This window comes from Hoeflea sp. EC-HK425 (assembly GCF_902498795.1).
In the GTDB taxonomy this organism is placed as follows: Bacteria; Pseudomonadota; Alphaproteobacteria; order Rhizobiales; family Rhizobiaceae; genus Hoeflea; species Hoeflea alexandrii.
The window spans coordinates 1,639,177-1,695,084 of sequence record NZ_LR701572.1 but is presented as its reverse complement, the minus strand read 5'-3'; the positions used below and the strand labels follow the sequence as shown (position 1 = coordinate 1,695,084).

Sequence of the window (55,908 nt, the reverse complement as noted above, 5' to 3'; positions counted from 1 at the left end):
TGAACGAGCCGGAAAACGTCGCCAAGGCGGTTCGCGAGATGGGGCTGATGCACGTCGTCATCACCTCGGTCGACCGCGACGATCTCGATGACGGCGGTGCCGAGCACTTCGAGAAGGTGATCTGGGCTATCCGTGCCGCGTCGCCGGAAACCACCATCGAGATCCTGACGCCCGATTTCCTGCGCAAGCCTGGCGCGCTCGAACGCGTGGTCGCAGCCAAGCCCGACGTCTTCAACCACAATCTTGAGACCGTGCCCGGCAACTATCTCACCGTCCGTCCCGGCGCGCGCTATTTCCATTCGCTGAGGCTTCTGCAGCGGGTCAAGGAGCTCGACCCGACCATGTTCACAAAGTCCGGCATCATGGTCGGCCTGGGTGAAGAGCGTAACGAAGTGCTGCAACTGATGGACGATCTGCGCTCCGCCGACGTCGATTTCATGACAATCGGGCAGTACCTGCAGCCGACGCGCAAGCACCACGAGGTCATGAGCTACGTCACGCCCGAGGACTTCAAGAGCTACGAGAAGATCGCCTACACCAAGGGCTTCCTCATGGTCTCTTCAAGCCCGCTGACACGTTCGTCGCACCACGCCGGCGACGATTTCGCCAGGCTCAAGGCCAACCGGGATGCGCGCATGGCAGCTGCGGGCACCCACAACTGATACCATGCCAACCTATAAGACCTCCCGCCCTGTCCCTCATTCACCGCGCCAAATGTTCGATCTGGTGGCCGATGTCGAGCAGTATCCCGAGTTCCTGCCGCTGTGTGAGGCGCTCACCGTCCGGTCGCGCAAGGAGCGTGACGGCAAGACGCTTCTGATCGCCGACATGACGGTGGGCTACAAGGCAATCCGCGAGACGTTCACCAGCCAGGTGCTGCTCAAGGCCGAGGAATTGGCGATCGACGTCAAGTATCTCGATGGCCCGTTCAAGTACCTCACCAATGAATGGCGTTTCGAGCCGCGCGACAACGGCGGCTGCGAAGTCTGCTTCTTCATTGATTACGAGTTCAAGAGCAGGGTGCTGGGCGCCCTGATGGGGTCGATGTTCGATCGCGCCTTCCGCATGTTCGCCGAGGCCTTCGAAAAACGGGCCCGCGAGATCTATGGAGAAGTCGGGGTGTCCTGAGGACGCCGAGCGAGGGCGGCGCGGCCCAGCAGGGCTTCGAGTGCCGCGCGAACCGTGGCGGCGCGGATCATGTCCCGGCTCCACTCCGGGTTCCAGCGCAATTCGACGGCGCTGGTCAGATCACCCGGGCCTGACAATCCCATCCACACAAGTCCGACAGGTTTTTGCGGCGAACCGCCGCCGGGGCCGGCAACGCCAGTCACCGAGACCGCGAAATCCGCCCGCGATTTGCGCCGGGCGCCAAGCACCATTTCGGTTGCCACCTGCGCCGAGACCGCACCGAAGGCTGCGAGTGTGGTTTCGCGGACACCCAGCATGTCCTGCTTGGCCTCGTTCGAGTAGGTGACGAACCCCCGGTCGAACACAGTCGAAGAACCGGCAATGTCGGTGATTGCGCCGGCAATCAATCCGCCGGTACAGGATTCCGCCGTCGCCACCATCGCCTTGTTCTCCGGAAAAATATCGATGATCTGCTGCGCCAGGTTGCGGCATTCCGTGCGTAGCTCGTCCAGTTCTTCCGGCGTGTTCATGTCCGCTCCCCAAAAACCACGGTGGCTGTGGCGATCGCGGCGATGCCTTCGCGGCGGCCGATGAAGCCGATCATCTCGTTGGTGGTCGCCTTCACCGAGCAGCGCTCAAGCGAAATGCCGAGAATGCGGGCTAGTGCCTGTCGCATCTCGAGCCGGTGCGGACCGATTTTCGGGGCTTCGGCGATCAGGGAAACATCCGCATTCATGATCACGCCGCCGGCCTCGCGGACGATGCTTGCCGCGTGCGCGAGAAAGATCTCCGAGGCCGCGCCGCGCCATTGCGGATCCGATGGCGGAAAATGATCGCCGATATCGCCCGCGCCGCAGGTCGCCAGCAAGGCATCGGTCAGCGCATGCAGCCCCACATCTGCGTCGGAATGGCCGTCGAGGCGTTGATCATGCGGTATTTCCACGCCGCACAACGTCACGAAAGCGCCCGGAACCAGCCGGTGCACGTCATAGCCATTGCCGGTACGCACATCAGGCAGGGAGGGAAGTGCGCTCGTTTCGGTGACCATGTCAGTTTTCTCCGGCGTATGGGGCGGTGGCGGATGCTTGCGTTGTCACGTGTTTAGGGCTTGCGTTAACCGGAAAAAAGATCTTTTGCATTTTTCTCGACTGGCGAGTGAATTCGCCTTGGCAATCCCGGCATATTTGTCTAAAAAAGCGGCAACAAAGAAAGTTGCACTGTACGCATGCAAAATAGTCAGCCTACACTCAGCCAGCCACTTGAGATCGGGCCGGTGACCGCCAGGAACCGCGTGTTTCTGGCGCCGTTGTCCGGTATTTCCGACCTGCCATTCAGGCAATTGGCCTGGCGGCACGGGGCAGGGCTGGTCTTCACCGAGATGGTGGCGAGCCGGGAACTGGTGACCGACAACCGCGAATCGCTCGCCCGGCTGCGTGGTGATGGCATCAATCCTCATGTGGTGCAGCTCGCCGGCCGCGAGGCCCGCTGGATGGGCGAAGCCGCAAGGATTGCCGAAGCCAGCGGTGCAGCGATGATCGACATCAACATGGGGTGCCCCGCCAAGAAGGTGACGGGCGGCTATTCGGGATCGGCGCTGATGCGCGATCCCGATCACGCGCTCGGGCTGATAGAAGCCACGGTCAATGCGGTCTCGGTGCCCGTGACCCTCAAGATGCGGCTCGGTTGGGATCACGACAACCTCAATGCGCCGTTGATCGCCGCACGGGCGGAAGCTGCCGGCGTGAGAATGATCACCATTCACGGTCGCACCCGCATGCAGTTTTACAAGGGCACCGCCGATTGGGACGCCATCGCCCGCGTCCGTGAGGCGGTTGCTGTCCCGTTGATCGCCAATGGCGATGTGACCTCACGCGCCGATATCGATGAGTGCCTGCGCCGCTCGGGTGCCGATGCGGTGATGGTCGGACGCGCCGCGCAGGGCCAGCCGTGGATTTGCGGCGAACTCGCCGGATCGGCCGACGTTCCTGTGGATCGTGCGGCACGCAATGCCGTGGCTCTTGAGCATTACGGAATGATGATCAGCCATTACGGCGAAGATGTCGGGGTCCGCCACGCCCGCAAGCATATCGGCTGGTATCTGGAAACACTGGCGCCACAAACGCCGGATTCGCGGAAGGTCAGGCTGATGACGTCCGATAGCGCCGATGAGGTTCAGGGGATCTTCGCCGAGGTGCTTGATGCCGCAGTCAGTTCACCCTCGCTGATGGAGAGTGCCGCGTGAGTGAAAAGCTTGCCGATCAGGTTGCCACGATTGAAGCGGACACCGCCAGCATGGTGCTCAACGCCATTCAGCACCCGGTGATCATGGTTGACGCCAACAGCGTTGTCTGTTTCGCCAATTGGGAGGCTGAATCCTTCTTTGCAGCCAGCGCCGCTCATCTCGGCCGGCACAAGCTCGACGCGTTTATCCCGTTTGGAAGCCCGCTGCTCGAACTCATCGAACAGGTGCGTGAGCGCCGTGCGGCGGTCAACGAATACCGGGTCGATCTCAGTTCACCCCGCCTTGGCAGCGACAAGCTGGTCGATCTTTATGTCGCGCCGGTCGCGGGCCTGCCCGGAAATGTCGTGGTGGTCTTCCAGGAACGTTCGATGGCGGACAAGATCGACCGCCAGCTCACCCATCGTGCCGCCGCACGCTCGGTGACTGGTCTTGCGTCGATGCTGGCGCACGAGATCAAGAACCCGCTGTCGGGCATTCGCGGCGCAGCGCAGCTGCTCGAAATGTCGGTGGGTGACGAGGACCGCGCGCTGGCCCGGCTGATCCGCGACGAGACCGACCGTATCGTCTCGCTTGTTGATCGCATGGAGATTTTCTCCGACGAGCGTCCGGTCGACCGGGTTCCGGTGAACATCCATTCCGTGCTCGATCACGTCAAGGCGGTTGCCAAGGCGGGGTTTGCCCGCAAGATCAGGTTCGTCGAGCTCTACGATCCGTCGCTGCCTTCGGTCTATGCCAATCGCGACCAGCTGGTCCAGGTCTTCCTCAACCTGGTCAAGAACGCCGCCGAAGCCATCGGCGAGGATCCTGAGGGTGAGATCGTCCTGACCACGGCCTATCGTCCGGGGATCAAGCTGTCCGTGGCGGGAACTCGCGAAAAAGTCTCGTTGCCGCTCGAATTCTGCGTTCAGGACAATGGCCCCGGTGTACCGGCCGACCTGGTCTCGCACCTGTTTGACCCGTTCATCACCACCAAGACCAACGGATCCGGACTGGGACTTGCCCTGGTCGCGAAAATTGTTGGCGGACATGGCGGCATCGTCGAATGCGACAGCCAGGGCCGCAAGACCACCTTCCGCATACTGATGCCGGTTTCGCCCGACGGCCGGCCACCAAAGCCGTTGTCTTCTGCCGAGGGCAGCGTGCCCGGAGAAAAGGACTGAACCGATGGGCAAAGCGACCATTCTTGTAGCAGACGATGACGCGGCCATCCGCACCGTTCTCAACCAGGCACTGACCCGCGCAGGCTACGATGTGCGCATTACCTCCAATGCTGCGACGCTGTGGCGCTGGGTGTCTGCCGGCGATGGCGATCTCGTCATCACCGATGTGGTGATGCCCGATGAGAATGCCTTCGACATGCTGCCGCGCATCCGCCGCGCCCGCCCGGATCTGCCGGTGCTGGTTATGAGCGCGCAAAACACCTTCATGACAGCGATCAAGGCGTCGGAAGGCGGCGCCTATGATTACCTGCCCAAACCGTTCGACCTGACCGAGATGATCGGCACCATCGGCCGGGCGCTGTCGGAGCCACGCAAGCTGGCAGCCCAGCCCGAGGAAACCACAGAGGGCATGCCGCTGGTCGGCCGTTCGGCCGCCATGCAGGAAATCTACCGGGTTCTGGCCCGGTTGATGCAGACAGATCTGACGCTGATGATCACCGGTGAATCCGGTACCGGCAAGGAACTGGTGGCGCGCGCGTTGCATGACTACGGCAAGCGCCGCAACGGCCCGTTCGTTGCCATCAACATGGCGGCCATCCCGCGCGACCTGATCGAATCGGAGCTGTTCGGACATGAGAAGGGCGCCTTTACCGGTGCCCAGAACAAGTCCACCGGCCGTTTCGAGCAGGCGGAAGGCGGTACCCTTTTCCTTGACGAGATCGGCGACATGCCGATGGATGCGCAAACAAGGCTTCTGCGCGTGCTGCAGCAGGGGGAATACACCACCGTTGGCGGTCGCACGCCGATCAAGACCGATGTGCGGATCGTCGCTGCCACCAACAAGGACCTCAAGATCCTGATCAACCAGGGCCTTTTCCGTGAGGATCTTTACTATCGTCTCAACGTTGTTCCCCTGCGGCTCCCCGCTCTGAGGGACCGGGCCGAGGATGTGCCGGATCTCGTCCGTCATTTCGTCCGCCATGCGGTTGGCGAAGGGCTCGACGCAAAGCGGTTCGACGGCGAAGCCCTGGAATTGCTCAAGGCTTACCCCTGGCCTGGCAACGTGCGTGAACTCGAAAACGTCGTCCGCCGCGTCATGGCACTCTACCCGCAGGACGTGATCACCCGCGAAATCATCGACAATGAGCTTCGTATCGAATCGCCTGAACCGGCCTCGCCGCAAGGGTCGACCTCAATGGGCCCGGCAACAATCGCCCAGTCGGTGGAAGAGAACATGCGCCGCTATTTCGCAGGGTTCGGCGAGGATCTGCCACCTTCCGGTTTGTACCAGCGGGTGTTGGAGGAGGTAGAGTATCCGCTGATTCTTGCCGCGCTGACCGCGACGCGAGGCAACCAGATCAAGGCGGCCGATCTGCTCGGCCTCAACCGCAACACGCTGCGCAAGAAAATCCGCGAACTTGGCGTCACGGTCTACCGGTCACCGCGCCCGGTCTGATTTTCCCGATCGCCACGGCACCGCTTGACACGCCTTGCCCTGAAGTTGCATTTTCGCCACATTCTGTTGCTTGTTCGCAACGGTTGGGTTCGAGCGCAATTGGGATGGCACGCAACACATGGCAATCGACACCGCGACCGGACCGGCCGATGCCGGCATGGTCCACAGCAAGGGCGATGCCGCCGGTTCCTCAATGGACCCGGCAAGCCCGGATGGTCCGACCGGTGAAGGTCAGGCACCGGGACGGCGCAACCTGTTCACGCTTCCCGGGATCGCACTTGTCGTCTCGGCATTCCTGAGTGCCCTTGTTTCCTTTGCGATCCTTCTCGGACTGACCCCGATCGAGCCGGTAGACCAGGTGGTTCTCGCCGCCGTAGTGATCAACCTTGTTTTCGTCATCGGCCTTGTAACGCTGGTGTTCCTCGAAATCCGATCGCTGCTCAGGGCGCGACGCAGGGGCAAGGCCGCAGCCAAACTGCACATCCGCGTGGTCGGCCTGTTCTCGATCGTGGCGATCCTGCCCGCCATTCTGGTCGCCATAGTCGCTTCGATTACCCTTGATGTCGGGCTCGACCGCTGGTTTTCGATCCGTACCAAATCCATCGTCAATTCGTCGCTCTCGGTGGCGCAGGCCTATGTGCTGGAAAATGCGCGCTTCCTGCAGGGCCAGACGGTGTCGATGGCCAATGATCTCGATAACGCCCGCTCGCTCTATTCACTCGACCGGGTGGGCTTCACCCAGTTCATGACGCGGCAAGCAACTGGACGCGGTCTCTTGGGGGCGTTTCTGGTTCGTCAGGACGGCAGTGTCATCGTTCAGGCCGATATTGAAACCGAGCGGCCGCTTCCGGCCGTGCCCGAACAGGCTCTCAGGGATGCGGTCAAGGGGCAGCCGACGCTGATTCCACCCGGCGTGACCAATCTGGTCGGCGCCTTGATGCCGCTGCAGCAGATCAGCGGTGCATTGCTTTACACCGTGCGCGTGGTCGATCCCGAGGTGATGCGGTCGATGCGGCTGATGGAAGAGGCAACGCAGGAGTATCAGACCCTGGAGGAGGGCAGAACATCGCTGCAGCTCGCCTTCGGCATTCTCTACCTGGGTTTTGCCCTTATCGTGCTGCTGTCGGCAATCTGGACCGCGATCGCAGTGGCTGATCGACTGGTGCGACCGATCCGCGTGCTTATCGGCGCCTCCGACGATGTCGCAAGCGGCAATCTGGATGTGGTCGTGCCGGTGCACGCCTCCGATGGCGATGTCGGGTCGCTGGCGCAGACCTTCAACAACATGATCGTGCAGATCCGCACCCAGCGCGACGAGATCCTGTCGGCCAAGGACCAGATCGACGACCGCAGGCGCTTTACCGAAGCGGTTTTGTCGGGTGTGTCCGCCGGTGTCGTCGGGGTCGATCACAATGGCGCGGTCACCATCGCCAACCGCTCGGCCTGCGAGATCCTTGGCGGCGGCGAAGCCGAGGTCATAGACCATCATTTCACCCAGTTGGCGCCGGAGTTCGAAACCGTCATGGCTGAGGCCTCGATGCGACCGCGAACCGCTGCCATCGCTCAGGTCACGCTGAACCGGGCAGGCAAGGAGCGGACACTCAACGTCAAAGTGACCCGTGAGGAAAGCCATGACGGGCTTGAATCCTTTGTCGTTACCCTTGACGACATTACTGACCTGGTGATTGCCCAGCGCTCGACGGCCTGGGCCGATGTTGCCCGGCGGATTGCGCACGAGATCAAGAATCCACTGACGCCGATTCAGCTTTCGGCAGAGAGAATTCGTCGCCGCTACGGCAAGCAGATCCCCGACGAAGACCGCGCCGTCTTCGACCAGTGCACCAACACGATCGTCCGCCAGGTTGAGGATATCGGCCGGATGGTCGACGAGTTCTCGTCCTTTGCACGCATGCCCAAGCCATCGAAAGTACGCACGGATCTGCGCGACATCCTCAAGGACGCGGCGTTCCTGCGCGAGGTCAGCCGCTCCGACATCGATTTCAGCAATGAATTTCCGGACTTTCCGCTCGAAGGCGAGTTCGACCCGCGCATGCTGGGTCAGGCCTTCGGCAATCTCGTCAAGAACGCCACCGAAGCAATCGATGCCGTTCCGTCCGATCAGGAGCGCTCGGGCAAGATCATCATCTTGCGGGCGTCGCTGTCTCCGGATGAACGCGAATACGTGATTGACATCATCGACAATGGCCGGGGTCTGCCAGGTGAAAACCGCCACAGGCTGCTTGAGCCCTACATGACCATGCGCGACAAGGGCACCGGCCTCGGCCTCGCCATCGTCAAGAAGATCATTGATGATCATGGCGGTACGATCCAGTTGCGCGACGCACCGGCCGACGTCGACGAGGGCAGGGGTGCGATGATAACGGTCCGCTTACCGGTGGACGCGCAAATCAGCGAAGAACAAGAAGAAAACGAAAGGGAGCCGGCAGATGGCGTCTGACATTCTGGTCGTTGATGACGAAGCCGACATACGCGATATCGTGTCCGGCATTCTGGATGATGAAGGTCACGAAACCCGCACGGCAGCGGACAGCGATTCCGCACTGGCCGCGATTTCCGACCGTGTTCCGCGGCTGATCTTTCTCGACATCTGGCTGCAGGGCAGCCGGCTCGACGGGCTGGCGCTGCTTGACGAGATCAAGGCCCGCTATCCCGATCTTCCTGTGGTGATGATCTCCGGCCATGGCAACATCGAAACCGCGGTGTCCGCCATCCAGCGCGGCGCCTATGATTTCATCGAGAAGCCGTTCAAGGCCGACCGCCTGCTGCTTGTCGCCGAGCGCGCGCTCGAGACCTCGAACCTCAAGCGGGAGGTCACCGAGCTCAAGAAGCGCTCCGGTGATCCGGTCGAGCTGATTGGAACTTCTGTCTCCGTCTCCCAGCTCAAGCAGTCGATCGACAAGATTGCTCCCACCAACAGCCGGGTGATGATTCTCGGCCCTTCCGGCTCCGGCAAGGAACTGGTGGCGCGGTTGATCCATCGCAAGTCGTCGCGCGCCGGCGGGCCGTTCGTGGTGCTCAATGCGGCGGCGATTACGCCTGAACGCATGGAAGTCGCGCTTTTCGGCACCGAAAGTGCTGCAAGCCACGAGCGCAAGATCGGTGCACTGGAGGAAGCCCATGGCGGCATTCTCTATCTTGATGAAGTGGCCGACATGCCGCGCGGTACCCAGAGCAAGATCCTTCGGGTCCTGGTCGATCAGCAGTTCGAACGGGTCGGCGGCACCAAGCGGGTCAAGGTGGATGTACGCATCCTGTCCTCGACCGCGCGCAATCTCGAGGAACTGATTGCCGCAGGTGAATTCCGCGAGGATCTCTACCATCGGCTGGCCGTGGTGCCCGTGCGCGTGCCCTCGCTCAGTGAGCGGCGAGAGGACATTCCGTTTCTGGTCGATACCTTCATGCGCCAGATTTCCGAGCAGGCAGGCATCCGCAATCGCCGCATTGGCGACGATGCGCTGGCGGTGATCCAGGCCCACACCTGGCCGGGCAACATCCGCCAGTTGCGCAACTATATGGAAAGATTGATGATCCTGGCCCGTTCCGATGGTCCCGAGACCGTCATCAGCGCAGACATGTTGCCAGACGATGTCTCCGACATGCTGCCCAAGGCATCGGCCGCCGGTTCGAACCACATCATGACGCTTCCCCTGCGGGAAGCCCGCGAACTGTTCGAGCGTGATTATCTGATCGCCCAGATCAACCGCTTTGGCGGCAATATCTCACGGACAGCGGAATTTGTGGGGATGGAGCGGTCCGCCCTGCATCGCAAATTGAAATCGCTTGGCGTATAAGCGGCACGAAGCGGTTCAGGCCGCATCGTGTCAATGACGCTATAGGGGTCGACAATGAAGGTCATCATCTGCGGTGCGGGACGGGTCGGTTACGGCATTGCCGAACGGCTGGCATCCGAGGACAACGATGTCTCTGTTATCGACACGTCGGCCACGCTGGTCCAGGCCATCCGCGACACGCTCGATGTCCGCAGCTATGTCGGTCACGGCGCTCATCCCGATGTGCTCGCCCAGGCCGGCGCCGACCAGGCCGACATGATCATTGCGGTCACGCTCTATGACGAGATCAACATGGTGGCCTGCCAGGTCGCCCATTCGATCTTTAATGTGCCCACCAAGATTGCCCGTATCCGCGCCCAATCCTACCTCAAGTCGCATTGGGCCGATCTTTTTTCGCGCGACCACATGCCCATCGACGTCATCATCTCGCCGGAAGTCGAGGTCGGTCAGATGGTGCTGCGCCGCATCGCGCTGCCGGGCGCCACAGACGCGGTCCGATTTGCCGACGACAAGGTGGCGATGGTGGCGATCGAGTGTCTGGAAGATTGCCCGGTGGTCAACACGCCGCTGGTGCAGCTCAGTGAGCTGTTTCCCGACCTGATGGCGACCGTCGTGGGCGTCTGGCGCAATGAGCGACTGTTCGTGCCGCATTCCACCGACCAGCTCGAAACCGGCGATCTGGCCTATGTCGTGTGTGACCGTGACCATGTCCGCCGCACGCTTGGCCTTTTCGGCCACGAGGAGCAGGAGGCGGGTCGCATCGTCATCTCCGGCGGCGGCAACATCGGCTACTACGTCGCTGCCGCCATCGAGGAACGCCAGCCCAAGACCAAGGTCAAGATCATCGAGGCCGACCGGGGCAGGGCTGTCTCGATCGCCGATTCCCTGTCCCGCACGGTTGTGCTGAACGGCTCGTCGCTGGATCAGAACATTCTGGTCGAGGCAGATATCCAGAATGCCGACCTGATGGTGGCGCTGACCAATGATGATCAGGTCAACATCCTGTCTTCGGTGATGGCCAAGCGGCTTGGCTGCAAGGCCAACCTGGCGCTGATCAACAACCCCTCCTACCAGACCTTCACCAAGACCCTTGGCATCGACGCCCATATCAATCCGCGCGCGGTTACCATTTCGCGGATTCTCCAGCATGTCCGCCGCGGCCGTATCCGGGCGGTCTACTCGGTGCAAAAGGGGGCCGCCGAGGTGATCGAGGCCGAAGCGCTGGAAACCTCTCCGCTTGTCGGCAAGCCGCTGCGCAGTCTCGATCTGCCCGACGGCGTCCGGATTGGGGCGATCTATCGCGACAAGCAGGTCCTGCGCCCGAACGGGTCCTTGAAGATCAAGGCGAAGGACCGGGTGGTAATGTTCGCCGCGCTCGAATCCGTGCGGCATGTGGAGCAGATGTTCCGCGTAAGCCTCGAGTTCTTCTGAGCTCATGCTCGGTATCCTGCACGTCCTGGCAGTCGCGGTCGCGGGCTTGTTCGCGCTCATCGTGCCGGCGGTGCTGTTCGCGATCGCCGACGGCATGCGTGACCTTGCTCTGTCGATGCTGCTGGTCGGTGCGCTCGGCGTCTTTGCCGCCTTGATGGTTCTGGGCTCGATTTCCGGGTTCAAGCGTCCTCTGGGGCGGGCCTCGGGTTACCTCGCGCTCGTCGCGATGTGGGTGCTGGTGCCGATGGTCGCCGCGGTCTCTTTCAGGACGCTTGCCGGACTGAGCTGGATTGATGCCTGGTTCGAGGCGGTCTCGGCGCTCACAACCTCGGGCGCAACGCTCATTTCGCGGGAAACCGCGCCCCAGGCAATCCTGTTCTGGCGCGCCTCGATCGAATGGTATGGGGGTTTTTTGACCCTGCTGTCGATCATCCATGTGCTGGCCCCGGGCGGGTTTGGTGGCCTGCCGGCCGGTGACCGTCGTGTCATCACCGGCAATGCCAGCAACATGACCATTGATCTGGGAGATTTCCGTGAGGTGCTCGGCCAGTACATCCTGATCACCTTCGTGATATTCGTCGGTTTGATGCTGGCGGGCGTGAGCGGACCTTATTCGGCGATGTTGTCGATGATCGTCATTGCCACCGGCGGCTTCCTTCCCTTCGAAGGTGCTCTTGAAAATCACGCGGGACCTATGGCCCAGCTCGTACTGACGATCGGGTTGATGATCGGCACGATCAGCGTTTTCTGGCGCCGGCGCCTGCTGCGGACGCCGGCACAGTTTTTCTCCGGAAATCCAGAGGTGATGGTCATCGTTATCGTCATTCTGGGTGTTGCCGTTCTCTATGCGGCGCGACTGTCGGCAGTCTCGGGCGGCGCCGAGTTGGGGCCGATCTTCGTTGAAAGCCTGCTTGCATCGACATCGCTGGTCGCGACAAGCGGCATCGAAAGCCGGCCGGGTGTGATCGCGTTGTGGCCCGATATCGTCGTGCTGATGATCATTCTGGTCGGCGGCGGCATCTACTCGACCACCGGCGGCTTCAAGGTCTACCGTGTGGCTGCGATGGCGGTTCATTCAGCCCGTGAGCTGAACCAGCTCATCTACCCCAGCAGCGTCACCAACCTGCATTTCGGTCGTCAGGTCATCAACGAAAACAGCATGCGGGCGATCTGGACCTATTTCTCGCTGTCGCTGCTCATCGTCGCCTTCAGCGCCATGGCGCTGACTTTCGAGGCGACGGATTTCGAGGGCGGTCTCACCATGGCCATCGCGTTCTTTTCCAACGCCGGTCCGGTCTATGAGGCCCTGATACCACCTGCCTATGTGACCGCACCCGAGAACCAGGTCTGGCCGCAGTTCCAGGCCCTGCCGGTATCGGCGAAGATATCGGCGGTGGTGATCATGACCCTTGGGCGGCTCGAGGTGATGATTGTCTTCGCAGTCCTCAATATCCGCTACTGGATGAGCAGGTAAGCAGGGTTTCCGGTTGCATTGTGTTGCAAGACCACGAGTGCTTGCGGCCAATTCTCGTGTGTGCCGCACGCCAATCCGGCAACCTTTGCGAAACAGGAAAAAGCGAAAGCGATCTGTGCCCGCAAAAACAAGTGTTTACAAAACTGCACAACAATGGTCTTCTGTCGTCTGTTCGGACGAGCAAATTTCTGTCAGCGGCAAGACGATCATATCTGACTGTCAGAGGGAGTGGGAATGTTCGGGTCTTGACGCTACGTAAGCCTTTTCGGCTGCGACGCGCCTTCTTTCTTTTGTGAAGAAGGCGTTTGCCATCAAGGACTAAACTGGTGCGGTAATGACCTGCGGAAGCAGGCAAGAAAAAGACGGATGAAAAGGCGCAATGGCGGAGCGTTCACAAAACCTGCAGGATCTTTTTCTCAACACGGTTCGGAAGCAGAAAATCTCCCTGACGATCTTCTTGATCAACGGGGTGAAATTGACCGGTGTGGTCACGTCTTTTGACAATTTCTGTGTCCTGTTGAGACGCGATGGCCATTCGCAGCTTGTCTACAAGCATGCGATCTCCACCATCATGCCGAGCCAGCCTGTGCAGATGTTTGAAAATGAGGACGCCGCAAACGGCGCCTGACAGGACAACCAAAATCGAAACTGTTGACAGCTCCGGTAATTTCATCGACGCGGACGGCAAGTCCGGCGTCACGCGCGCCGTTGTACTCGTGCCGACGCTGCGCACGCGCAATGCTGCGCCCGGCAGCGGGCCTGACGGCACCAACGTGGTCAAGCGGCCCGACGCCAATCGCCGTGAAGAGGCGATCGGCCTCGCCGGCGCCATCGACCTGAAGGTTGCCGAAGCGCTGATCGTGCCGATTTCCGATCCCCGGCCTTCGACGCTCTTTGGCAAGGGCAAGATGCTCGAGATCAAGGCGCTGATCGATCAGACCGGATCGCAACTGGTCATCGTCGATCACCCGCTCACTCCGGTTCAGCAACGAAATCTGGAAACCGAGTGGAAGGTCAAGGTGATTGACCGCACCGGTCTCATTCTCGAGATCTTCGGCCGCCGCGCCTCCACCAAGGAAGGCGTTCTGCAGGTTGAACTGGCGCATCTGAACTATCAGCGCGGACGTCTGGTGCGCAGCTGGACCCACCTTGAGCGCCAGCGCGGCGGCGGCGGCTTCATGGGCGGTCCGGGCGAAACCCAGATCGAGGCCGACCGTCGGCTGTTGCAGGAGCGTATCGTCAAGCTCGAGCGCGAACTCGAGCAGGTTCGCCGCACAAGGCAGTTGCACAGGGCAAAGCGCAAGAAGGTGCCGCATCCGATCGTCGCACTTGTCGGCTACACCAATGCCGGCAAGTCGACGCTGTTCAACCGTATCACCGGTGCCGAAGTGCTGGCTGAAGACATGCTGTTTGCCACGCTCGACCCGACGCTGAGGCGGATGAAGCTGCCGCATGGCGCCATGGTCATCCTTTCCGACACGGTGGGGTTCATCTCGAACCTGCCGACGCACTTGGTTGCAGCGTTCCGTGCAACGCTGGAAGAGGTGGTCGAGGCCGACCTGATCCTGCATGTACGCGACATGGCCGATCCGGACCGCGCATCACAGGCGGATGACGTCGAGGCGATCCTGAAAAGCCTCGGTGTCGCCGAGAACCAGCCCAAGCGCATGCTTGAAGTCTGGAACAAGGTCGACCTGCTCGAACCCGAGGCGGCCGAAGCCCTCAGGGCCCGCGCGAACTCGGGCGAGGCGATTGTCGTTTCGGCGCTCAAGGGGGAGGGCGTCGATACCCTCCTTGCAGCAATCGAGACCCGCATATCGGGCGAACTGGTGATGCGCACCGTGCGGCTGTCATCGGGCCAGCTGCCGGTCATGTCCTGGATCTATGAGCGTGGCCGGGTCAAGGAGCGGATCGACCACGAAGATGGCTCTGTTGAAATCACCGCGGAATTCACGGTGTCCGACAGCAATGACCTTGATCGGCAATTGGGTTTGGGGCCGAAGCCTGAGGTGGATTTTTAGAGCCCGTATCGACCAACCGGGACACGCACCTTCAGATCGCGGCATAAGGCCGTTGTCAGCTTGAAGATTTTGCCGCCTGCCAGAGCGCTTCCATCTCGTCGAGCGTCGCCTCGCAGGGAGTTTTGCCTTGTTTTGCAAGTTCCGCCTCGACATAGGCAAAGCGGGTGCGGAACTTGGTGTTGGTGGTCCTCAGCGCGTGTTCAGGATCGGTCTTCAGGTGCCGGGCCAGATTGGCCACCGCGAAGATGACGTCACCCAGTTCGTCCGCCGCTTCTTCGCTGCGCCCGCTGGCAATCTCGGCGCGCAATTCGGCGATCTCCTCCTCGATCTTGTCGAGCACCGGCCCGGCGGCGCCCCAGTCGAAACCGACGCGTGAGGCCGCTTCCTGGAGTTTCAGCGCTTCCATCAGCGCGGGCAGGGCGCGCGGAACGCTTGTCAGTTGCCCCGGCGTCTCTGTCTCTGGCAATCCCCTGGCAGTGCGGCGTGCCTGACGTTCAGCTTTCTCCGCGGCCTTGATCTCGGCCCATTGCGCCTTGACCTTGTCCGGCGTGTCGGCGTCCGAGCGCTCGAACACATGCGGGTGCCGGCGGATCATCTTTCGGGTGATCGCATCGACCACGTCTCCAAATGAAAACAGGTTCTCTTCTTCAGCCATGCGGGCGTGGAACACCACCTGCAAGAGCAGGTCGCCGAGCTCCTCGCAGAGATCCTCGTAGTCCTTGCGCTCGATAGCGTCGGCGACCTCGTAGGCCTCCTCGATCGTATAGGGCTTGATCGAATTGAAATCCTGCTTGATGTCCCAGGGGCATCCGGTTTCGGGCTGCCGGAGCGCCGCCATGATCTCTATCAGACCGGAAATATCGCGTGATGGTTTCATCCCCGGACATTAGCTCAGTGGTGTGACGCCCGCGACTGTTCAGCCGCGGTCGGTTGCTTTGTCCACAACTCAGTCCTCAGCTGCTTGAGCCGCGTCATGCGGTAGGCAGCATGGCGTAGCCTGCCGGTCACCTGGTCGGCTGTTTCACTCTTTGCGGTCAGGAGCCCGGCAGACTGGCAAGCACGGTGATGTCTTCAAGATCATGGTCCCACTCGGCCCGGCTGTCGCCGCAGATATGCGCATTGGGGCGAATGTCGATCGGATCGTCAAGGCTTCCGGCGGGAGCCACCAGCAGGCCGGTGCCGGCATCGACATAGGGAAGTGCTGAGCCGCAGTCCGTACAGAAACTTTTCTGGTGACGCGTACCGGGGAGCCGAAAGGTCCTTGCCAGGTTCTGGCCGGATATCCAGTCGAGCGTGGCGGAAGTCGAGAACAGATTTGCCGCATGCGCGGATCCCGTATCCTTTCGGCAGCGCCGGCAGTGACAGAGAAAGAAGCTCTCGAGCTTGCCAAGGATTTCAAAGCGGACGGCACCGCACAGGCAGGAGCCGGACATGGGTCCGGACATGGGTCTTGTCATGATGGTCGTGTCCCGGATCGGAGATGATGTTGTTCTTCGATGGCGGTTGACCGGCCCGAACTGCCGGGCCGGTTCAAAAGCCTCAGTTCAGCGGAATCGCGTTGTCGTCCTTGCTCGCCTGGTAGGCCTGAGACAGATCCGCGTAACGGTCGCGGATGCGCCTGGCCTGGTCGAGCAGCGGCTGCGCCTGATCGTCGGGCAGGGAGGCGATTACATCGAAGATGCCCCGACCGCGCCAGAACGCGTTGTCGTGGTTGTAGCCGCCGGGCTCGAGCCCGAAGACTTCTTTGAGCATCTTCAGATCGTGAGGAATGGCAAAGCTGTCGCGCGAGTCCTGGTGGCTGAAGAAATAGTAGAAATTGTCGAACCCCGCCCAGGCGATGGCCGACATGCACATTGTGCAGGGTTCGTGCGTCGACAGGAAGATCATGTCCTTGGTCTTTTCGGTCTTGGACACCGGGTGCTCGTAGAAGCATTTGAGCAGGTGCACTTCGCCGTGCCACAGCGGGTTCTCGGTCTCGTTGTTGGTCTGGGCCATCACCAGCGAAAGGTCTGACTTGCGCAGAAGCGCGCCGCCGAACACCTTGTTGCCACCAGCCACGCCCTTTTCCGTCAGCGGCAGAATGTCGTGTTCCATTACATTGAGCAGCCTGCTCGCCAGGTCCGCGTTTTCCTTGATCTCCATATTGGGGGGTCCGTATGTTTTGTCCGACCGCATGAGCTTTGAAGCGTCGCGGTTACGCTTTCTCCATAACCCGAATTAAGAGGTAAAAGAATATCAGTTCACCCCAAACGGCACATGTTTGTTCCTTCATTTGCTTCGTCGAATTCCTGAAAATGGCTTCAACTCAGGAGATTGACCCAAATGGCGACGCAATCGGCGCAACTGACCACATTCCCCGCCTTCATGCGGGTGGACGCGAGAAAGGTGGCGATCTTTGGCAACGGCGCCGAGGCCGCGGCCAAGGCGCGGCTGGTCGCCAATACCTCGGCTCATATCGCCGTCTATGCCGATTCCCCTGAAGCCGAACTCGTCGACAGCCTGGCCCGCCTCGGTATCGAGCCGGTGATGGCAGCCTATGCCCCCACCCAGATGGACGATGCGACGCTTGTGTTTGCCGCCACCGGCGATGCGTTTCAGGACCGCGCCATCGTTGTCGAGGCCCGCGCGCGCCGGATCCCGGCCAACGCCGTGGACCAGCCGGAATACTGCGACTTCCTTACCCCGGCGCTGGTCAACCGCGCACCGGTAGCGATCGCCATCGGCACGGAAGGCGCAGGCCCCGTGCTGGCGCAGATGATCCGCGCCCGCGTCGACCAGATGCTCTCGCCCTCGCTCGGCGCGCTCGCCCGTCTTGCCCAGGACTACCGCATTGCCGTTGACCGGCTTCTGCCGCGCGGCGTGGCGCGCCGGGTGTTCTGGCGCCGCTTCTTCGAGGCGGATGTCGCCACCCACGTCGACAATGGCGACATTTCACTCGCCCGCCGCGCCGCCACCCGCATGTTGCGCGGCCGTGAAACGGTTCCCGGTCACATCTGGCTGGTCGGCGCCGGTCCCGGTGCGGAAGATCTGCTGACACTGCGGGCCCAGCGTGCGATGATGGAAGCCGACGCGATCGTCTACGATGCGCTGGTGCCGGAAACGGTCGTGGCGCTTGGCCGCCGGGACGCCGAGCGGATCTCGGTCGGCAAGCGCAAAGGCTGCCATTCCAAGAGCCAGAACGACATCAACGAACTTCTGGTCAGGCTCGGTCGTGAGGGCAAGCGCGTCGTCCGGCTCAAGTCTGGCGATCCGCTGGTCTTCGGCCGCGCCGGCGAGGAAATGGCGGCCCTCAGGGACGCAGGCGTCTCCTTCGAGATCGTCCCGGGTATCACGTCCGCCCTTGCTGCCGCCGCCGATTTCGAACTGCCGCTCACTTTGCGCGGCGTGGCCTCGTCGCTGGTCTTCACCACCGGCCATGATCTGACCGGTGCGGCGCTGCCGGACTGGGCCCGGCTTGCCGTCTCCGGCGCCACGCTCTGCGTCTATATGGGCCGTACCGTGGCTGCCAGCGTTGCCACACGGCTGATCGAGGCGGGACTGCCACACGACATGACGGTCGCCATCGTCGAGAACGCCTCGCGCGGCGACAAGCGCCTGTTTCACGGCACGCTCGCTGATCTGCCGGCGCTGGAGCACCGCCGCGAGCTTGCCGGGCCGGTCATGGTCGTCATCGGCGATGCCGTCGCCGGCGCCAGCTTCGACAATTCCACACCCATTGCCGCCGGCCAGCCGAACGTTGCGCCCGCCACCAGAACCCAAGCCGCCTGAGGAGGCCTCGATGAAAACCACGCAGACCAAGACCAAGGTTCTCACCGCCAACCGCCTGACCGACGGCATCTCCGTCTGGCTTGGCGCCAGTGGCGAATGGACCACCTCGCTCAAGGACGCTTTCCTGGCGCGCCACGAGGATGCCGTCGCAGCCATTGAAGCGGCTGGCCAGACAGCGCTCGCCGACAACCGCGTGGTCGATGTCAACGTGATCGAGATCGAGGAAACCGAAAGCGGACCGCGGCCCTACCGGCTGCGCGAGCGCATCCGCGCCGATGGACCGACAATCGACTACGCGCCGGCCTCCGCCGCGCGGGTCTCGCAAGCCGCCTAAGGACCTAGCCCTATGTACCGTTACGATGAATTCGACCACGCCTTCGTGGAAGCGCGCGTCAACCAGTTCAGCGACCAGGTTGCGCGCAGGCTGTCGGGCGAGATCTCCGAGGATGCGTTCAAGCCGCTCCGGCTGATGAACGGGGTCTATCTGCAGCTTCATGCCTACATGCTGCGGGTCGCCATTCCCTACGGCACGCTCAACAGCCGGCAGATGCGCAAGCTCGCCCGTATCGCCCGGACCTATGACCGCGGCTACGGCCATTTCACCACGCGCCAGAACATCCAGTACAACTGGCCGGCGCTCTCGGACATGCCGGCGATCCTGAAGGAGCTGGCCGAGGTCGAGATGCACGCGATCCAGACCTCGGGCAACTGCATTCGCAATGTCACCGCCGATCATTTCGCAGGTGCGGCCGCCGACGAAGTCGCCGATCCGCGCCCTTATGCCGAGATCCTCAGGCAATGGTCCTCGGTGCATCCGGAATTTTCCTTCCTGCCGCGCAAGTTCAAGATCGCGGTGACGGGATCCGAGCGTGACCGCGCGGCGATCCAGGTGCACGATATCGGCCTGCAGCTGAAAAAGGACGCTGAGGGCCGGCTCGGCTTCGCCGTCTGGATTGGCGGCGGGCAGGGGCGGACGCCCATTCTGGCCAAGAAGATCAGGGACTTCCTGCCCGAAGCCGATCTGTTGAGCTACACCACGGCTATCATGCGGGTCTACAACCTGCACGGCCGCCGCGACAACAAGTACAAGGCGCGGATCAAGATTCTGGTGCATGAAACCGGCGTCGAGCAATTGAGCGCGGAAATCGAGGCGGAATGGGCTCATCTCAAGGATGGCGAGCTGAAGCTGCCTGGCGCTGATATTGCCGCGATCAACGCCTATTTCGCGCCGCCGGCGCTCGCGCCGCGCGCCGAGGGCTGGGTCGAACTGGCCGCCTGGAAAAAGTCCGATCCCGGTTTTGCCGAGTGGGTCGGCCGCAACGTCGCTCCCCACCGGCATCCGGATTACGCCATGGTGACGATCTCCCTGAAGCCGATCGGCGGTATTCCGGGCGATGCGTCCGCCGACCAGATGGATGCGGTGGCGCGGCTGGCCGAGGAATTCGCCCATGACGAGATCCGCGTCACCCACGAGCAGAACCTGGTGCTGCCGCATGTCGCGCTGGCCGATCTCGAGCCGCTCTACCGGGCGCTGCTGACCGACGGCCTGGCGACGGCCAATGCAGGCCTGATCACCGACATCATCGCCTGCCCGGGGCTGGATTATTGCGCGCTGGCCAATGCCCGCTCGATCCCGGTGGCGCAGGAGATTTCCAACCGCTTCGGCGATCCCAAGCGGCAGGCCGAGATCGGCGAACTGAAGATCAAGATCTCTGGCTGCATCAACGCCTGCGGCCATCACCATGTTGGCCACATCGGCATTTTGGGGGTCGAGAAGAAGGGCGCGGAACTCTACCAGATCTCGCTCGGCGGTTCGGGCGACGAAAACGCCTCGATCGGCCAGATCACCGGCCGCGGCTTCGAGCCCGGCGAGCTCACCGATGCGATCGAGACCATCGTCGACACCTATCTCGCCAACCGAACCGGTGCTGCCGAGACCTTTATCGAGTGCTATCGGCGCATTGGCGCCGGTCCCTTCAAGGCTGCGCTTTACAACAGCGAAGCCGAAGCCGCCTGACAGAGGCGCGGAGAACAGACATGACTGTCATTTGGACACAAAACGGGATCGTCGAAAACGATCCCTGGGTTTCGGACGTAACCGGAGCGGATGCCCCAAAGTTGCTGCCATTGGCCGAGGCGCTCGAATATTCTCAGGACAATGCGCCCTTCGGCGTGGTGCTGCAGCCCGCCGACGATGCGCGGGCTCTGGCGCCGATCCTCGAGAGCGTCGCCATCGTCGCGCTGACCTTCCCGGCGTTCAGCGACGGGCGCGGCTTTTCGCAGGCCATGCTGCTGAGACAGCGGCTCGGCTACACCGGAGAACTGCGCGCGGTCGGCACGGTGCTGCTCGACCAGGTGCCGCTGATGCTTCGGACCGGCTTTGACAGTTTCGAGGTCCATCATGCCCCGACCATCGAGCGGCTGGTCGAAAAGCGTCTGCCGGGCATTGACCTGCACTACCAGCCCGCAGCGGACAAGACCGATGCGGGGACCGGCTACAGCTGGCGCCGCACCGCTATCCTGAACGGCTGATCCGGGGAGACTTCAGCATGCAGATCCACGTCACCGACCAGGCCGGAGTGCGCCACACGCTTGAGGCGCTTGAGGGCTTCCGCGTCATGGAAATCATCCGGGACTGGGGGCTCAACATCAAGGCCGAGTGCGGCGGCGCCTGCGCCTGTGCCACCTGCCATGTCCACGTTGCCGCCGATTGGACCGATCAGTTGCACCCGATCGAGGCGGAGGAAGAGGACATGCTCGACCAGGCTTTTGACGTGCGCGACAATTCGCGGCTCTCCTGCCAGTTGCTGATGAGCGCTGAGCTCGACGGGCTTGAGGTGACGCTGGCGCCGGGCACCGAGGACGGCGACCGCGCTGCCGCCTGAATATTGCCATTCGGAAGCCGCGTATTCCCGACATGGAAGCGTCGCTTGATGAGCTTGCGCCAGGCATGCTCGCCATGCGAATCTTGTTTTCATGATCGACAAACTCGAATTCTTCATCGTTTTGGCGCGGGAGCGGCACTTCGGCCGCGCCGCGGAAGAATGTGGTGTGACCCAGCCGACGCTGTCGGCGTCTCTCAAACAGCTTGAGGATCAGCTCGGCGTCACGCTCGTGCAGCGCGGTTCGCGTTTCCAGGGGCTGACACCCGAGGGTCAACGGGTGCTTGAATGGGCCCGTCGCATCGTCGGTGATGCTCGTACCATGCGTGAAGAGATGAAGGCAGCCCGCAAGGGGCTGTCCGGCCACGCCCGCATCGCGGTCATCCCGACAGCCACCCACATGGTCACCGAACTGACGGTGGCCTTTACCGAAAAACACCCCGCCGTTACCCTGTCTGTGACGTCCTGCACCAGTTACCAGGTGCTCTCGCGGCTGGAGAACTTCGAAATCGACGTCGGCATCAGCTATCTGGAGAACGAGCCAACGGGCCGTGTGGCAACCGTGCCGCTTTATGCCGAACGATATCAATTGATTACATCGGAAGGCCAGCAATATTCTGACCGCGAGGCTGTGACCTGGGCTGAGGTCGCGACGCTGCCGCTCTGCCTGCTCACGCCGGATATGCAGAACCGGCGGATCATCAACCAGCACCTCACCGAGGCGGGCGCGACGGCCAAGCCGACGCTGGAATCCAACTCGATGATCGTTCTGTTTTCCCACATTCGCACCGGCAAATGGGCCTCGATCATGCCGGTCAATCTGGCCGAGACGCTTGGCTTTGGCGGCGATATCCGGTCCATTCCGATCGTCGAGCCTGACGCGCACCACATCGTCGGCATGATCGCAGCACCACGCGAGCCGCATACGCCGATCGTCTCCGCCTTGCTGCATGAAGCCAGGGTGTTTGCGAAAACCCTGTCCGGTTGATAGAAGTTTTCTATCGCACAACGAATATCATCCCTTGATTCAAGCACTTGTTCCCGGCCTAGTGGCCCCGCTGTCATGCCGTCGGAGGGATTTGGGATGGAATCACGCAGTGCAGACACCGAAATTGCCTTGCGAACAGAGGCGATTGTCGGGCGGTTGAAGCCGCTCGAGGGGCCGTTGCTTCCCATTCTGCATGATATACAGCGCGAGTTCGGCTACGTTCCGCAGGCGTCGCTGCCGGTGATTGCAAGAGGCCTCAACCTGTCGCGAGCCGAAGTTCACGGCGTCGTCAGCTTCTATCATGACTATCGCGAGGCCCCTGCGGGCCGGCATGTCATCAAGCTCTGCCGGGCGGAGGCCTGCCAGTCGATGGGCGGAGACGAACTGGCCGAAAGGCTTCTCGGGCTTTTGGACCTTGATTGGCACGAGACCAGCGCCAACGGCGAAGTCACCATTGAACCTGTCTATTGCCTCGGACTGTGCGCCTGTGCGCCGGCGGCGATGGTCGATGGCGAGGTGATCGGACGGCTGGATACCGCCATGGTCGATGAACTGGCGAAGGCGGTGCAGGCATGAGCGTGAAGATCTATATTCCCGGCGATTCCGGCGCCGTCGCGCTTGGCGCCGACAGGCTGGCCATGCGGATGGCGGAAGCGCTCAAGGCGCGCGATATCGACGCCGAGATCGTCCGCAACGGGTCGCGCGGCCTCTACTGGCTCGAGCCGATGGTCGAGGTTGAGACCGGCAAGGGCAGGGTGGCCTACGGTCCGGTCAAAGTTTCCGACGTCGACAACCTCATTGAAGCCGGCCTGCTCGAGGGTGGCGATCACCCGCTCTCGCTCGGCGCGCCGGAAGAGCTGCCGTTTCTCAAGCGTCAGACACGGCTTACATTTGCGCGCTGCGGCATCACCGATCCGCTCTCGCTTGAGGACTACCGTGATCATGGTGGATTGACCGGATTGACCACTGCGGTCGCCATGGCGCCCGAGGCAATCGTTGCCCAAGTGACGGAGTCGGGCCTGCGCGGCCGCGGCGGCGCCGGCTTTCCGACCGGCATCAAGTGGAAGACGGTGCTGGAGGCCGAAGGCGAACAGAAATACATCGTCTGCAATGCGGACGAGGGCGATTCCGGCACATTCGCCGACCGCATGATCATGGAGGGCGATCCCTTCGTGCTGATCGAGGGCATGGTGATCGCCGGCATCGCAACCCGCGCCACCAGGGGCTACGTCTACCTGCGATCGGAATACCCGCATGCGATCCGGGTGATGAACCGTGCTGTCGAGATTGCACGCGAGGCCGGAATTCTCGGTAACGCGGTGCTGGGCTCAGATCATGCTTTCGACATGGAAATCCGCGTCGGCGCGGGCGCCTATGTCTGCGGCGAGGAAACGGCGCTGCTCGAAAGCCTCGAAGGCCGCCGCGGCGTCGTCCGCGCCAAGCCGCCGCTTCCCGCCCATAAAGGCTTCCTTGGCCGGCCGACGGTGATCAACAACGTCATTTCGCTCGCTTCCGTGCCGGTGATCATGGAAAAGGGCGCTGATTTCTATCGCGATTTCGGCATGGGCCGCTCACGCGGCACCATTCCGGTGCAGATCGCCGGCAACGTCAAGCATGGTGGGCTGTTCGAGGCTGCCTTCGGCATGCCGCTGGGTGAATTGGTTGACGAGATCGCCGGCGGCACCGCCACCGGGCGCCCGGTCAAGGCGGTGCAGGTCGGCGGACCGCTCGGCGCCTATTTCCCGCGCGAACTGTTCGACACGCCGTTCGACTACGAGGCCTTCGCCGCAAAGGACGGGCTGATCGGTCATGCCGGCATCGTCGTGTTCGATGAAACCGCCGACATGCTCAAGCAGGCGCGCTTCGCCTTCGAATTCTGTGCCGTGGAAAGCTGCGGCAAGTGCACGCCCTGCCGTATCGGCTCCACCCGCGGCGTCGAGGTCGCGGACAAGATCCGCGCCGGGATCGAGCCCGAAAGCCAGATCACATTGATGACAGATCTTTGCAACACGATGAAGTTCGGGTCGCTCTGCGCGCTGGGCGGCTTCACGCCATACCCGGTTATGAGCGCGCTCACGCATTTTCCCGATGATTTTCGTCCTGCCCAGATATCCCAGGCCGCGGAGTGAACAAGATGACGTTGATCCAGGAAATTGACTACGGCACCCCGGCATCGAAGGCTGAAAAGACCGTGCGGCTCGTCATCGACGGCAACACCATCGAAGTGCCGGAAGGCACCTCGGTGATGCGCGCCTCGACGGAAGCAGGCATCCAGGTACCGAAACTCTGCGCCACCGACATGGTCGACGCCTTCGGCTCCTGCCGGCTCTGCCTGGTCGAGATCGAGGGCCGCAACGGCACGCCGGCCTCCTGCACCACGCCGGTCAGCGAAGGCATGGTGGTCCATACCCAGACGGGGCGGCTGAAAGACATCCGCCGCGGCGTGATGGAACTTTATATCTCCGACCATCCGCTCGATTGCCTGACCTGCGCCGCCAATGGCGATTGCGAATTGCAGGACATGGCCGGCGCCGTCGGTCTGCGCGACGTCCGCTACGGCTATGAGGGCGACAACCATGTCAAGGCGCGGCAGAACGGCGAAGCCAATCCGCGCTACATGGCGAAGGATGAGAGCAATCCCTATTTCACCTATGATCCGTCCAAATGCATCGTCTGCTCGCGCTGCGTGCGGGCCTGCGAGGAAGTCCAGGGCACGTTTGCGCTCACCATCGAGGGCAGGGGCTTTGAAAGCCGGGTCTCGCCCGGCATGCACGAGAGCTTCATGAATTCCGAATGCGTCTCCTGCGGCGCCTGCGTGCAGGCCTGCCCGACGGCGACGCTGCAGGAAAAATCCGTGATCGAGATCGGCCAGCCGGAACATTCGGTGGTCACCACGTGCGCCTATTGCGGCGTCGGCTGTTCGTTCAAGGCCGAGATGCGCGGGGAGGAAGTTGTCCGCATGGTGCCGTGGAAAGACGGCAAGGCCAATCGCGGCCACTCCTGCGTCAAGGGCCGCTTCGCCTGGGGCTATGCCACCCATCAGGACCGGATCACCAGTCCGATGGTGCGCGATAAGATCACCGATCCCTGGCGCGAAGTCAGCTGGGACGAGGCCTTTGCTCATGTCGCGAAAGAGTTTAGGCGCATCCAGTACCAGTTCGGCAAGGGCGCCATCGGCGGCATCACCTCGTCGCGCTGCACCAACGAGGAGACCTTCCTGGTGCAGAAGCTGGTGCGCGCCGGCTTCGGCAACAACAATGTCGACACCTGCGCCCGCGTCTGCCACTCGCCCACCGGCTACGGCCTCGGCAAGGCCTTCGGCACTTCGGCCGGTACCCAGGACTTCGATTCGGTCGAACACACGGATGTGGTGATCGTCATCGGCGCCAATCCGACCGACGGCCACCCGGTGTTTGCTTCGCGGCTGAAGAAGCGGCTCAGGGCCGGAGCGAAACTCATCGTCATCGATCCGCGCCGCATCGACCTGGTGCGCTCGGCCCATGTCGAGGCCAGCCATCATATGCCGCTCAAGCCCGGCACCAATGTCGCCGTGCTCACCGCACTCGCCCATGTGATCGTCACCGAGGGCCTGTTTGACGAGGCCTTCATTCGCGAGCGCTGCGACTGGTCGGAATTCGAGGACTGGGCGAGCTTCGTCGCCGATCCGGCCCATTCGCCGGAAGCCACCGAGGTCTACACCGGCGTGCCGGCCGAGGAACTGCGCGGCGCGGCACGGCTCTATGCCCGCGGCGGCAACGGCGCGATCTATTACGGTCTTGGCGTGACCGAGCACAGCCAGGGCTCGACCACGGTGATGGCGATCGCCAACCTGGCGATGGCCACCGGCAATATCGGCCGTCCCGGCGTCGGCGTGAACCCGCTCCGTGGCCAGAACAACGTGCAGGGCGCCTGCGACATGGGCTCGTTCCCGCACGAACTGCCCGGCTACCGGCATATTTCCGGAACGGAAGTCCGCGACGTGTTCGAAAAACTCTGGGGTGTCGAGCTCAACCCCGAGCCGGGCCTTCGGATTCCCAACATGCTCGATGCGGCTGTCGACGGCACCTTCCGCGGCATCTACATTCAGGGCGAGGACATCCTGCAGTCCGATCCCGACACCAAGCACGTCAAGGCGGGGCTCGAGGCGATGGAATGCGTGGTCGTCCACGACCTGTTCCTGAACGAGACCGCCAACTACGCCCATGTGTTCCTGCCCGGGTCGACCTTCCTTGAGAAGGACGGCACCTTCACCAATGCCGAGCGCCGCATCAACCGGGTGCGCAAGGTGATGAGCCCGAAGAACGGGCTAGCCGACTGGGAAGTGACGCTTCACCTGGCGCAGGCCATGGGGCTGAACTGGAGCTATGCGCATCCCTCTGAAATCATGGATGAAATCGCCGCCACAACGCCGAGCTTCGCCAGCGTCACCTATCAGCTGCTGGAAGAGAAGGGCTCGGTGCAGTGGCCCTGCAACGAGGCGAAGCCTGACGGCACGCCGGTCATGCATTTGGATGGCTTCGTGCGTGGCAAGGGCAAGTTCATCCGCACCGAGTATGTGGCGACCGACGAGCGCACCGGCCCGCGCTTCCCGCTGCTGCTCACCACCGGCCGCATCCTGAGCCAGTACAATGTCGGCGCGCAGACACGCCGAACCGAGAACGTCGCCTGGCACGGCGAGGACCGGCTTGAGATCCATCCGCATGACGCCGAACAGCGCGGCATTCACCAGGATGACTGGGTCAAGCTCGCCAGCCGCTCGGGCGAGACCGCGTTGCGCGCCACCATCACCGAGCGCGTGGCGCCCGGCGTGGTCTACACCACGTTCCACCATCCAGGCACCCAGGCCAACGTGATCACCACCGATTTCACCGACTGGGCCACCAACTGCCCGGAATACAAGGTGACGGCGGTGCAGGTGTCGCCATCCAACGGTCCGACCATCTGGCAGCAGGATTACGAGGCGCAAGCCGCGCAGTCACGGCGGATTGCCAAAGAGGACGCGCTTGAGCCCGCCGAATAGCAGCGGGGTCAGGCAGCCGGGAGGAACCGACATGGCGAAAGCCATTCCCAGCACAGCGATCGCCCCCCGCATTGCGGTGAGAGCAGGGGTTGCCACGCCGGGTTCGCGGGCCTTGCCCGAGGAGGTGCCGGTGGCGTTGTCCTTTGGCGGTACAACACAAGCGGTGATGATGGCGACGCCGGATGATCTCGAGGATTTCGGCATCGGCTTTGCGCTGTCGGAAGCCATCATCCGCGCGCCCGGGGACATCGTGTCGATGGAAATCATCCAGGCGGATCAGGGCTTTGACATCCAGATGCAGCTGGCGGAAGGGTTGCAGGCGGCCTTTTCCGCCCGCCGCCGCAAGATGGCCGGGCCGGTCGGCTGCGGCCTCTGCGGCATTGAATCGATCGAGGAAGCGCTGAGATCCCTGCCGGACCGCAAGGCGGTGGAGCTGGTTTTTGGCAGCGACGATATCCGCGAGGCCGTCCGGTCGCTGTCGATGCATCAGAAGCTTCGCGCCGAAACCGGCGCGGTGCACGCTGCCGGTTTCTATCACCCGGGCAAGGGCATGGTTTGCGTGCGCGAGGATGTCGGCCGCCACAATGCGCTCGACAAGCTGATCGGCGCCGTTGCGCGCTCCGGCACAAGCGCGTCTGACGGCGCCATTATCATCACCAGCCGTGTCTCGGTCGACATGGTGCAGAAAGCGGTGATCGCCGGTACCGGCCTGCTGATCGCAGTGTCAGCGCCAACCGCGCTTGCGGTGCGGACCGCCGAAGCCTCCGGCCTGACGCTGGTCGGCATCGCCCGCGGCGCGGATTACGAGATTTTCACCCGGCCCGATCGCATAACAACAGGCCGGATAGACCAAGGAGTTGAAAGCGATGTCGCCTGACAAACTGCGCTACCAGGCCAACCAGATCGCCACCTTCTTCGCCTCGCAGCCGGAGAGCGAGCAGATCGAGGGCGTGGCCGACCACATCAACAAGTTCTGGGACCCGCGCATGCGCGCGCAGCTGTTCGAGATCGCCGATCAGAGCACCGAGGGCTTCAAGCCGATGGTGGTGGCGGCGCTGGAGAAGATCCGGCGGCCGGAGTTGGCGAAGGGCTCACAATAGGCAACTGCCAGCAGTCGGTATGCCGGGGCACCTGATTTCGCCCAAAAGGCCGAAAAGGTCAATGCGGGGTAAGCAGCCAGACGCTTTCCCAAGCGGGAATTCCCTTCATACCGTCCCTCAGTTTTTGGCGCACCAGTTCGCTGATTCCGTAGACGCCAGAGTAGCGTCGGCGTACCTCGTCCTGTGTGATCGAAAAAGGCGGACCGCTTTGCAGGCGCTGGTCATATTCAAAACAGACGAGAAGTTGTGGCGCGGCGCCGGTCAGGTCAACGAGATGTGTGGCATAGCTTGCCCGCATCTCCTCGGGCAGGGCCACCAGCGCCGCGCGGTCGAAAACGGCGTCAACAGGTCCGAGCATCTCAGGGGTCAGGGCAAAGATGTCGCCTACGAAAATCTCGATGTCTATTGCGCTGTAACGCTTGAGCGCGCCCATGTCCGAGATCGTGGGCTCCACGCCAAGCTCTTCAAACAATTGCCGGATTGCCAACTCGCTAAGTTCCGCGCCAACCACCTGGTGGCCGCGCGACAGAATCCAGCCGATGTCGCGGGTCTTGCCGCATAGCGGCACGAACACGCGCCCGCCATCGGGAACCGCGAGGGCGGGGAAATGCGCCACCAGAAGCCTGTTCGGCTCCCCTTCGTGAAAGCCGATGCGGCCGCTTTCCCAGCGGTCATGCCAGAAGTCGTGTTCCATGCCTGTCCTCTCAGAAAAACACCCGCCACAACACCGGCAGCAGGATCGCCGTCGCCAAGGCATTGAGCCCCATGGCGAGCCCGGAGAATGCGCCTGCGAGTTCATTGACCTGCAGGGCGCGGGCCGTGCCGATGCCGTGGCTGGCGGTGCCCAGCGCCAGGCCGCGGGCGCGCCAGTCCCTGATCCGCAACAGGTTGAGCAGCATCGGGCCGATCACGGCGCCCAGGATCCCGGTCAGGATCACCAGCACCGCGGTCAGCGACGGCAGGCCGCCCAGTTGCTCGGTGATGCCCATGGCGACGGGCGCGGTCACCGATTTGGGCGCCAGCGACAGCAATGTCTCGCGGCTGGCGCCGAGAGCCCAGCCAAGCACGACGGCAGTGCCGATCGCCGTCAGCGAGCCGCAAAGAATGCTCGTGACCAGCGCCAGCGCCGAACGCTTGACCCGGTCGAACTGCCGGTAGAGCGGGATCGCCAGCGCCACGGTGGCGGGTCCGAGCAGGAAGTGGACGAACTGCGCGCCTTCGAAATAGGCCGGGTAGGGCGTCTCAGTCAGCGTCAGGATAGCAACCAGCAGGATCACCGCCGTCATCACAGGGTTGAGAAACGGCTTGTGACCGGAGCGCTGGTAGAGCCAGCTGCCAGCCTGGAAGGCGGCCAGTGTCAGCGTCAGGAACAGAAGCGGGCTGGCGCTGAGATAGACCCAGACTTCAGTGAAATCAGTCATCGGCTTTCGTCGCCTCCGGGCTCAGGGAGTTGCGTGCAAGCCAGCTCATCAACAGCGCGGTCACGGCGATGGTGGCCACGGTGGAGCCGATCAGCGCCACGGCGATCGGCAGCAGATCCTGGCCGAGCAGTCCCAGATGCGCCATCACCCCGACACCTGCGGGCACAAACAGAAGCGAGAGGTTTTTCAAGAGCGCATCGCCCAGAGCGCCAACCGTCTCGGGCACCGAGCCGCGAATGACCAGCAACGCAAACAACAGCGCCATGCCCGCCACCGGCCCGGGAAGCGGCAGGCCGAAAAACCGGGTGACGAGCTCGCCGATCAGCTGGCAGGTCAGGATGAGGGTGAGGGCTGACAGCATGGGCGGACACCTGTGAGGCGAGGGGGGCTTGTCTTGCGATACTGCCAGATTCCCTGGCGGCGCCCCAACCGTTTTATCTGAACACGCCCACCCCGGCCGCCAGCACGGCATAGCGTCCGACCTTGCCGATCGAGACCAGGATCACAAACCGCCACAGCGGTTCGCGCATGATGCCTGCCACCAACGTCAGTGGATCGCCGATGATCGGCACCCAGGCCAGAAGCAGAGACCAGTAGCCGAAGCGCTGATACTGCGCCTGGGCGCGTTCCAGCTGCGCCTGGCTTGCGGGGAACCATTGCCTCGTCCGGAACCGCTCGATGCCGCGGCCGATCAGCCAGTTGAGGACGGAGCCCAATATGTTGCCCAGACTCGCCACCGCGACAAGGGCCGCGACCGGCTGGCCGCCGGCCAGGATCAGCCCGGTGAGAACGCTTTCCGACTGCGCCGGAACAAGCGTGGCGGCGAGGAAGGCGGCAAGAAACAGGCTGCCATAGGCGGCAAGATCGGTCATGCGGGCGGACCTCTGTCGGACGGCGCGGCGATTGCGCGCCCATCCTGCCTACAGGCCCCGGCCGGCGATGGAAACACCGGTCAGGACCATGGCCCCAGGTTTTATCCCGGCATGCGCTCAAAGGCGGGCAGGGCGGGGTCGATCCTGTCCCAGGATTGGGCGCGGATAGCGTAAGTCAGTGCTTGCGGAACAAACAGGCCGGGATCGTCCAGGCTGGCGGCCGTAACCGTAAACAGCTCCGGAATGGCGACGAAGCTGAGATAGACCGGCGTGCCGCACTTGGGGCAGAAGGCGTGGATCTTGTCGTTGCCGCTGTCGGCTGTGACGCGCCAGGTCCAGGCCTCATCTTTCACACGTCACTGTGACTTCGGAACAGTGCGCGAAGCTCAGGTAGGATCCGCGTCCGGTTCAGCCGGCAAACTGCAGACAAGGCCGTTTGACTCATTTGCGTTTTATATCAACAACATAACGGATAAATGGCTGTCTGATGACCCGCTATTGAATAGCATGCTATGGTATATTGAATAGCATGCTATTTGATGCTAGAAGACATCATGAACTTCGACAGAACACGTGCGGCCGGCGTTCTCGCCGCTGAACTGGCCAGGCTCTACGGCGCCGAACTGCAGCGCCGCCTGGCGCCGCTCGGGCTGTCGGCGGCGCAATTCCTGGTGCTGAGCGAGTTGTGGGCCGAGGACGGCCAGACCCAGCGTCAGTTGACCGCACGGCTTGGCGTCGAGCAGGCGACCATGGCCAACACGCTTGCGCGCATGGAGCGCGACCGGCTCATTGAGCGCATGCCGCATCCCGACGACAGGCGCGCGCAGATCGTGGCGCTGAGCGATGCGGCGCGGACGCTTCGGGCCGAAGCCGTCGACGCTGCCGCCGAGGTCAACCAGTCAGTGCTCGAGGGGCTGCCCGCCGCCGAGCGGGAGCTGTTCCTGAGCATGCTGGGGCGCATCGTGAATGCGATGCGCACACCCGGAACAAATCCGCAGACATAATGCCCGCTCCGGCCTCAACGAGGGTTTCACCGATCCCTCAAACCGGATAGGCACGCCAGGCGCACGTTGGCGCTTGCGAGTCATCGCGCCACAACGATACCGAGGTCAGCCGGGAGGCATTTTCATGGACAATATGCGCGGCATCATTCTGATGGTGCTCGGAATGGCAGGTTTCGCCGCCGAGGACATGTTCATCAAGCTTGCCGCGTCGGGGCTGCCGGTGGGGCAGATCCTTGCGGTCCTGGGCTTTGTCGGCGCCCTGATCTTCGCTGTCTATGCACGGCTGAATGGGACGAGCGTGATGTCCCGAGGCTTCTTTCATCCTGCGGTGCTGCTGAGAAACCTGAGCGAGATCGTCGGCGGTCTCTGCTTCGTCACCGCCCTGACGCTGATCCCGCTGGCGATGCTGACCACGATCCTGCAGGCAACGCCGCTCCTGGTGACCATGGGCGCGGCACTTGTGTTGGGCGAAGCGGTCGGCTGGCGGCGGTGGACGGCGATCCTGATCGGTTTCTGCGGGGTGCTTCTGGTGATCCGTCCTGGCTTGGAAGGGTTCGAGCCTGCAGCCCTGTGGGGCGTGCTGGCCGTCATCGGGCTGGCGGTGCGGGACCTGGCAAGCCGGAAGGTGCCGAAATCCATCTCCTCGTTGCAATTGTCGGCCTGGGGCTTTTTCGCCGTGGGCGTCTCGGGCGCCGCGCTGCTGGCATTTACCGGCGGCGCCGAAGTTCCGAGCCCGCGCGAGGCTGGCTATCTCACCGGCGCGGTCGTCGTCGGCGTCGGCGCCTACTGGGCCTTGACCGAAGCGACCCGCATCGGCGAGATCGGGGTGGTTACGCCGTTCCGCTATTCGCGGCTGGTGTTCTCCACCTTCATCGGCATGCTCGTCTTTGCCGAATTCCCCGATGGCTACACGCTTGTCGGTGCTGGCATCATCATCGCGACCGGCATTTACACGATCCTGCGTGAACGCAAGCGCAAGCGGCAGGAGGCGGCACTTGCCAGAGTGTCGACCGCGGCGCCGGGCGAGGCCATGCTTTAGCAGCAAGACGCGATCACGAAGGCCTTCCTCGTCAGGCCTCCGTGATTTGCGTCACCGATGGCGACCTGTCGCCAGAGGCATCCAGCGTTGCTCCCGCTCGGCTTCGTTGGAGAGGTCCATGGTCACAAGCGTGCCAGTTTTGATGCGCCGCCGCAAAATGTCGCCACGATCCGGATTGATCCAGATCATGCCTTCGTCGCAAAGCGTTTTAAGGTGCGCGCGCGAAAGTCCGAGTTCAGAGGCCAGCAGCCGATCAAGGCGAATGCTGACCGGAAGCGGGGCAATCAGTTCGATTTCCAGTTTCCTCCAATTGCAAGATCCGTGCAGGCTCTCCTTTTCGATGTCGATCTCGGAGAACTCGTCAATGCGTTGCGCCTTGCGCCTCAATGCCTCGAGATTGAAGGTTTCGGTCCGGATCCATTGCGGATCGTTGGACTGCAGCGCTTCCAGAACGACGGGATCTATGTCGCGGATGTTCTGGCGCTCGAAGATCGGCCGGTTCCATGTCTTTTCGCAGATCACACACTTGTAGATAAGCCAGGCATCAAGCATGCGGCCATTGGCGTTGAGCCGGATTTTACCGCTGGACTTGAAGGCCTTCATGCCGCCGCAACCGATGCACACGATCCAGGGTTGGGGAGCTGTTTGGGGAATGATGGTCCATCGGACCTGTAGTGTAGTGCACATATCGTCTTGGTCTTCCGTTCGGAAGTCCACCAAGATGGTGCATGAGAATACCCTCGCGGGCGCGGTATGGCGGCGTTTTGAGTGGCTGAAGAGCAGAGACAGCGGAGCTGCACATGGCACAATTTAACAATGCCAGACCGGTCTCTTGCCACGACCCGATGAACATAAACATACCTCCGGCAAGCTGTTGCTGTCCGGAAGTACGGGTGTAACTGGACTGAGACCGGCAATTACTTAGGCAAAGTCTACCTCGATGCGCCAATGCTCTCCAGCCGCAACGATAGCAAATCATCTACCTGGAATGGAGACCTTTAACGCACCCGAAGGTTGAATGGGCAACGTTGCGGCTTTTGTGCAACTGTGATTGAGGGCAGAGCTTCGGTATCCGGTCAGAACCTTTACTGCCCGTAGCGGGCTTTCAGGTGGGCGATAAAATGGGCCGGGTTGAGGTCTTCACCGGTGGCCTGGCGCAGGATATCGGGCGTTGAGGCCGTCGAGGCCTTTGACCAGATATTGTCGCGCCGCCATTCATTCACCTGGCTGAAGTCACCTTCGGCAATCTGGCGTTCAACCTCGGGATTGATCCTGGCGATTGCCGCCCATTGCTGTGCCGCCATCAGCGCACCCAGCGTGTAGGACGGGAAGTAGCCGAACGAACCCGACGGCCAGTGCACATCCTGCATTGGCCCGTTCTTCGGATCATCGAGGGTGGAAATGCCGAGCGACGCCTGCATTTTGGCGTCCCAGGCTTCGGGAAGTTCCTTGACCTCCAGGGTGCCGGCGAGCAACTCCTGTTCGATTTCGTAGCGCAGGATCACATGCAGCGGGTAGGTGACTTCGTCGGCATCGACCCGGATCTTGCCGCGCTTGATCAGATGCACATGCGGCAGAAGGTCCTCCATCGTCCAGTTCTCCTGAAGATGGGTGTCGACCAGGGGCAGGGCGAAGTTCCAGAAGGCGGGATTGCGGCCAATCTGCTTTTCGACAAACAGGCTCTGGCTTTCATGGATCGACATGCCGCGCGCCTTGCCCGACGGCCAGTGCGCCCAGTCCTTTGGCAGGTTCTGCTCGTAGAGCCCGTGTCCGGTCTCGTGCAGGATGCCCATCAGGGCTGACAGGAATTCATCGGTGCGGTAGCGGGTTGTCATCCGCACATCGCTCGGCACGCCGCCACAGAACGGGTGGTCGGAAATCGACAGGCTGCCGTGGTTCATGTCGAATCCGACCGCCTTCATCATCTCGATGCCAAGCGCTTTCTGACGCTCGACCGGATAATCCCCTGAAAGCGCCTTGAGCGGGCGCTTTGCCAGCCGCTCTTCCTGGGCTGCCAGGGCTGCTGGCAGGAAGTCGACGAGAAACGCTTTCAGCTCAGTGAAGACCGGCGTGATCTGCGCCGTGCGGTTGCCCGGATCGAACTGCTCCATCAGCGCGTCATAGGGGGCGAGCGCGAGCACCTCGGCGCGCATCGCCGCTTCCTCGCGCATCATCGACACCACACCTTCAAGCGCGGGCGCGAAGGCCTGCCAGTCGCCGTTGGGGCGCGCCGAGCGCCACAATTGCTCCGACCGCATGCTGGTGCGCATCTTGCGCTCGACAAAGTCTGAGGGCAGGCAGGTCATGTTGATGTAGCTGCGTTCCAGTTCGCCAAGCGCTATTTTCTGTTGCGGCTCCAGCACTTCCGTCTTTGCAGTCTCTATCCAGTCGCGCACGTGGCCGTCGGTCGCCTGCCGGTGATACATCCCCGACAGCGTTGCCATTGCTTCGGCGCGCTCTTCGCCGCCGCCGGGCGCCATGTTGGTTGCTTCATCGGTGCCGAGGATGGAAAGCGCGTGCTCCAGTGCACCCAGGGCACGGCAATGGGCGTCGAGCTTGGCGTAGGACATGTCGGGACTCCGGTGTGTGGGAATACTCTAGGAGATAGGCCAAGCATACAGCGGTCGCAAGCGCAAAGCTGGCTTTGGCGGATCCTGACCGGGGGACGGGGTGCATCCGGCAGCAGCAAGCCAACTGTGCAACCGCGGCCCTGTTGTCAAACTGCAAAATACAAAATGTATAAATCCGAAGAGCCGACAGGTTCGAGCAAGGCTGCGTATGGATTGTTGGAATCATTTGTTAGGAGCTTTTCATGAATATCGAAGGCGTCAGCCATTCGAATATTCGGACTCTCAATCGTACGGGATCGGTCAAGGACTCCGTACCGACGATCCATGCCTATGCCATTCAGTCCTATCAGGAACTCGGACCGGTCGATGGCGCGGACGCCACGGGCACTTATGATCCCTTCGGCAAGGTTTCGCCAACCGCCGCCACATTCTCCGTCGCGCCGCCAAACGGCTACGAGATCTACATGCCGGTTCGTGCTGGCTATTCCTCGAACAACCTTGCCATTGCCATCACCGATCCCTCCGCAGAGCCGTTTTCGTCCGGCAAGACCAAGTCCGAGGTGGTTGATGCGGCCCGCAAGGCCATCGATTCGAAACTCGCCAGGCTGAACGAGAGCGAACAACCGTTCCGGCCGAAAACCAACGAAGGTGTCGACTGGTACACCGTCTTCGGGGACCTCGACCGGCGTGCATTGAGCGCCATACGGACCGATGAGTCGGGGTTCTTCCTGAGCGTTGAAAAGGAAATCGCGCGAACCATCATGACCCAGCAGCAATCGCTGGCCATGGGCATGTATCACGGACCCAAGCGGCTGGCGGGAACATACGCAGATATGGAAGACCTCGACCCGTCCAATCACATGGCCGTGGGGAAGGCGGGTGCACTCTGGCTGGACCGGGTCAGCCAAGAAGAAAAGACCACGTCTTCCGACTGGATGGAGCAGCGTGCGGCGGCACAGTATCTCTACGAGAATGCCGCCAGGCAGACCGGTGCCAGTCCCGAAGACCTGTCTTCGGGATTTGGCTTCGTGGACATGCTGCTGCAGGCCTACAGCGAACTTGAGCAACTCGGTGACGGATACGAACTGAATTATCTGCCGGCTTACCAGAAGGCGTGGCAGATGTTCGTTGATCAGGTGCCGACGGAACAGACAGCATCCACGACGCTGTTTTTCTGAGCTTGCATCTGGACGGTCGTGCCCACGAATAAAGATCGCATAAGATGGATTATGGAACTATCGCGTGTGGACCCGTTGGCATTGATGGCCTGTGTTAGCTCAGCAAAATCAAAAACATCTGTGCATTTTCTCGTGTTCTTATCCATTTCCATTCTTCGCGGCTGTGCCTGCAGGATACATGTTGCAAGTGTGTCTTCCGACAGAATCTGATCTAGTCGTTCCGGGTTGGAGCCCGCCAAGGCTGCGGGATGTATGGAGTGAGGACGGCATGCTTGAAGGATTGCGGATCATTGAAATTGAAGGACTGGGTCCGGCACCATTCGCGGCAATGCTGCTGGCCGATCTCGGCGCCGATGTCATCGTGGTTCATCGCAAGAATGGCCGTCCGGCGCCCGGCATGCCGGAACGTTCGCTGATCGACCGTGGCAAGCGTTCGATCGAACTCGATCTGAAGTCGGCCGATGATACAGCGGTCTTGAAATCGCTTGTACGGAAATCCGAAGCGCTGATCGAGGGTTTCCGGCCCGGCGTGATGGAACGGCTCGGGCTCGGGCCAGACGATCTGTCCCAGGTCAATCCGGACCTTGTCTACGGCCGCATGACTGGCTGGGGCCAGACCGGGCCGCGGGCGCAGACGGCCGGACACGATCTCAATTATGTCTCGCTGTCCGGCGCTGCCTGGTACGCCAGCAACCAGGGTGAACCGCCGTTCACGCCGCCAACGCTTGTCGGCGACATTGGCGGCGGCGCGCTGTATCTGGTGACCGGTGTCCTGGCGGGTGTCATGGCGGCGCGCGCCGGCCGCGGCGGCACCGTGGTCGACGCGGCAATCGTCGACGGGTCGGCCCACATGATGAACCTCCTGATGGCGCTGGCCCAGACCGGTGGCCTGTCGATGACGCGCGGCCGCAGCCTGCTCGACGGTCCACACTGGAGCCGCTGCTATGCCTGCGCCGATGGCGGTTATATCTCGGTGCAATGCCTGGAACCCAAGTTCTACGCCGAGTTCCTCGCACGTCTCGATCTTGCGGAACATGCTGATTTCAAGCCGCAATTTGATGCCACGCAATGGCCCAGGCAGACGGCGCTGATGGCCGGCATCTTCGCCAGGCATCCGCGGACGCACTGGGAGAAGGTGTTCGCCGGATCGGACGCCTGCGTGGCCCCTGCCCTTGATCCACTGCAATCAATGTCCGAGCCACACATGGCGGCGCGCGGCGTCTGGCAAACCATCGACGGCGTGTTGCAGGCCGCTGCCGCACCGCGGTTTTCAACCGAGCCGTCATCCGGCCCGCATGCCATCCCGGCACGCGGTGAGCATTCGCAATCCATCCTGGAATGGCTTGCAGATGGCGCCGATGAACAGCGCCGCTAATGCGATCTACGACGACGCCCGCACATCAATCGGTTGAGCCCTGATGGCCGATGCCAGCGCCTCGGGGTCGACGCTGAAGACACTGTCGGGCCTTCCGGCCGCCGCCCAGACCAGGTCATGATCGAGCAGTGTCCTGTCCATATAGACCGCAATCGGGTTCAGATGCCCGATCGGTGCCACGCCGCCGATGGCGAAGCCGGTCTCGTCACGCACCCGGCGCACCTCGCAGCGCGTGAAGGAAAGATTGTAATGTTCTGATATATAATCCATATCGGCATTGTGAACGCCCGAAACCAGCATCAAATTGAGCTCTCCGGAGCTCGTGTTCTCGAAAACCAGCGACTTGACGATCTGGCTGACATCGCATCCGGCAGCGACTGCGGCTTCCTCGGCCGTGCGCGTCGACTGCGTCATTTTCAGGATCCGGATCTCAAGGCCTGCGTCTTTCGCGGCCCGCGCCACACGCGCCATGCTCGAGCCCTCGGCAATCAGGTCCGGCGTCATTTCAATTGCAGTTTCGCTCATGCTTACAACTCGATGTCTATGGTCATTCCGTCATATCCGGGCTCGACGTGATCCGGCGTCTCGTTGAGCACGGTTTCATAGTCAAGCGGCACATGCATGTGGGTCAGGATGGCGCGCTTGGGGCCCAGCTTCTCGATCCACCATAGCGCCTGGTCGATGGAAAGATGGCTCGGGTGCGGCTTGTACTGCAGCGAGTCGATGATCAACACATCGAGATCCTGGAGCTTCTCCACCGTGGCGCGCGGAAAATCGCTGACATCGCAGCAATAGGCGAGGTTGCCGATGCGGAATCCGAGCGACCGGATCGAGCCATGCACCTGATCGAGCGGCTGGACTTCGATCGTTCCGCCCTCGCCCGCAATGCTGATCGGCTCGTTGAGCGAGTTGATCAGCACCGGCTGAGTGATCGGCGGGTACTCGCTGCCCGCCGGCGTTTCGAGGCAATAACCGAAGCCGGCGCGAATGCGGGCCATGGTTTCGGGATCGGCATGGATCGGGATGCGCCTGCGATGTGTGAGCGCAAAGCCGCGCAGGTCGTCAATTCCGTGCACATGGTCTGCATGAGAATGGGTGTAGAGCACCGCATCGATGCTATGCACCTTGTTGGCGATCATCTGTTCACGGAAATCCGGCCCGGTATCGACTACGATGGTCGTCTCGCCGCCATCGGCGCCGAACTGCCGTATCAGGAAGGCCGCGCGGGTGCGCCGGTTTTTCGGGTTGTGCGGATTACAGGCGCCCCAGTCGCCATTGACCCGCGGAACGCCCGGTGAGGAGGCGCAGCCAAGAACCGTGAACTGGCGGCGGACCGGCGCCGTCACAGCCGCGGCATCTTCGAGAAGCAACGGAACGCGTTTTCGGTCGTGATCGCGGCAATCTCGTCGTAGGAGACGCCCTTGACCTCGGCCAGCACTTCCGCCGTGTTGACCACGTAGGATGGCTCGTTGCGCTTGCCGCGCCAGCGCTTGGGCGCCAGATACGGCGCGTCGGTTTCCACCAGCAGCCGGTCCATCGGCACGGTTGAGGCGATCTCGCGAAGCTCGGTCGACTTCGGGAAGGTCAGGATGCCTGAAAAGGAAACATAACCGCCCAGCGCCACGCCGGTGTCGGCCAGCCCCTGGCCCGACGAGAAGCAGTGCAGAATGAAAGGGAAGGCCCCCTTCCCCGTTTCCTCGGTCAGGATCGCCGCCATGTCGTCGTCGGCGCTGCGGCTGTGAATGACAAGCGGCAGCTGTGTGCGCCGCGCCGCCTCGATGTGACGCCTGAGACCGGTCTTCTGGTCCTCGGGTTTCTGCGTGTCGTAGAAATAGTCGAGCCCGGCTTCGCCGATCGCCACGACCTTGGCGTTGGCTTCGGCGAGCTGCACCAGCTCGTCCGCCGTCACGTCAAGTTCTTCATCGGCATTGTTGGGATGGGTGCCCACCGAACAGAAGACACTGGGATAGCGCTCGGTCAGCGCCAGCAGCTTCTCCAGCTTCCGCACCCGTGTGGAGATTGTCACCATCTGCCCGACGCCCGAGGCATGTGCACGGGCAACAAGTTCATCGCGTTCCGCATCGAAATCGGCGAAATCGAGATGGCAATGGGTGTCAACCAACATCCGCCTCAGGCCTCCTGGGGCGCGACATAGCGCGGGAAGACCGGCGTCGGTTTGTCGATCGGCGTTCCGGCTTCCAGGCGGCCGGCTTCGCCGAGCGCCCTGAAATCGCGCTTGTCAGCCGGGATACTGAGCAGATCCAGCAACTTGCCCGCCGATTCTGGCATGAATGGCTGCAACAGGATCGAGATCTGGCGCACGGTTTCCGCCGTGACGTAAAGCACGGTTTCCATCCGCGCCGGATCGGTCTTCTTCAGCGCCCAGGGCTCCTGGCCGGCGAAATAGCGATCGCTGTCGGCGACAACGTCGATGATCGCGGCCAGCGCCTTGTGGATCTGGAAACTGGCCATCTCCGCGCGCGCGCTGTCGATCACCTTGTCGATGGTGTCGAGAAGCGCCTTGTCGTCGTCGGTCAAGGGCCCGCACACCGGCATCTTGCCGTCGCAGTTCTTGTTGATCATCGACAGCGACCGGCTGGCGAGGTTGCCGATGCCGTTGGCGAGATCGGAATTGATCCTTGTGGCAATCGATTCAGGGCTGTAGCTGCCGTCCTGTCCGAACGGCACTTCGCGCATGAAGAAATAGCGCACCTGGTCGAGCCCGTAGGCCTCGATCAGGGCGAAGGGATCGACAACATTGCCGATCGATTTCGACATTTTCTCGCCCTTGACCAGCAGGAAGCCGTGGGCGAACACCTTTGCCGGGAGAGTGAGCCCTGCCGACATCAGAAACGCCGGCCAGTAGACCGCGTGGAACCGGACAATGTCCTTGCCGATCATGTGGATTGCGGGCCAATAGTTCCATTTGTCAGCCGCCTCGTCGGGAAAGCCCGCGGCGGTAATGTAGTTGGTCAGCGCGTCGACCCAGACATACATGACGTGCTTGTCATTGCCCGGCACCGGCACACCCCAGTCGAAGGTCGTGCGAGAGATCGACAGGTCTCTCAGACCGGATTTGACGAAACTCGCCACTTCATTGCGCCGCTCTGTCGGCGCCACGAATTCCGGATTGTTTTCGTAGAGCGCAAGCAATTTGTCGCCATAGGCAGACAGCCTGAAATAGTAGCTTTCCTCTTCCACCCATTCGACCGGCGAACCGAGCGGTTCCCGCCTGACGCCATCTTCGCCAACGGCGGTTTCAGCCTCGTCGAAATAGGCTTCCTGGCGGACCGAGTACCAGCCGCCGTAATTGTCCAGATAGATGTCGCCATTGGCTTCCATCCGCTTCCACAACTCCTGCACCGAGCGCTTGTGGCGCTCTTCGGTGGTGCGGATGAAATCATCATTCGAGCAATTCAGCTTGACCAGCATGTCGCGGAAGACGGCTGAGTTCTTGTCCGCCAGTTCGATCGGCTTGATGCCTTCCTTTTCCGCAGTCTGCTGCATCTTCTGGCCATGCTCGTCGGTGCCTGACAGGAAGAACACGTCCTTTCCGTCAAGCCGCTGGAACCGCGCCAGAACATCGGTGGCGATTGCGGTGTAGGCATGGCCGATATGCGGAACCCCATTGGGATAGAAGATCGGGGTGGTGATGTAGAAACGCTCGGTGCTCATGATAGCCTTCGAATTCTGTATCCGGGTCCGGATCGACACTCGGGACCCCACGCGCCGGTTTCATAAGCGATAAAGCCGCGGGATGCCATGCCCTGTGACTGTTCAAATGCCTCTGCCGAAGCGCCTCATCCGAAAAATATGGAAAACACATGCAGCACGGTCTGCTTGCGATCAAGATTGTAGGCGGCTGCGGTGGCAAAATGTTCTGCGAGCGTCGCTGACATGCGCGCCAGCCGGTCGGCCTCGGCGAGGTCACCTGCGGCGCCGGCCTCCCGCGCCATCTGCTGCACCCGATCGACGGCAAAGCCGGTGAAGAAGTCGTAGGCAACATCCCGGTCCCGTGCCGAAAGCGTCTCGGCCAGCTTGTAGATCGGTTCCCGGTCGTTGAGGTTGCCGCGTTCCAGGATATCGACAAATGCCTCGGCGATATCGACACCGCCATAGTTTCTCAGCAGCAGGGCCCGCGCGACGCTGCCCTCACTGAGCCTGATGATTGCATCGGTCTCGCCGGGGGCGGCCCCCAGATGCGCCAGCGCCCTGTCGAGATCCGGCGGCGACAGCGCCTGCAGCTTCAGCGACAGGCAGCGCGAGCGGATGGTTGGAAGCAGCCGCCCCGGCGTGTGCGACAGAACCAGAAACAGAGACCTTTTCGGCGGTTCTTCGAGGATCTTCAGGATGGCGTTGGCGGCGTTGCGGTTGAGATCGTCGGCCGGATCGATGATCGCCACCCGCCAGTTGCCGGTCCCCGATGTCTGGCCGAAGAACTTGCCGGCCCGCCGCACTTCATCAACGGTGATGACCGATTTGGCCTTGCCGGTCTTCTCGTCCACCGGACGTGCCAGGTGCAGCACATGGTGCGAGGCACCGCTTGAAATCTGCCGGCCGACCGGATCATCAAGATCCGGATCGGCGATTTGATCGGGAGCAACCAGCGGGTCGGGATGGGTCAGCACATGATGGGCAAACCGGTAGGCAAGCGTCGCCTTGCCGATCCCTTCCGCGCCCTCGATCAGGATCGCGTGATGCATCCTGCCCGACCGGTACGCCGTGGCAAGGAATTCCTGTGCGGAATCATGGCCATAGAGCACGGTGTTGCGCTCTGGCGGTATTGCACCCTCCAGAAGACCCGGCTGCTCTCCATTCATGCCTTTCGGTCCTTGGCCGGTTCCCCGGTCCGATTGTCATCGAGAACGGGTTCAACGGCCGCAAGAATGGCGAGCGCCACGGCGTCCTCCGACTGGTTGGCGTCAATCAGCCTGCAGCGGTCCGGCTCGGTCCGGGTCAGATCGATAAAGGCCTCGCGGCGCTTCTCGTGTGTTGACACCTCCTCTTTCTCGAACCGGTCCGGCGCGACATTCTTGCCTTCCCGCGCCTTGGCCCGCCGCAGGCCCGAAGCTGCGGGCAGGTCGAGCACGAGCGTGAGGTCGGGAACCATGCCGTTGATGGCTACGCGTTCGAGGTTCTGGATGAATCTGGGTTCGAGATTACCGGTGACGCCCTGGTAGACCCGGCTTGAATCCATGAATCGGTCACACAACACGATCGTCCCTTCGGCAACCGCGGGACGGATCACTTCCTCGATATGGTCGCTGCGGGCTGCGGCAAACAGCATGGCTTCCATGCGCACGCCGAATTCTTCCGCGGCCCCCGACAAAAGCACGTGCCGCACCGCTTCGGCGCCACGCGACCCGCCCGGCTCACGCGTCACCAGCACATCGTGCCCGCGTCGTCTGAGCACGTTGGCCAGCCGGTGGATCTGCGTCGACTTGCCGACGCCCTCCCCGCCTTCAAATGTAATGAATCGCCCTGTGCTGTTCGTCACGCTTACTTTCCCTGTCGCCGCAGGCAGACAATGCACACGGAACACTTTGCTGAGCTCACCGGTCGGCACCGGTTCACCCCTGTCTAAAGCAATTCAGAGCAGAAATGAACGCTTGGCGAATACGTTACAGCCAGAATTGCGCAAGTTCGATCAGTGCATCGAGCGCCTGGGTGTGCAGCGGCCCCTTGTCCACGGCCTGGGCGGCAAAAAGCGGTGTCTCCTGCGAGAGCGTATCCCCGATATAGACCTTGAGAACCCCTACCTGGGCACCTTCTTGGATCGGTGCGCGCAGCGGCCAGCGGTAGGTGATTCGCGCTGTCAGCCGGTCCGGGTTGGTGATTGGAAGCAGGATGTCGACCGCCCCCGGGGCCTTGACAATCGCACTGTCCGCCCCCCCGTAGACGCTGACCTCGCCGATGGTTTCGTCCTTGGCGAACAAGGTCTTGCGTTCGAAGGCACGGATGCCCCATTCGAGCATCTTGCGAGATTCCTCCGCCCGTTCCCGCTCGGTCGCCAGCCCGCTCATCGCCAGATACAGCCGCCGCCCGTCACGCTTGATCGAGGAGACGATGCCGTAGCCGGACTCCTCGGTAAATCCGGTCTTCAGGCCGTCCACGCCAATGTCGAGGCCCAGAAGTGGGTTACGGTTGCGCTGGCGAATGTTGTTCCAGGTGAACTCCGGCTGGGAGTAATACCGGTAGAATTCGGGATAGGTCGACTGGATGTGCCGCGCCAGCGTGACCAGATCCTTCATGGTCACCTTCGAGACCGGGTCGGGCAAACCGTTCGAATTGCCAAAGACCGATTTGGTCAGACCGATTTCACGCGCCCGTTCCGTCATCAGCCGGGCGAAGTTCTCCTCGGAGCCTGCCATGCCTTCGGCAATGATGATGCAGCCGTCATTGGCCGACTGGACAATGACGCCCTGGATAAGGTCTTCGAGCCGGATCGAGGACTTGAGTTCGGCGAACATGGTTGACGTCCGCGACATGGCGCCGCCGGTCCGCCAGGCGTTTTCGGAAACCTGAAATGTGTCATCGAGTGTCAGCCGACCGCTGCGGATGGCGTTGAACACCACCTCCATCGTCATCAGCTTGGCCAGCGATGCCGGCGGCACCAGTTCGTCTTCATTCTTGGCAAACAGCACCGTGCCGGTATCGGCATCGATCAGGTAGGCCTGTTGGGCACGCGTCTCAAACAATTGCGCCAGCGCAGGCGTTGCCATGCCGCTTGTCAGAAGCGCCAGAACGAAAAACAGGCGGGCAAGCACTGACCGGGTCATAAAACCATCCATCACAGGAGAATACCGATTACCTGGATAACTTTAGCAATCTCGCGGGAACGGATCAATGCTTTGATAAATCTCGGTTTTGCCGTCGCGGACTCTTCGCGGAACGATGTAACGAACCGGCTCGCACGGCGATGCGGCTTCGGTCAGGGCCGGTGGAGGTCTTTTGAAAGCAGGGTCTCGAAGGGACGCCGCGCCACGGTCACACGCCCGCCCCAGAAGGCCATTCCTACGTCATGCATACCTGTCAGGCCATTCGCGGCGATCGGGAGCCCGAAGGATGGCCGGTCGGGAAGCACCGGCCCGATCTCGGGCAGGATAAAACCGGCCGGAATGTCGAGCGGTGAGCCTGCCAGGGTGCTTGCCGGCACCGATTGGTAGGAAGCCACGGAAGCCGTGCCCAATGCTGCCGGGGGGGCGACACTGGAAGCTGCAGAACCAACACCGGGCAGTGCCTGGTCCACAGCATTCATCGCGAGCATCACGCCGCTGGCAATAACGCCGCCCGCAGGCGCGTCGGAGCCGCCGGGCTGATAGCTCGCCATCAGGTAGCGGGTGTCGTCGCCCTCGACCGGCGCTCGGCCGACATACTGGACCCGGACTGCCGCGACGCCCTCGTGCTTCATGTCGAGAAGTTGCGCAGCCTTGTTGGACAGGTCGATGATCCGCCCATGCGCGAACGGGCCCCGGTCATTGACCCTTACAATGACCGAGTTTCCGTTCTTTTTGTTGGTAACCCGCGCATAGCTGGGCAGCGGGAATGTCGGATGCGCCGCGGAAAGATGGAACTGGTCATAGATCTCGCCATTGGCGGTCAGCCGGCCGTGAAAGTTGGGCCCGTACCAGGATGCAAGCCCGGCCTTGTCGTAGTTCGGGTCTTCCTTCGGTGTGTACCACTTGCCGCGTACCCGGTAGGGTTTTCCCACAAATGCGCGTCCTCCCCCCTTTTTCGGGCGCACTTCGGTCGTGACCCGGGGACTTGCGCCGACGCCATATTCGGCGGATGAGAACTTGGTCTTGGTGTTGATGTGAGAACCAGCGGAGCCACTGCCGGATTTGGATGTGGAGCTGCAGCCGGAAAGCCCGATAGATACGAGCGCCACCAGTGCTGCACAGGCCGCGTGGCGCAGCCGTGCTCCGTTTTGATACATCACCGTGTGTCCCACACCGCTACCCGATACTCTGGCGGCCGCCAATATGGCCAGGCAGTTCGTCCCCTGCAAAGCCGTCCCCTTCGATCAATGCGTTTGATAAGCTAATCGAAGGTTTAGATCGCCGGGCAAGATGGCAAAATTGCGATTGCCTGCCCGGAGATGGCCGTCAAAGCGGCGGATATGGTGAATTTTGGGTAAAGCTCAACCCTCGACCCGCGCCCTGCCGCTGCGGCCGTCATCACGAACCCAGTCGAGTGACCGTTCTCCGGTCTTCTTGATTCGGAAGCAGCTTGGCTTGCCGTCATACCAGGTCGGCCACTGCTGACACAGGTTTTCACCCCTCACCCACCATTTGCCGCTCTCTTTGGGAGCAAAGAACTTGCCCAGTCCGAGCGCCGTGCCGTCGCCCGTGACAATGCCCGAGCGCTTGTAGTTCAGCGGGAATTCACCCCCGAAGGGTGTTGCCAGATAAACCCGTTTGCCCGAAACGAATTGCTTGAGTTCGCTGCCCTCGAGCTGTTCCGCCTGGGCCGTAACGGGAACAAGCGATACAGCGACTGCCGAAAGAATGCCGAGAAGTGTGGTCTTACCGCGCATGTTTGATCTCCGTGTGGATGTCGGTCGAAGGTGGTACGCTTCAAATACGCAATTGGTTTCATTCAAGAGAAAAAAATGTTGCCGTCCCGCAGTGCAGAAAGGAACTGTGCCCCCATGAAGACTACCCTCCTGCTGGTTTCAGGTGCACTGGTTTTACTGGCAACCTTTGCGCTGTTCTACCTCTTCAATGCCTATGCCTGCGGAATGAACCCGACCGGTTGCCGCGGGTTTGTGCTGAACTGGGATGACTGGGAAACACTGCGGTTCCTCGCCCCGACCTTCCTTCTAGGAATGGCGCTGTTGATCGCCGGAACCTGGCGCCTGCTGACGCGGCGCCCACCTCTCTGAGCAGCTGATCCGGCAAGAAAACTTGGGTTTTGTCTGCGATTGGGGCGCTGGATGATGTCCTCCGGCCCGCTCGGGCGATAACGGCATCTCGAGCGTCCGAATCCTGCAGGCAGAAAGACCGCAGCCACCGGTTCGGGAACGGTGGTGGCAAAAACTGGCGGTATGGTGGATTGGCGTTGACTGCTGCTCGCTGAAGGCTGTAGAAGCGCGAGCGAAAGATATTGGGTGGCAAGTTGGAAGCAAGCGCTGCAAACCGGGCGTTTGCCACTTCCAGACTGCAAATCAAGTCAATATCCTGGAGGGGTGGCCGAGCGGTTTAAGGCACCGGTCTTGAAAACCGGCGTGCGGGAGACCGTACCGTGGGTTCGAATCCCACCCCCTCCGCCATTTCCTTCTGCGTCTTGCCGCACGCCAACCCAAAACGCGATGGCTACGGCTTCGGTCTTTGTCCTCTCTCCTCCGCCACATACAGCGAAGCCAAGCCGGATGACGCAAGGCCGACCATGTCAGGTCCATGCGCCGCGACTTCAAACCGTGATCGGCCGGTCAGCGCGTGCGCTGTTTGCTGTTCGTGGTCTTTGCAGTTTCACTGCCTTCAGGCGAAAGGCCGTGCCTGGTGCGAACAAGGTAGGTGGGGCGGCGTTTGACCTCGGAATAGATACTCGAGACATATTCTCCAAGAACGCCGATGCCAAGGATCTGGATGCCGCCGAGAAACAGGATGCCCGTCAGCAGCGACGCGTAACCCGGAACATCGACGCCGAACACGAATGTTCTTGCGACGATGAAGCAGGCATAGGCAAGCGACAGCATCGAGATCATCAGGCCGATATATGTCCACATGATCAATGGTACCGCACTGAAGCTGGTGATGCTCTCGATCGCCAGCAGCCAGAGTTTCCAGAAGGAAAAGCTCGATTTCCCCGCCGAGCGTACCGGACGCTTGTAATCGACAAAGACCGGAGTGAAACCGACCCAGGCGAAAATGCCCTTCATGAACCGCCGATTTTCGGGAAGCGCATTCACCGCATCGACGACGCTGCGATCCATCAGCCGGAAATCACCAACATTTTCAGGAAGCTGGATTTTGGCAAGGCTGTTGTGAAGCCGGTAGAACCATCGCGCCGTCGAGCGTTTGGCAAGACTGTCCTCGCTTCGGTCGGTGCGTCGGGCAAGCACCAGTTCGGCACCGTTGAGCCAGAGTTCGACCATGTCGGCAATCAGCGCCGGCGGATCCTGCAGATCAACATCGATCGGCACCACCGCGTCACCTTCCGCCTCGATGAGCGCGGCCGTCAGGGCGGCTTCCTTGCCGAAATTCCGGGTCAGGTCGATAAGGGCCACATCAGTGGTGTCTTGACGCCAGCTCAAGATCCGCTCGACGGTCGAATCCGAGCTTCCATCATTGACAAAGAGTACATCGAGCCGGACGCCGCCTTCAAAACGCCTGGCCAATTCGTCGCGCAGCTCTTCGATCGCGGCGCGAAACGGCCCGATCGCCTCTTCTTCATTGTAAACGGGAACCGCAAGCGTCACACGCTTCATGTCAACCTTCGCCTGTCTGATTAATGGTCCTATTGGGCCTTGACCTTGAGCACCACAACCGTCTGGAATTGACCGCCGGAGTTGGTGTTGTAGCCCGAAACGCGACCGACCGTCTCCAGACGGCCCTCGCCGACCAGGTTTTGAATGGCCTCAACCTGGTTTGCAAGAGCAATGACGATTTTTTCGCCCGGGCTCGAAAGGATCTTGCGCCGGCTTTCTTCATCCGCTGGCAGCAGGTCGATGATTTCATCGTGGGGAAGCCTGACATAGAAAATCAGGCTCGGCTCACGGTAAGTAACGGTATAGACAGGGCTGTGACCTGCGCGCGTGGCGTTGACGATCTCCGCCAGTGGTTTTGATACCTTGAGCGCTGTTTCCGCCTGCGGCACGACCACCCATTGCAAAACGGCCAACACCGGAAACACGCTGGCGAGAGTGAGCCGCGTGGCCGCCTTGATCTCTCCCTTCCACTGCAGCCGGAAGATGACCACGGCGAAGCCGGCGATCAGAACCCCGATAAGTGCCGTTGCACCCCATCCCAGCCCTCCGAGCCCAACCACGCCAAGGCCGATGACGGCCACAGCCAGCGTCAGGGTGAAGACGAGATAGGCCAAGGCCCCGATGCGAAGCCAAACCTGCTTTCCCATTGGACCGGGCTGGACCAGAAAGGCAACCACTGCGAGGGCAAGTACCGGAAACACCGGCGCGACATAATGCGGAAGCTTGGTGGCCGCGAGCGAGAAGATAACGAAGGCCGGAGCAAACCAGCTCAGCAGCACAATCCGATCAACGCGGCTGCCGAGCGCGCCTGAAAAGGCAGCACGCCCGGCAGCAGGAAGATGCATGATCCAGGGCGAGATGCCGATCAGGATGACCGGGATATAGACCGGAAGCGTGGCGATATAGCCCAGCAGTCCGGAGCCGCCATGACCTTCCATCGGTTGCAGGAAGCGGCCGACAATATGGATGCCGACGCCTGCTTCGTAGAGCTCGCCGCCACTCATCATGTTTGCCGGCACCGCCCAGAGCAGAAACAGCCCCAGGCCGCCGATCGAAGAGAGGGCAAACAGCACCATGGTCCCGAAGGCTGGCCTTCGGGTGGTATTGAGCAGCAGCCAGGAAATGGCGACCGCCGGGATCACCACGGCTGGTCCCACCGGTCCCTTTGTCAGCATTGAAAACGCGATGGCAATGCCGAACACAAGGGCCATGGCCTTTGGCCGTGTGCCATCATAGACGACCTCGATATAGGCCCACATGGCCAGGCAGATGAAGGCGATCAGGGTCGCGTCCAACATTGCGGTCGCGCCGAGATAGGCTACCAGCAACGATGAAGGGTAGAGCAGCATGGCCCAGAAACCGGCAGCTGTGCCGAACATCCGCCGGCCGATAAGAAACAGCAGAAAGGCGGTTGCGGCCGTGGCCGGGGCTGAGATGAAACGGGCAGCAAATTCGTTTTCACCGAACACCGCCATGGATCCTGCCATCAGCCAGTAGATCAGCGGTGGCTTGTGGGCGAAGACGTCTCCGTTGAAGTGGGGAACCAGATAGTTGCCGGTTTCGAGCATCTCGACTGCCGTGCGCGCATAAAATGCCTCGTCCCGGTCCCAGAACATTGTTGTCGGCATAAGCGCGGCAAGAGCGACAAGAATGGCCACGGAGACCAGGAGCGCCGAACCGGCTCCCCCGTTGCGGCTGGTGTCAGCTGTGCTCATTCGCCACTCACTTCCCAAAAAACGTCGTCAGACGGATGCAACACTCAATCGGGCCTGTCTAGGCTCTTTCCAGAGGGGCAGAAGCGTTGTGCAGGTCCCCTGTGGAAGGATCGCTGGACGCTGCCGGTTTCCGGATCCCTGAACGCGTCCGAGACGGGTTTGCCCTATTCGAAATGCCGGCGCAACCGAAAAGCGGGCCGAACCCCGATCTGCACACTAGCTCGTGTGTCGAGAAACAGAAGCCCGTGGGCTGCAAACAGCTTTGCCACCACATAGGCCATGGTGGCGCCAAACAGCAGGCCGACGATCACATCGCTGGGGTGATGGGCGCCCACGCCGACCCGGCTGAAACCAACCAGAACCCCGACCACAAGAAACACGTGGCGGAAACGCGGCGCCAGCAGCGACATCACCATGGCCATCGCCCCGATGGTCGTGGAATGCCCGGATGGGAAACTGGCAAAGCTGGCATCGATGGCGAAAGGATGAAAATCGAACAACCCGTGCTCTTCGAACAGCCGTGGCCGCGGGCGGCCGATGACCCGCTTGATCAGGGTGGCCAGCAGTGAGGGCAGACCAACGCCGATGAAGATGTAGCTGAGTGTGACGATCCAGCGGAACATCCGAACCCTGCCGCGCCGTGACAGCAGTTCGGTGTTGATCAGGGCGAAGGCAATCAGCGCCACACCCGTTGGGATCAGGATCCAGTCCGACTTGCCCAGGCGGGTCAGGAGGTTTGAGATCCAGACGACAATCTCGGGGTAGTTGCCCCTGTTGGCAGCAACCGCAGCGTCGAGCCAGACCATCGAGATCAGTCCGCCCAAAACGCACAACAGGACCACTTCCCAAAGCAGAAGTGGCGAGATGACAGGTCCGGGTTTGCGGCGGGCGCGCCGGCGAAAGGCGAGACCGAAATTCGAGCGTACATTGTTGACTGCGCGGGTGTAGATCCTTTTTGTGAACCCTTTCACCTGTGTAAATTTCACGCTGCTCACATCAAGACACTCTTTCAAAGCCGCGCAACCTCGCCTTTCCGGATCGGAGTGTGTGCGGCGATGCGGGGGAATCCATTTCGGCCAATCATCCGGACACGCTTGCCAGACTTCACCGCGCGGGACATTATCCGATATGCCGAATGATGCAAAGACAGTGGACAGCAATCAACCAGTTGCTACTGCAGCTCGGTGGCGCGCATAGTGACGTACCGGCCTTTTACTCGTCGCTGCGTTTTTCAAGTACCCCGAAATCGCTTGATTTATCGCTGATCTCGGCGATCTCCACACCTTCGGACTGAAGTCCGCGGCGCAACAGCTCGCGCACAGCGGAAGCCCGGCTGGGCATGCGCAACTTGAAACGCCAATCGTCAATCGCCGAGAGTTCCTCTGGCGACAGCATGATCTGAAGGCGTTCATTTCTTTCACGGTACATCGCAGGAATTCCGTAAAGCCGGGTTTCGCATCGTGTTAGTAACTGGTGCATCTTACGCAATCGGTGGCAAATTGGCCATAGGTGCACTGTGTACTCCCGATGCAACCGTGGCCTTTATACCTTCGCAGGAACACGTATCTATTGGGATAGAAAACGGCGTTTATCCGGCCGCTGGCCTGCCGCGCCGGCATCTGCTGCCGGAAAAGAGGGAGTACGCATGCAAAAAGATCCGAAAATTCTAGTTGTCGCAGAAGAACCTATGTTGATGGTGGACATGCTGTCCGAACTCGAAGGCCGTGGCTTTTCGGTCGAGCCGATGAAACCAGGCGAACAGTCGCACAACTGCCTTCACCCCGGTGCGGTTGACGCGGCGGTGTTTGATTTCCACCGGCTGAAAGAATCCTCTCTTCGTTTTGCATTGGAACTGCGCCGCCTGCAGGTTCCGGTCGTGGCTTTGGGCGACGACCATTCATCCGACGTGGCCCGCCGGGCAGGTATCGAAGACTGTCTTCCCATGCCGGTCGACTATGACAGGCTATCCGAACTCCTGCTCGCACTGGTGCACTTTCCTGCCCCCACACACGACGGCGCAGGCGGCCATGCCGGTAGTCCGGTCTGAGGCCCGGGCTCAGACTGATCATGTTATTACCGGCTCTGGACTAGCTTCCCATAAAGTGCTCCAGCTTATCAACCACATCCAGCGATATCGATTGCCTTGCCGGGATGCTGTCCAGCGGACAGGGTTTGTCGAAACGCTTGAGTGCCTCTCCCATATCGAAAACGTTGGCCGCTTCCAGCCCAGCCAGTTCCTTCCATGACACTGGAATGGCAACGGGGGCACCTTTGCGGGCACGAACCGAATAGGGAGCGATCGCCGTCGAACCGCGGTCGTTGCGCAGCCAGTCGATGAAAATCCGGTTCTTCCGTTTCGCCTTCGACATCGTGGCGACGTAACGCTCCGGCTCTTTTGATGCGAGGTAACTGGCCACGGTCCGGGAGAAAACCGATACGGTTTCCCATCCTGCTGTTCTGCGTAGCGGAACGATCACGTGAACCCCCTTCCCCCCGGTGACCATCGGAACGCAGTCGAGAACGACCCGGTCAAGCAGCGCGCGGATGGCCTCGGCTGCCTCCTTGACATCCGAGAAGCTCAGTCCCTCGTCGGGATCAAGATCGAACACAAGCCGGTCGGGCTTCTCCAGCATGTCTTTCCGCGATCCCCAGGTGTGAAACTCGATGGTGCCCATCTGTGCGGCTGCCACAAAACCTGCCCGGCGGTTGATCACCATGTACGGCTCGGTCTTGCCGGAACTTTCCTTGAGATCCATCGTATCGATGCCATCGGGAAATCCCTTGCCTGCATGCTTCTGAAAAAAACAGTCTCCGTCCCGCCCGTCCGGACAACGAAGCAGGGAAACCGGCCTGCTCCCGGCCAGCCCGAGCATGCGGTCCGATGCCTTTTCGTAGTAGCCGACGATATCGCCCTTGGTACAGCCGGCATCGGGAAAGACAACGCGATCCGCGTTGCTGATCATTACACCGAGAACGGTTGTTGTATTGTCCGGATTTTCGGGTTGCTTCTCCAGTTTGACCATTCTGCCCTCCTTGTCCTCGCGTACACCCTTGAACACGGCATGCCGGAGAATGCCCTGGTCGGTGAGTTCGGCATACTCCACCTCGACGACCATGTCCGGCCGGAGCCACCGCGCGGAGTCCGCAACATCATCAGGTACATCTTCGAACGGGCTTGTCTGGCGGCTTTTGTCGTTCATCAGGGCCGACAGCGTTCCAGGGTGGGCATCATTGAAGCCAACGCCTGAAGCTGATGCGCCCGCCCGAACTCGTCGCGGAATACATTTCCACCGGTATCGAGACCAGCGACAAACGTAACTGCCCCTTCCAGATCGGTCGTGCAGCCATGGTTCACTCCAGTCTTCACCTGTTTGAACGGCTCAATGATCAGCCGTTCGTGCCCTGATCTGCATAGAGCTTGCGAGCCCGCAACCGAGGCGCCAGCATCCAGGCGAGCGGCGCGGTCAGAATGAAGCCGGCGATGATGACGGCAGGCAACAGGTAGACAGCGTTCTGCGAAAGTGCGGGTATCGAAAGAACGGTGATCGCGCCTGCTCCGAAAAGCACGGCGTTGAGTGGCAAGGCGATCATGCCTGCGATGAATGTGCGTGTACGCATTTCGCTCTCCTTTGTTCCTGCTGACCAACGCTCAAGTTGCGCTGTTGTTCCGATCTGCTTTGCCATGCACAGGTGCTGGCCGGCCTAAACTGCTGGCAGGCGGTCGAGTAGATCTTCCATGTGGACCGGGAACTTGCGGACCCGCACGCCTGTCGCTTCATGGACCGCATTGGCAATCGCGGGCCCCGCGCCGCAGATGCCAAGTTCCCCGATCCCCTTGCTTCCCAGCGGGTTTGAGTGTTCGGAGTAACCGTCGAGGATGTGCACTTCCAGATCGGGAACGTCCCGGTTGACCGCAATGTGGTACTCGGCGAAATCGCGGTTCATGAAGCTTCCGAAGCGGTCGTCCATCAGGCTTTCTTCCAGCAACGCCCCGCCGATGCCGAAAATCATGCCTCCCATCAGCTGCGACCGAGCGGTCTTGCGGTTGAGGATGCGTCCCGCATCGAAAACGCCCAGAAGTCGCCTGACCCGGATTTCTCCGGTGTCGGCATCGACTTCAACTTCTGCAAACTGTACTCCGTAGGAATAGTCTGCCTGGCCCTTCGCATGGTTGTCTGGGTCCACGGCGCCGTCCGCGCTCAGACCTTCAGCACCGATGAGGTCCGCAAGTTCGATACGTTTTCCATTTGTCAGGACCTTGCCGTCCTTTATGGCAAATGCGTTGGCGGAGACGCCGCTTTCGGTGAGCCGTTCACTCAGCGCCGATTTGAGTTTGGCGCAGGCTTCGAGCAGCGCCGAGCCCGAACTGGACGCTCCAAACGATCCCCCCGACCCCGCCGTTTCGGGAAAACGGCTGTCGCCGAGTTGCACAAGCACCTGGCTCGCCGGCATTGACAGTGTTTCCGCCGCGATCTGGGTGAGGATCGTGTAGGTACCGGTTCCGATATCGGTCATGTCCAGTCGCGCAACAAGTCTGCCATCGGCAGCCAGTTTGACTTCCGCCTGTGCAGGGCTGAGCGTATTGGGGCGAATGGCGACGGCCATTCCCCGCCCGACGAGCTTGCGGCCCTCCATTCGGCTGCCGGGTTTGACCCGGCCGGACCAGCCGAACTTGGCGGCCCCGGTTCTGATACAGTCCAGAAGCCGTCTATCGGCAAACGCATGCCCGCTTGTGGGATCCTGTGTCGGTTCGTTGAGGATCCGGAACTCGACCGGATCGACCCCGCACATTTCTGCCAGTTCGTCGATCGCGGTTTCGTATGTCAGCGTGCCAATGGCTTCTCCAGGCGCACGCATGCTATCCACCTTGGGAATGTCTGCCTTGACCACCCGGTGGAAGGTATGAATTGCATCGGCGGCGTAGCTGGCCCGCGTTGGCGATGCCGGTGCTTCGGCAAACGGATAGTTGCGGGCCATGGAGGCAAGCGAGGAATGGCGGACAGCCCTGAGCTTGCCGCTGGCGTCTGCGCCGAGCTTCAGCTCCTGAAGATGCCGTGATCGGTGCGGACCGTTGGCAAACAGGTTTCGGCGGGTTTGCGCAACGCGCACGGCTGTGCCGCACTGCTTTGCGGCGAGAGCGGCAAGAATTGCCTCGTTGTGTACCCCGAGCTTCGAGCCAAAGCCGCCCCCGGTGAAGGGGGATATGATGCGGACATTGGCTTCGTCGATACCAAGTGTGTTGGCAAAGGCCGAGACAGCGGACGCGACGATCTGGATCGCCATGTAGACAATCAGTGTCTCGCCATCCCATTGCGCCACCGTGACATGCGGCTCCATTGCCGAGGCATGTTGGGCGCCGGTCAGATAGCTCACCTCCAGTTTGTGTGTGGACTGGGAGAACTGCGTCTCGAAATCTCCATCCTGGGTGTCCACTTCATCAAGGCCATCGACACTGTCCGGCTTTTCCGCCTGATCCTTGTGGTCGAGTGCATTGAAAACACCCTCTTCAGTTTCGATTTCGACTCGGACCAGACTGGCGGCATACCATGCCTGTTCAAGCGTCTCCGCGACCACCAGCGCCACCGGTTCGCCGAAGTGGCGGACGCGGTCGTTCTCAAGCACCGCGTGAGACTGGGTGAAGCGTCCCTCGTCCTCCGGGCTGCCATAGGGCTTCTGCTGCGGCACGGTCTTGTAAGTCAAAACCGAAACCACGCCATCGGCGGCTTCCGCGTCAGCCACGTCCAGTGCCACAATCCTGCCCGGAGCGGCTGGCGCTTCGAAGATGAAGCCTTCTGCAATACCGCCTTCCACCTGATGGTCCCC

Annotated in this window: 55 protein-coding genes, 1 tRNA gene and 2 pseudogenes (2 of these 58 cut by a window edge); 29 read left to right on the top strand and 29 right to left on the bottom strand. The window is 61.6% G+C overall.

From position 1 onward, the window contains the following. Together lipA and SPHINGO391_RS10820 are read left to right on the top strand one after the other, a co-directional pair. Positions 1-662, top strand: the 3' portion of a protein-coding gene (gene lipA / locus SPHINGO391_RS10825) for a lipoyl synthase (protein ID WP_152008837.1). 316 nt of this gene lie to the left of the window's left edge; the window shows 662 of its 978 coding nt (coding positions 317-978); its start codon lies off the left edge, out of view; it ends in the stop codon at positions 660-662. Positions 663-666: 4 nt separating this feature from the next. Then, complete coding sequence (locus SPHINGO391_RS10820; RefSeq protein ID WP_152008836.1) at positions 667-1,128, top strand: type II toxin-antitoxin system RatA family toxin; 462 nt, start codon at positions 667-669, stop codon at positions 1,126-1,128. Here the strand turns inward: SPHINGO391_RS10820 and SPHINGO391_RS10815 are convergent. After that, positions 1,104-1,658, bottom strand: a complete 555-nt coding sequence (locus SPHINGO391_RS10815) for a CinA family protein (protein WP_152008835.1) — start codon at positions 1,656-1,658, stop codon at positions 1,104-1,106. The genes SPHINGO391_RS10820 and SPHINGO391_RS10815 overlap by 25 nt on opposite strands. Then, positions 1,655-2,158 (bottom strand): annotated as a pseudogene (gene ispF, locus SPHINGO391_RS10810) (2-C-methyl-D-erythritol 2,4-cyclodiphosphate synthase); the annotation flags it as partial. The gene SPHINGO391_RS10815 and the pseudogene ispF, both read right to left, overlap by 4 nt. 195 nt (positions 2,159-2,353) lie before the next feature. Here ispF and dusB point away from each other — a divergent pair. The 9 genes from dusB (at position 2,354) to hflX (ending at position 14,724) form a co-directional block, all read left to right on the top strand. Next, positions 2,354-3,370, top strand: a complete 1,017-nt coding sequence (gene dusB / locus SPHINGO391_RS10805) for a tRNA dihydrouridine synthase DusB (RefSeq protein WP_152008834.1) — start codon at positions 2,354-2,356, stop codon at positions 3,368-3,370. 50 nt (positions 3,371-3,420) lie between these two features. Continuing rightward, complete coding sequence (locus tag SPHINGO391_RS10800) at positions 3,421-4,530, top strand: nitrogen regulation protein NR(II) (RefSeq protein ID WP_152011524.1); 1,110 nt, start codon at positions 3,421-3,423, stop codon at positions 4,528-4,530. A 4-nt stretch (positions 4,531-4,534) separates the two neighbouring features. Then, the gene (gene ntrC / locus SPHINGO391_RS10795; RefSeq protein ID WP_152008833.1) at positions 4,535-5,986 is read left to right on the top strand and encodes a nitrogen regulation protein NR(I); all 1,452 of its coding nucleotides are present in this window, start codon (positions 4,535-4,537) and stop codon (positions 5,984-5,986) included. 193 nt (positions 5,987-6,179) lie between these two features. Next, positions 6,180-8,444 carry a PAS domain-containing sensor histidine kinase gene (locus SPHINGO391_RS10790; protein WP_152011523.1) on the top strand — a complete coding sequence of 755 codons (2,265 nt, stop codon included), beginning with the start codon at positions 6,180-6,182 and terminating at the stop codon, positions 8,442-8,444. Then, complete coding sequence (locus SPHINGO391_RS10785; protein ID WP_152008832.1) at positions 8,434-9,798, top strand: sigma-54 dependent transcriptional regulator; 1,365 nt, start codon at positions 8,434-8,436, stop codon at positions 9,796-9,798. The genes SPHINGO391_RS10790 and SPHINGO391_RS10785 overlap by 11 nt, the downstream gene beginning before the upstream one ends. Positions 9,799-9,852: 54 nt before the next feature. Further along, on the top strand, positions 9,853-11,229 hold the full coding sequence (gene trkA, locus SPHINGO391_RS10780; RefSeq protein WP_152008831.1) for a Trk system potassium transporter TrkA: 1,377 nt from the start codon (positions 9,853-9,855) through the stop codon (positions 11,227-11,229). Positions 11,230-11,233: 4 nt separating this feature from the next. Beyond that, positions 11,234-12,703 (top strand): potassium transporter TrkG, encoded by a 1,470-nt coding sequence (locus tag SPHINGO391_RS10775; protein ID WP_152008830.1) that lies wholly within the window; start codon positions 11,234-11,236, stop codon positions 12,701-12,703. A gap of 379 nt (positions 12,704-13,082) precedes the next feature. After that, the gene (gene hfq / locus SPHINGO391_RS10770; RefSeq protein ID WP_152008829.1) at positions 13,083-13,331 is read left to right on the top strand and encodes an RNA chaperone Hfq; all 249 of its coding nucleotides are present in this window, start codon (positions 13,083-13,085) and stop codon (positions 13,329-13,331) included. Next, a complete protein-coding gene (gene hflX, locus SPHINGO391_RS10765; protein WP_193217257.1) occupies positions 13,306-14,724 on the top strand; it encodes a GTPase HflX in 1,419 nt (472 codons plus the stop codon). Before hfq ends, hflX begins: the two co-directional genes overlap by 26 nt. A gap of 55 nt (positions 14,725-14,779) precedes the next feature. Here hflX and mazG read toward each other — a convergent pair whose 3' ends face one another. The 3 genes from mazG to SPHINGO391_RS10750 all read right to left on the bottom strand — a co-directional run bounded on the left by mazG (position 14,780) and on the right by SPHINGO391_RS10750 (position 16,866). Then, positions 14,780-15,601 carry a nucleoside triphosphate pyrophosphohydrolase gene (gene mazG, locus SPHINGO391_RS10760; protein ID WP_152008828.1) on the bottom strand — a complete coding sequence of 274 codons (822 nt, stop codon included), beginning with the start codon at positions 15,599-15,601 and terminating at the stop codon, positions 14,780-14,782. A 157-nt stretch (positions 15,602-15,758) separates the two neighbouring features. Further along, the gene (locus tag SPHINGO391_RS10755; RefSeq protein WP_244615166.1) at positions 15,759-16,181 is read right to left on the bottom strand and encodes a GFA family protein; all 423 of its coding nucleotides are present in this window, start codon (positions 16,179-16,181) and stop codon (positions 15,759-15,761) included. Positions 16,182-16,263: 82 nt separating this feature from the next. Continuing rightward, on the bottom strand, positions 16,264-16,866 hold the full coding sequence (locus SPHINGO391_RS10750; RefSeq protein ID WP_152008827.1) for a nucleoside deaminase: 603 nt from the start codon (positions 16,864-16,866) through the stop codon (positions 16,264-16,266). 180 nt (positions 16,867-17,046) lie between these two features. Here SPHINGO391_RS10750 and cysG point away from each other — a divergent pair, with 180 nt between their 5' ends. From cysG to SPHINGO391_RS10695, 11 genes are all read left to right on the top strand, one after another. After that, entirely contained in the window at positions 17,047-18,492 is a 1,446-nt protein-coding gene (gene cysG, locus SPHINGO391_RS10745; RefSeq protein WP_152008826.1) for a siroheme synthase CysG, read from the top strand. A gap of 10 nt (positions 18,493-18,502) precedes the next feature. After that, positions 18,503-18,826, top strand: a complete 324-nt coding sequence (locus SPHINGO391_RS10740; protein ID WP_152008825.1) for a DUF2849 domain-containing protein — start codon at positions 18,503-18,505, stop codon at positions 18,824-18,826. 12 nt (positions 18,827-18,838) lie between these two features. Further along, on the top strand, positions 18,839-20,509 hold the full coding sequence (locus tag SPHINGO391_RS10735; RefSeq protein WP_152008824.1) for a nitrite/sulfite reductase: 1,671 nt from the start codon (positions 18,839-18,841) through the stop codon (positions 20,507-20,509). Positions 20,510-20,529: 20 nt separating this feature from the next. After that, a complete protein-coding gene (locus SPHINGO391_RS10730; RefSeq protein WP_152008823.1) occupies positions 20,530-21,024 on the top strand; it encodes a DUF934 domain-containing protein in 495 nt (164 codons plus the stop codon). Between the two features lie 17 nt (positions 21,025-21,041). Further along, positions 21,042-21,377 carry a 2Fe-2S iron-sulfur cluster-binding protein gene (locus tag SPHINGO391_RS10725; protein ID WP_152008822.1) on the top strand — a complete coding sequence of 112 codons (336 nt, stop codon included), beginning with the start codon at positions 21,042-21,044 and terminating at the stop codon, positions 21,375-21,377. 91 nt (positions 21,378-21,468) lie between these two features. Further along, positions 21,469-22,362 (top strand): LysR family transcriptional regulator, encoded by an 894-nt coding sequence (locus SPHINGO391_RS10720; protein ID WP_152008821.1) that lies wholly within the window; start codon positions 21,469-21,471, stop codon positions 22,360-22,362. 96 nt (positions 22,363-22,458) lie between these two features. Further along, positions 22,459-22,938 (top strand): formate dehydrogenase subunit gamma, encoded by a 480-nt coding sequence (locus SPHINGO391_RS10715; RefSeq protein WP_152008820.1) that lies wholly within the window; start codon positions 22,459-22,461, stop codon positions 22,936-22,938. After that, positions 22,935-24,491 (top strand): NADH-quinone oxidoreductase subunit NuoF, encoded by a 1,557-nt coding sequence (locus tag SPHINGO391_RS10710; protein ID WP_152008819.1) that lies wholly within the window; start codon positions 22,935-22,937, stop codon positions 24,489-24,491. The genes SPHINGO391_RS10715 and SPHINGO391_RS10710 overlap by 4 nt, the downstream gene beginning before the upstream one ends. A 5-nt stretch (positions 24,492-24,496) precedes the next feature. Next, the gene (gene fdhF / locus SPHINGO391_RS10705) at positions 24,497-27,382 is read left to right on the top strand and encodes a formate dehydrogenase subunit alpha (protein WP_152008818.1); all 2,886 of its coding nucleotides are present in this window, start codon (positions 24,497-24,499) and stop codon (positions 27,380-27,382) included. A 31-nt stretch (positions 27,383-27,413) separates the two neighbouring features. After that, the gene (gene fdhD, locus SPHINGO391_RS10700; protein WP_152008817.1) at positions 27,414-28,259 is read left to right on the top strand and encodes a formate dehydrogenase accessory sulfurtransferase FdhD; all 846 of its coding nucleotides are present in this window, start codon (positions 27,414-27,416) and stop codon (positions 28,257-28,259) included. Next, entirely contained in the window at positions 28,249-28,482 is a 234-nt protein-coding gene (locus tag SPHINGO391_RS10695) for a formate dehydrogenase subunit delta (protein ID WP_152008816.1), read from the top strand. The genes fdhD and SPHINGO391_RS10695 overlap by 11 nt, the downstream gene beginning before the upstream one ends. A gap of 58 nt (positions 28,483-28,540) precedes the next feature. Here the strand turns inward: SPHINGO391_RS10695 and tmpT are convergent, their stop codons facing one another. The 5 genes from tmpT to SPHINGO391_RS10670 form a co-directional block, all read right to left on the bottom strand. Further along, positions 28,541-29,176 carry a thiopurine S-methyltransferase gene (tmpT, locus tag SPHINGO391_RS10690; RefSeq protein ID WP_152008815.1) on the bottom strand — a complete coding sequence of 212 codons (636 nt, stop codon included), beginning with the start codon at positions 29,174-29,176 and terminating at the stop codon, positions 28,541-28,543. A gap of 10 nt (positions 29,177-29,186) precedes the next feature. Next, the gene (locus SPHINGO391_RS10685) at positions 29,187-29,903 is read right to left on the bottom strand and encodes an LrgB family protein (RefSeq protein ID WP_152008814.1); all 717 of its coding nucleotides are present in this window, start codon (positions 29,901-29,903) and stop codon (positions 29,187-29,189) included. Then, complete coding sequence (locus SPHINGO391_RS10680; protein ID WP_152008813.1) at positions 29,896-30,264, bottom strand: CidA/LrgA family protein; 369 nt, start codon at positions 30,262-30,264, stop codon at positions 29,896-29,898. Before SPHINGO391_RS10680 ends, SPHINGO391_RS10685 begins: the two co-directional genes overlap by 8 nt. Before the next feature lie 73 nt (positions 30,265-30,337). Then, positions 30,338-30,775 (bottom strand): YqaA family protein, encoded by a 438-nt coding sequence (locus SPHINGO391_RS10675; protein ID WP_152008812.1) that lies wholly within the window; start codon positions 30,773-30,775, stop codon positions 30,338-30,340. A gap of 101 nt (positions 30,776-30,876) precedes the next feature. Continuing rightward, entirely contained in the window at positions 30,877-31,128 is a 252-nt protein-coding gene (locus tag SPHINGO391_RS10670) for a GFA family protein (RefSeq protein ID WP_244615165.1), read from the bottom strand. A gap of 201 nt (positions 31,129-31,329) precedes the next feature. On the opposite strand from SPHINGO391_RS10670, the gene SPHINGO391_RS10665 reads away from it, so the two are divergent. Further along, positions 31,330-31,779, top strand: coding sequence for a MarR family transcriptional regulator (locus SPHINGO391_RS10665; protein ID WP_193217256.1), 450 nt, complete (start codon positions 31,330-31,332; stop codon positions 31,777-31,779). A 124-nt stretch (positions 31,780-31,903) separates the two neighbouring features. Next, positions 31,904-32,818: a DMT family transporter gene (locus SPHINGO391_RS10660; RefSeq protein ID WP_152008810.1), complete on the top strand. Its 915-nt coding sequence runs from the start codon at positions 31,904-31,906 to the stop codon at positions 32,816-32,818. A 51-nt stretch (positions 32,819-32,869) separates the two neighbouring features. Here SPHINGO391_RS10660 and SPHINGO391_RS10655 read toward each other — a convergent pair whose 3' ends face one another. Then, complete coding sequence (locus SPHINGO391_RS10655) at positions 32,870-33,505, bottom strand: DUF1062 domain-containing protein (protein ID WP_152008809.1); 636 nt, start codon at positions 33,503-33,505, stop codon at positions 32,870-32,872. 398 nt (positions 33,506-33,903) lie between these two features. Continuing rightward, positions 33,904-35,388, bottom strand: coding sequence for a carboxypeptidase M32 (locus SPHINGO391_RS10650; RefSeq protein ID WP_152008808.1), 1,485 nt, complete (start codon positions 35,386-35,388; stop codon positions 33,904-33,906). 242 nt (positions 35,389-35,630) lie between these two features. Here SPHINGO391_RS10650 and SPHINGO391_RS10645 point away from each other — a divergent pair, with 242 nt between their 5' ends. Then, positions 35,631-36,566, top strand: a complete 936-nt coding sequence (locus tag SPHINGO391_RS10645) for a hypothetical protein (protein ID WP_152008807.1) — start codon at positions 35,631-35,633, stop codon at positions 36,564-36,566. 268 nt (positions 36,567-36,834) lie between these two features. Then, positions 36,835-37,941 carry a CaiB/BaiF CoA-transferase family protein gene (locus SPHINGO391_RS10640; RefSeq protein ID WP_152008806.1) on the top strand — a complete coding sequence of 369 codons (1,107 nt, stop codon included), beginning with the start codon at positions 36,835-36,837 and terminating at the stop codon, positions 37,939-37,941. A gap of 6 nt (positions 37,942-37,947) precedes the next feature. Here SPHINGO391_RS10640 and SPHINGO391_RS10635 read toward each other — a convergent pair whose 3' ends face one another. The 9 genes from SPHINGO391_RS10635 to SPHINGO391_RS10595 all read right to left on the bottom strand — a co-directional run bounded on the left by SPHINGO391_RS10635 (position 37,948) and on the right by SPHINGO391_RS10595 (position 46,477). Next, positions 37,948-38,466, bottom strand: coding sequence for a YbaK/EbsC family protein (locus SPHINGO391_RS10635; RefSeq protein WP_152008805.1), 519 nt, complete (start codon positions 38,464-38,466; stop codon positions 37,948-37,950). A 2-nt stretch (positions 38,467-38,468) separates the two neighbouring features. Next, a complete protein-coding gene (locus tag SPHINGO391_RS10630; RefSeq protein WP_244615164.1) occupies positions 38,469-39,311 on the bottom strand; it encodes an MBL fold metallo-hydrolase in 843 nt (280 codons plus the stop codon). Continuing rightward, the gene (locus SPHINGO391_RS10625) at positions 39,284-40,066 is read right to left on the bottom strand and encodes a TatD family hydrolase (protein WP_152008804.1); all 783 of its coding nucleotides are present in this window, start codon (positions 40,064-40,066) and stop codon (positions 39,284-39,286) included. Before SPHINGO391_RS10625 ends, SPHINGO391_RS10630 begins: the two co-directional genes overlap by 28 nt. Before the next feature lie 5 nt (positions 40,067-40,071). Continuing rightward, positions 40,072-41,616 carry a methionine--tRNA ligase gene (gene metG / locus SPHINGO391_RS10620; RefSeq protein ID WP_152008803.1) on the bottom strand — a complete coding sequence of 515 codons (1,545 nt, stop codon included), beginning with the start codon at positions 41,614-41,616 and terminating at the stop codon, positions 40,072-40,074. Between the two features lie 125 nt (positions 41,617-41,741). Further along, positions 41,742-42,761 carry a DNA polymerase III subunit delta' gene (locus SPHINGO391_RS10615; protein ID WP_152008802.1) on the bottom strand — a complete coding sequence of 340 codons (1,020 nt, stop codon included), beginning with the start codon at positions 42,759-42,761 and terminating at the stop codon, positions 41,742-41,744. Beyond that, on the bottom strand, positions 42,758-43,438 hold the full coding sequence (tmk, locus tag SPHINGO391_RS10610) for a dTMP kinase (RefSeq protein WP_152008801.1): 681 nt from the start codon (positions 43,436-43,438) through the stop codon (positions 42,758-42,760). The genes SPHINGO391_RS10615 and tmk overlap by 4 nt, the downstream gene beginning before the upstream one ends. Before the next feature lie 124 nt (positions 43,439-43,562). Next, the gene (locus SPHINGO391_RS10605; RefSeq protein ID WP_152008800.1) at positions 43,563-44,720 is read right to left on the bottom strand and encodes a D-alanyl-D-alanine carboxypeptidase family protein; all 1,158 of its coding nucleotides are present in this window, start codon (positions 44,718-44,720) and stop codon (positions 43,563-43,565) included. Between the two features lie 152 nt (positions 44,721-44,872). Next, positions 44,873-45,877 carry a septal ring lytic transglycosylase RlpA family protein gene (locus SPHINGO391_RS10600; protein WP_152008799.1) on the bottom strand — a complete coding sequence of 335 codons (1,005 nt, stop codon included), beginning with the start codon at positions 45,875-45,877 and terminating at the stop codon, positions 44,873-44,875. Positions 45,878-46,081: 204 nt separating this feature from the next. Then, complete coding sequence (locus tag SPHINGO391_RS10595) at positions 46,082-46,477, bottom strand: hypothetical protein (RefSeq protein ID WP_152008798.1); 396 nt, start codon at positions 46,475-46,477, stop codon at positions 46,082-46,084. Between the two features lie 114 nt (positions 46,478-46,591). Between SPHINGO391_RS10595 and SPHINGO391_RS10590 the strand changes: the two genes are divergently transcribed. Both SPHINGO391_RS10590 and SPHINGO391_RS10585 read left to right on the top strand, forming a co-directional pair. Continuing rightward, complete coding sequence (locus tag SPHINGO391_RS10590) at positions 46,592-46,825, top strand: hypothetical protein (RefSeq protein ID WP_152008797.1); 234 nt, start codon at positions 46,592-46,594, stop codon at positions 46,823-46,825. Between the two features lie 297 nt (positions 46,826-47,122). Then, positions 47,123-47,212, top strand: a tRNA-Ser gene (locus SPHINGO391_RS10585). A 159-nt stretch (positions 47,213-47,371) separates the two neighbouring features. Here SPHINGO391_RS10585 and SPHINGO391_RS10580 read toward each other — a convergent pair. The 4 genes from SPHINGO391_RS10580 to SPHINGO391_RS10565 all read right to left on the bottom strand — a co-directional run bounded on the left by SPHINGO391_RS10580 (position 47,372) and on the right by SPHINGO391_RS10565 (position 51,513). After that, positions 47,372-48,370 (bottom strand): glycosyltransferase family 2 protein, encoded by a 999-nt coding sequence (locus tag SPHINGO391_RS10580; protein ID WP_152008796.1) that lies wholly within the window; start codon positions 48,368-48,370, stop codon positions 47,372-47,374. 29 nt (positions 48,371-48,399) lie between these two features. Continuing rightward, a complete protein-coding gene (locus tag SPHINGO391_RS10575; RefSeq protein WP_152008795.1) occupies positions 48,400-50,085 on the bottom strand; it encodes a glycosyltransferase family 39 protein in 1,686 nt (561 codons plus the stop codon). A 164-nt stretch (positions 50,086-50,249) separates the two neighbouring features. After that, positions 50,250-51,071 (bottom strand): phosphatase PAP2 family protein, encoded by an 822-nt coding sequence (locus tag SPHINGO391_RS10570; protein ID WP_152008794.1) that lies wholly within the window; start codon positions 51,069-51,071, stop codon positions 50,250-50,252. A gap of 226 nt (positions 51,072-51,297) precedes the next feature. Then, positions 51,298-51,513 carry a hypothetical protein gene (locus SPHINGO391_RS10565; protein ID WP_152008793.1) on the bottom strand — a complete coding sequence of 72 codons (216 nt, stop codon included), beginning with the start codon at positions 51,511-51,513 and terminating at the stop codon, positions 51,298-51,300. 217 nt (positions 51,514-51,730) lie between these two features. Between SPHINGO391_RS10565 and SPHINGO391_RS10560 the strand changes: the two genes are divergently transcribed. Continuing rightward, complete coding sequence (locus SPHINGO391_RS10560) at positions 51,731-52,132, top strand: hypothetical protein (protein WP_152008792.1); 402 nt, start codon at positions 51,731-51,733, stop codon at positions 52,130-52,132. A gap of 40 nt (positions 52,133-52,172) precedes the next feature. On the opposite strand, the gene ligD is transcribed toward SPHINGO391_RS10560, so the two are convergent. From ligD to SPHINGO391_RS10545, 4 genes and pseudogenes are all read right to left on the bottom strand, one after another. Beyond that, positions 52,173-53,285: a DNA ligase D gene (ligD, locus tag SPHINGO391_RS10555; RefSeq protein ID WP_152008791.1), complete on the bottom strand. Its 1,113-nt coding sequence runs from the start codon at positions 53,283-53,285 to the stop codon at positions 52,173-52,175. Between the two features lie 43 nt (positions 53,286-53,328). Continuing rightward, a pseudogene (locus tag SPHINGO391_RS25240) lies at positions 53,329-53,433 on the bottom strand (Ku protein); the annotation flags it as partial. A gap of 39 nt (positions 53,434-53,472) precedes the next feature. Continuing rightward, positions 53,473-53,703 (bottom strand): hypothetical protein, encoded by a 231-nt coding sequence (locus tag SPHINGO391_RS10550; RefSeq protein WP_152008790.1) that lies wholly within the window; start codon positions 53,701-53,703, stop codon positions 53,473-53,475. 84 nt (positions 53,704-53,787) lie between these two features. Further along, positions 53,788-55,908: the 3' portion of a xanthine dehydrogenase family protein molybdopterin-binding subunit gene (locus SPHINGO391_RS10545; protein ID WP_152008789.1), read on the bottom strand. The gene runs 87 nt beyond the window's last position; 2,121 of the gene's 2,208 nt are visible here — the last part of the coding sequence; its start codon lies beyond the right edge, outside the window; its stop codon occupies positions 53,788-53,790.

Coding starts and splice junctions, on each gene's coding strand:
- ntrC (WP_152008833.1), top strand. CDS start 4,535: ATGGGCAAAGCGACCATTCTTGTAGCAGACGATGACGCGGCCATCCGC.
- SPHINGO391_RS10640 (WP_152008806.1), top strand. CDS start 36,835: ATGCTTGAAGGATTGCGGATCATTGAAATTGAAGGACTGGGTCCGGCA.
- SPHINGO391_RS10740 (WP_152008825.1), top strand. CDS start 18,503: ATGAAAACCACGCAGACCAAGACCAAGGTTCTCACCGCCAACCGCCTG.
- SPHINGO391_RS10665 (WP_193217256.1), top strand. CDS start 31,330: ATGAACTTCGACAGAACACGTGCGGCCGGCGTTCTCGCCGCTGAACTG.
- SPHINGO391_RS10600 (WP_152008799.1), bottom strand. CDS start 45,877: ATGTATCAAAACGGAGCACGGCTGCGCCACGCGGCCTGTGCAGCACTG.
- trkA (WP_152008831.1), top strand. CDS start 9,853: ATGAAGGTCATCATCTGCGGTGCGGGACGGGTCGGTTACGGCATTGCC.
- metG (WP_152008803.1), bottom strand. CDS start 41,616: ATGAGCACCGAGCGTTTCTACATCACCACCCCGATCTTCTATCCCAAT.
- ligD (WP_152008791.1), bottom strand. CDS start 53,285: ATGAACGACAAAAGCCGCCAGACAAGCCCGTTCGAAGATGTACCTGAT.
- fdhD (WP_152008817.1), top strand. CDS start 27,414: ATGGCGAAAGCCATTCCCAGCACAGCGATCGCCCCCCGCATTGCGGTG.
- SPHINGO391_RS10655 (WP_152008809.1), bottom strand. CDS start 33,505: ATGTGCACTACACTACAGGTCCGATGGACCATCATTCCCCAAACAGCT.
- SPHINGO391_RS10730 (WP_152008823.1), top strand. CDS start 20,530: ATGACTGTCATTTGGACACAAAACGGGATCGTCGAAAACGATCCCTGG.
- SPHINGO391_RS10675 (WP_152008812.1), bottom strand. CDS start 30,775: ATGACCGATCTTGCCGCCTATGGCAGCCTGTTTCTTGCCGCCTTCCTC.
- SPHINGO391_RS10580 (WP_152008796.1), bottom strand. CDS start 48,370: ATGAAGCGTGTGACGCTTGCGGTTCCCGTTTACAATGAAGAAGAGGCG.
- SPHINGO391_RS10660 (WP_152008810.1), top strand. CDS start 31,904: ATGGACAATATGCGCGGCATCATTCTGATGGTGCTCGGAATGGCAGGT.
- hfq (WP_152008829.1), top strand. CDS start 13,083: ATGGCGGAGCGTTCACAAAACCTGCAGGATCTTTTTCTCAACACGGTT.
- SPHINGO391_RS10725 (WP_152008822.1), top strand. CDS start 21,042: ATGCAGATCCACGTCACCGACCAGGCCGGAGTGCGCCACACGCTTGAG.
- mazG (WP_152008828.1), bottom strand. CDS start 15,601: ATGAAACCATCACGCGATATTTCCGGTCTGATAGAGATCATGGCGGCG.
- SPHINGO391_RS10695 (WP_152008816.1), top strand. CDS start 28,249: ATGTCGCCTGACAAACTGCGCTACCAGGCCAACCAGATCGCCACCTTC.
- fdhF (WP_152008818.1), top strand. CDS start 24,497: ATGACGTTGATCCAGGAAATTGACTACGGCACCCCGGCATCGAAGGCT.
- SPHINGO391_RS10785 (WP_152008832.1), top strand. CDS start 8,434: ATGGCGTCTGACATTCTGGTCGTTGATGACGAAGCCGACATACGCGAT.
- SPHINGO391_RS10685 (WP_152008814.1), bottom strand. CDS start 29,903: ATGACTGATTTCACTGAAGTCTGGGTCTATCTCAGCGCCAGCCCGCTT.
- SPHINGO391_RS10615 (WP_152008802.1), bottom strand. CDS start 42,761: ATGAATGGAGAGCAGCCGGGTCTTCTGGAGGGTGCAATACCGCCAGAG.
- SPHINGO391_RS10595 (WP_152008798.1), bottom strand. CDS start 46,477: ATGCGCGGTAAGACCACACTTCTCGGCATTCTTTCGGCAGTCGCTGTA.
- SPHINGO391_RS10735 (WP_152008824.1), top strand. CDS start 18,839: ATGTACCGTTACGATGAATTCGACCACGCCTTCGTGGAAGCGCGCGTC.
- SPHINGO391_RS10565 (WP_152008793.1), bottom strand. CDS start 51,513: ATGTACCGTGAAAGAAATGAACGCCTTCAGATCATGCTGTCGCCAGAG.
- SPHINGO391_RS10650 (WP_152008808.1), bottom strand. CDS start 35,388: ATGTCCTACGCCAAGCTCGACGCCCATTGCCGTGCCCTGGGTGCACTG.
- SPHINGO391_RS10800 (WP_152011524.1), top strand. CDS start 3,421: ATGGTGCTCAACGCCATTCAGCACCCGGTGATCATGGTTGACGCCAAC.
- SPHINGO391_RS10715 (WP_152008820.1), top strand. CDS start 22,459: ATGGAATCACGCAGTGCAGACACCGAAATTGCCTTGCGAACAGAGGCG.
- SPHINGO391_RS10645 (WP_152008807.1), top strand. CDS start 35,631: ATGAATATCGAAGGCGTCAGCCATTCGAATATTCGGACTCTCAATCGT.
- cysG (WP_152008826.1), top strand. CDS start 17,047: ATGGCGACGCAATCGGCGCAACTGACCACATTCCCCGCCTTCATGCGG.
- SPHINGO391_RS10550 (WP_152008790.1), bottom strand. CDS start 53,703: ATGCGTACACGCACATTCATCGCAGGCATGATCGCCTTGCCACTCAAC.
- SPHINGO391_RS10590 (WP_152008797.1), top strand. CDS start 46,592: ATGAAGACTACCCTCCTGCTGGTTTCAGGTGCACTGGTTTTACTGGCA.
- SPHINGO391_RS10820 (WP_152008836.1), top strand. CDS start 667: ATGCCAACCTATAAGACCTCCCGCCCTGTCCCTCATTCACCGCGCCAA.
- hflX (WP_193217257.1), top strand. CDS start 13,306: ATGAGGACGCCGCAAACGGCGCCTGACAGGACAACCAAAATCGAAACT.
- dusB (WP_152008834.1), top strand. CDS start 2,354: ATGCAAAATAGTCAGCCTACACTCAGCCAGCCACTTGAGATCGGGCCG.
- SPHINGO391_RS10775 (WP_152008830.1), top strand. CDS start 11,234: ATGCTCGGTATCCTGCACGTCCTGGCAGTCGCGGTCGCGGGCTTGTTC.
- SPHINGO391_RS10750 (WP_152008827.1), bottom strand. CDS start 16,866: ATGGAGATCAAGGAAAACGCGGACCTGGCGAGCAGGCTGCTCAATGTA.
- SPHINGO391_RS10625 (WP_152008804.1), bottom strand. CDS start 40,066: ATGTTGGTTGACACCCATTGCCATCTCGATTTCGCCGATTTCGATGCG.
- SPHINGO391_RS10680 (WP_152008813.1), bottom strand. CDS start 30,264: ATGCTGTCAGCCCTCACCCTCATCCTGACCTGCCAGCTGATCGGCGAG.
- SPHINGO391_RS10755 (WP_244615166.1), bottom strand. CDS start 16,181: ATGACAAGACCCATGTCCGGACCCATGTCCGGCTCCTGCCTGTGCGGT.
- SPHINGO391_RS10605 (WP_152008800.1), bottom strand. CDS start 44,720: ATGACCCGGTCAGTGCTTGCCCGCCTGTTTTTCGTTCTGGCGCTTCTG.
- SPHINGO391_RS10815 (WP_152008835.1), bottom strand. CDS start 1,658: ATGAACACGCCGGAAGAACTGGACGAGCTACGCACGGAATGCCGCAAC.
- SPHINGO391_RS10635 (WP_152008805.1), bottom strand. CDS start 38,466: ATGAGCGAAACTGCAATTGAAATGACGCCGGACCTGATTGCCGAGGGC.
- SPHINGO391_RS10575 (WP_152008795.1), bottom strand. CDS start 50,085: ATGAGCACAGCTGACACCAGCCGCAACGGGGGAGCCGGTTCGGCGCTC.
- tmpT (WP_152008815.1), bottom strand. CDS start 29,176: ATGGAACACGACTTCTGGCATGACCGCTGGGAAAGCGGCCGCATCGGC.
- SPHINGO391_RS10560 (WP_152008792.1), top strand. CDS start 51,731: ATGCAAAAAGATCCGAAAATTCTAGTTGTCGCAGAAGAACCTATGTTG.
- SPHINGO391_RS10710 (WP_152008819.1), top strand. CDS start 22,935: ATGAGCGTGAAGATCTATATTCCCGGCGATTCCGGCGCCGTCGCGCTT.
- SPHINGO391_RS10790 (WP_152011523.1), top strand. CDS start 6,180: ATGGACCCGGCAAGCCCGGATGGTCCGACCGGTGAAGGTCAGGCACCG.
- SPHINGO391_RS10720 (WP_152008821.1), top strand. CDS start 21,469: ATGATCGACAAACTCGAATTCTTCATCGTTTTGGCGCGGGAGCGGCAC.